Source organism: Butyricimonas sp., from assembly GCF_019423355.1.
Taxonomy (GTDB): domain Bacteria; phylum Bacteroidota; class Bacteroidia; order Bacteroidales; family Marinifilaceae; genus Butyricimonas; species Butyricimonas faecihominis.
The window spans coordinates 346,029-403,699 of sequence record NZ_JAHZBP010000002.1 but is presented as its reverse complement, the minus strand read 5'-3'; the positions used below and the strand labels follow the sequence as shown (position 1 = coordinate 403,699).

General features: G+C 43.8%; 50 protein-coding genes (2 of these 50 cut by a window edge). 38 read left to right on the top strand and 12 right to left on the bottom strand.

The window, feature by feature from the left end:
- Positions 1-9, bottom strand: the start of a protein-coding gene (locus QVC79_RS04410; RefSeq protein ID WP_270593539.1) for an Rpn family recombination-promoting nuclease/putative transposase. Its footprint begins 954 nt before the window's first position; the window shows 9 of its 963 coding nt (coding positions 1-9); it begins with the start codon at positions 7-9; its stop codon lies off the left edge, out of view.
- 540 nt (positions 10-549) lie between these two features.
- Between QVC79_RS04410 and QVC79_RS04405 the strand changes: the two genes are divergently transcribed.
- The 30 genes from QVC79_RS04405 (at position 550) to QVC79_RS04260 (ending at position 40,675) form a co-directional block, all read left to right on the top strand.
- Complete coding sequence (locus QVC79_RS04405; RefSeq protein WP_124318350.1) at positions 550-1,080, top strand: RNA polymerase sigma-70 factor; 531 nt, start codon at positions 550-552, stop codon at positions 1,078-1,080.
- A 78-nt stretch (positions 1,081-1,158) separates the two neighbouring features.
- Entirely contained in the window at positions 1,159-2,322 is a 1,164-nt protein-coding gene (locus QVC79_RS04400) for a FecR family protein (protein ID WP_124318349.1), read from the top strand.
- Positions 2,323-2,432: 110 nt separating this feature from the next.
- Positions 2,433-5,966, top strand: coding sequence for a SusC/RagA family TonB-linked outer membrane protein (locus QVC79_RS04395; RefSeq protein ID WP_270593542.1), 3,534 nt, complete (start codon positions 2,433-2,435; stop codon positions 5,964-5,966).
- Positions 5,967-5,983: 17 nt separating this feature from the next.
- The gene (locus QVC79_RS04390; protein ID WP_270593543.1) at positions 5,984-7,480 is read left to right on the top strand and encodes a RagB/SusD family nutrient uptake outer membrane protein; all 1,497 of its coding nucleotides are present in this window, start codon (positions 5,984-5,986) and stop codon (positions 7,478-7,480) included.
- 17 nt (positions 7,481-7,497) lie between these two features.
- The gene (locus tag QVC79_RS04385) at positions 7,498-8,625 is read left to right on the top strand and encodes a hypothetical protein (protein WP_270593544.1); all 1,128 of its coding nucleotides are present in this window, start codon (positions 7,498-7,500) and stop codon (positions 8,623-8,625) included.
- Positions 8,626-8,796: 171 nt separating this feature from the next.
- Positions 8,797-9,723 carry an ABC transporter ATP-binding protein gene (locus tag QVC79_RS04380; protein WP_270593545.1) on the top strand — a complete coding sequence of 309 codons (927 nt, stop codon included), beginning with the start codon at positions 8,797-8,799 and terminating at the stop codon, positions 9,721-9,723.
- A gap of 16 nt (positions 9,724-9,739) precedes the next feature.
- A complete protein-coding gene (locus tag QVC79_RS04375; RefSeq protein WP_270593546.1) occupies positions 9,740-12,049 on the top strand; it encodes a Gldg family protein in 2,310 nt (769 codons plus the stop codon).
- Positions 12,050-12,141: 92 nt separating this feature from the next.
- Entirely contained in the window at positions 12,142-13,332 is a 1,191-nt protein-coding gene (locus QVC79_RS04370; protein ID WP_270593547.1) for a TlpA disulfide reductase family protein, read from the top strand.
- A 73-nt stretch (positions 13,333-13,405) separates the two neighbouring features.
- Complete coding sequence (locus QVC79_RS04365) at positions 13,406-13,960, top strand: RNA polymerase sigma-70 factor (RefSeq protein WP_270593548.1); 555 nt, start codon at positions 13,406-13,408, stop codon at positions 13,958-13,960.
- Positions 13,961-14,027: 67 nt separating this feature from the next.
- Positions 14,028-15,197 (top strand): FecR family protein, encoded by a 1,170-nt coding sequence (locus tag QVC79_RS04360; RefSeq protein WP_270593549.1) that lies wholly within the window; start codon positions 14,028-14,030, stop codon positions 15,195-15,197.
- A gap of 95 nt (positions 15,198-15,292) precedes the next feature.
- Positions 15,293-18,772 (top strand): SusC/RagA family TonB-linked outer membrane protein, encoded by a 3,480-nt coding sequence (locus QVC79_RS04355; RefSeq protein ID WP_270593550.1) that lies wholly within the window; start codon positions 15,293-15,295, stop codon positions 18,770-18,772.
- A gap of 12 nt (positions 18,773-18,784) precedes the next feature.
- Positions 18,785-20,302: a RagB/SusD family nutrient uptake outer membrane protein gene (locus QVC79_RS04350; RefSeq protein ID WP_270593551.1), complete on the top strand. Its 1,518-nt coding sequence runs from the start codon at positions 18,785-18,787 to the stop codon at positions 20,300-20,302.
- Between the two features lie 3 nt (positions 20,303-20,305).
- Positions 20,306-20,998 carry a hypothetical protein gene (locus QVC79_RS04345; RefSeq protein ID WP_270593553.1) on the top strand — a complete coding sequence of 231 codons (693 nt, stop codon included), beginning with the start codon at positions 20,306-20,308 and terminating at the stop codon, positions 20,996-20,998.
- Positions 20,999-21,002: 4 nt separating this feature from the next.
- Positions 21,003-21,428: a hypothetical protein gene (locus QVC79_RS04340; protein ID WP_270593555.1), complete on the top strand. Its 426-nt coding sequence runs from the start codon at positions 21,003-21,005 to the stop codon at positions 21,426-21,428.
- A 14-nt stretch (positions 21,429-21,442) separates the two neighbouring features.
- On the top strand, positions 21,443-22,717 hold the full coding sequence (locus QVC79_RS04335; RefSeq protein ID WP_270593556.1) for a thioredoxin family protein: 1,275 nt from the start codon (positions 21,443-21,445) through the stop codon (positions 22,715-22,717).
- A 92-nt stretch (positions 22,718-22,809) separates the two neighbouring features.
- Complete coding sequence (locus QVC79_RS04330) at positions 22,810-24,036, top strand: IPT/TIG domain-containing protein (protein WP_270593558.1); 1,227 nt, start codon at positions 22,810-22,812, stop codon at positions 24,034-24,036.
- 120 nt (positions 24,037-24,156) lie between these two features.
- Entirely contained in the window at positions 24,157-24,732 is a 576-nt protein-coding gene (locus tag QVC79_RS04325) for a flavin reductase family protein (RefSeq protein WP_270593559.1), read from the top strand.
- Positions 24,733-24,752: 20 nt separating this feature from the next.
- Entirely contained in the window at positions 24,753-25,445 is a 693-nt protein-coding gene (locus tag QVC79_RS04320) for an SIMPL domain-containing protein (RefSeq protein WP_158572030.1), read from the top strand.
- A 129-nt stretch (positions 25,446-25,574) separates the two neighbouring features.
- Positions 25,575-26,171, top strand: coding sequence for a uracil-DNA glycosylase family protein (locus tag QVC79_RS04315; RefSeq protein ID WP_270593561.1), 597 nt, complete (start codon positions 25,575-25,577; stop codon positions 26,169-26,171).
- Positions 26,172-26,175: 4 nt separating this feature from the next.
- Positions 26,176-26,958, top strand: a complete 783-nt coding sequence (locus QVC79_RS04310) for a cysteine hydrolase family protein (protein ID WP_087419856.1) — start codon at positions 26,176-26,178, stop codon at positions 26,956-26,958.
- Positions 26,959-26,969: 11 nt separating this feature from the next.
- Positions 26,970-28,130, top strand: coding sequence for a nicotinate phosphoribosyltransferase (gene pncB, locus QVC79_RS04305; RefSeq protein ID WP_270593563.1), 1,161 nt, complete (start codon positions 26,970-26,972; stop codon positions 28,128-28,130).
- The gene (locus QVC79_RS04300; RefSeq protein WP_162613711.1) at positions 28,130-28,492 is read left to right on the top strand and encodes an arsenate reductase family protein; all 363 of its coding nucleotides are present in this window, start codon (positions 28,130-28,132) and stop codon (positions 28,490-28,492) included. The genes pncB and QVC79_RS04300 overlap by 1 nt, the downstream gene beginning before the upstream one ends.
- A gap of 13 nt (positions 28,493-28,505) precedes the next feature.
- Complete coding sequence (locus QVC79_RS04295) at positions 28,506-29,168, top strand: HD domain-containing protein (RefSeq protein ID WP_087419859.1); 663 nt, start codon at positions 28,506-28,508, stop codon at positions 29,166-29,168.
- A gap of 119 nt (positions 29,169-29,287) precedes the next feature.
- Positions 29,288-29,821: an RNA polymerase sigma factor gene (locus QVC79_RS04290; protein ID WP_087420604.1), complete on the top strand. Its 534-nt coding sequence runs from the start codon at positions 29,288-29,290 to the stop codon at positions 29,819-29,821.
- Positions 29,822-29,888: 67 nt separating this feature from the next.
- Positions 29,889-31,079 (top strand): FecR family protein, encoded by a 1,191-nt coding sequence (locus tag QVC79_RS04285; protein WP_270593565.1) that lies wholly within the window; start codon positions 29,889-29,891, stop codon positions 31,077-31,079.
- Between the two features lie 195 nt (positions 31,080-31,274).
- Entirely contained in the window at positions 31,275-34,931 is a 3,657-nt protein-coding gene (locus QVC79_RS04280; RefSeq protein ID WP_270593566.1) for a SusC/RagA family TonB-linked outer membrane protein, read from the top strand.
- A gap of 33 nt (positions 34,932-34,964) precedes the next feature.
- The gene (locus QVC79_RS04275; protein ID WP_270593567.1) at positions 34,965-36,335 is read left to right on the top strand and encodes a RagB/SusD family nutrient uptake outer membrane protein; all 1,371 of its coding nucleotides are present in this window, start codon (positions 34,965-34,967) and stop codon (positions 36,333-36,335) included.
- 26 nt (positions 36,336-36,361) lie between these two features.
- A complete protein-coding gene (locus tag QVC79_RS04270) occupies positions 36,362-36,562 on the top strand; it encodes a hypothetical protein (protein WP_270593568.1) in 201 nt (66 codons plus the stop codon).
- A gap of 29 nt (positions 36,563-36,591) precedes the next feature.
- Positions 36,592-37,866 (top strand): hypothetical protein, encoded by a 1,275-nt coding sequence (locus QVC79_RS04265; protein ID WP_270593569.1) that lies wholly within the window; start codon positions 36,592-36,594, stop codon positions 37,864-37,866.
- Between the two features lie 172 nt (positions 37,867-38,038).
- Positions 38,039-40,675: a zinc-dependent metalloprotease gene (locus tag QVC79_RS04260; protein ID WP_270593571.1), complete on the top strand. Its 2,637-nt coding sequence runs from the start codon at positions 38,039-38,041 to the stop codon at positions 40,673-40,675.
- Between the two features lie 122 nt (positions 40,676-40,797).
- On the opposite strand, the gene QVC79_RS04255 is transcribed toward QVC79_RS04260, so the two are convergent.
- The 8 genes from QVC79_RS04255 to QVC79_RS04220 form a co-directional block, all read right to left on the bottom strand.
- On the bottom strand, positions 40,798-41,487 hold the full coding sequence (locus tag QVC79_RS04255; protein WP_118305100.1) for an RluA family pseudouridine synthase: 690 nt from the start codon (positions 41,485-41,487) through the stop codon (positions 40,798-40,800).
- An 85-nt stretch (positions 41,488-41,572) separates the two neighbouring features.
- Positions 41,573-42,388, bottom strand: a complete 816-nt coding sequence (panB, locus tag QVC79_RS04250; protein WP_087419866.1) for a 3-methyl-2-oxobutanoate hydroxymethyltransferase — start codon at positions 42,386-42,388, stop codon at positions 41,573-41,575.
- 31 nt (positions 42,389-42,419) lie between these two features.
- Positions 42,420-43,091, bottom strand: a complete 672-nt coding sequence (locus QVC79_RS04245; protein ID WP_087419867.1) for a phosphatidylserine decarboxylase family protein — start codon at positions 43,089-43,091, stop codon at positions 42,420-42,422.
- Positions 43,092-43,127: 36 nt separating this feature from the next.
- Complete coding sequence (locus tag QVC79_RS04240) at positions 43,128-43,943, bottom strand: phosphatidate cytidylyltransferase (protein ID WP_124316389.1); 816 nt, start codon at positions 43,941-43,943, stop codon at positions 43,128-43,130.
- Positions 43,930-44,139 carry a putative signal transducing protein gene (locus QVC79_RS04235; protein ID WP_087419869.1) on the bottom strand — a complete coding sequence of 70 codons (210 nt, stop codon included), beginning with the start codon at positions 44,137-44,139 and terminating at the stop codon, positions 43,930-43,932. Before QVC79_RS04235 ends, QVC79_RS04240 begins: the two co-directional genes overlap by 14 nt.
- Positions 44,140-44,197: 58 nt before the next feature.
- On the bottom strand, positions 44,198-46,177 hold the full coding sequence (ftsH, locus tag QVC79_RS04230) for an ATP-dependent zinc metalloprotease FtsH (RefSeq protein ID WP_124316388.1): 1,980 nt from the start codon (positions 46,175-46,177) through the stop codon (positions 44,198-44,200).
- Between the two features lie 8 nt (positions 46,178-46,185).
- Entirely contained in the window at positions 46,186-46,542 is a 357-nt protein-coding gene (rsfS, locus tag QVC79_RS04225; protein WP_124316387.1) for a ribosome silencing factor, read from the bottom strand.
- A gap of 229 nt (positions 46,543-46,771) precedes the next feature.
- Entirely contained in the window at positions 46,772-47,350 is a 579-nt protein-coding gene (locus tag QVC79_RS04220; protein WP_270594158.1) for a flavodoxin family protein, read from the bottom strand.
- Between the two features lie 555 nt (positions 47,351-47,905).
- Here QVC79_RS04220 and QVC79_RS04215 point away from each other — a divergent pair.
- The 6 genes from QVC79_RS04215 (at position 47,906) to miaA (ending at position 51,607) form a co-directional block, all read left to right on the top strand.
- Positions 47,906-48,997: a pyridoxal-phosphate-dependent aminotransferase family protein gene (locus tag QVC79_RS04215; protein ID WP_124318102.1), complete on the top strand. Its 1,092-nt coding sequence runs from the start codon at positions 47,906-47,908 to the stop codon at positions 48,995-48,997.
- Between the two features lie 17 nt (positions 48,998-49,014).
- Entirely contained in the window at positions 49,015-49,350 is a 336-nt protein-coding gene (locus tag QVC79_RS04210; RefSeq protein WP_124318101.1) for a CCC motif membrane protein, read from the top strand.
- Positions 49,343-49,648, top strand: a complete 306-nt coding sequence (locus QVC79_RS04205) for a DUF2752 domain-containing protein (RefSeq protein ID WP_124318100.1) — start codon at positions 49,343-49,345, stop codon at positions 49,646-49,648. The genes QVC79_RS04210 and QVC79_RS04205 overlap by 8 nt, the downstream gene beginning before the upstream one ends.
- A 10-nt stretch (positions 49,649-49,658) precedes the next feature.
- On the top strand, positions 49,659-49,985 hold the full coding sequence (locus QVC79_RS04200; protein WP_051465995.1) for a CCC motif membrane protein: 327 nt from the start codon (positions 49,659-49,661) through the stop codon (positions 49,983-49,985).
- A 13-nt stretch (positions 49,986-49,998) separates the two neighbouring features.
- Positions 49,999-50,604 carry an IS1096 element passenger TnpR family protein gene (locus tag QVC79_RS04195; RefSeq protein WP_087419876.1) on the top strand — a complete coding sequence of 202 codons (606 nt, stop codon included), beginning with the start codon at positions 49,999-50,001 and terminating at the stop codon, positions 50,602-50,604.
- A gap of 94 nt (positions 50,605-50,698) precedes the next feature.
- On the top strand, positions 50,699-51,607 hold the full coding sequence (gene miaA, locus QVC79_RS04190; protein WP_270593578.1) for a tRNA (adenosine(37)-N6)-dimethylallyltransferase MiaA: 909 nt from the start codon (positions 50,699-50,701) through the stop codon (positions 51,605-51,607).
- A 146-nt stretch (positions 51,608-51,753) separates the two neighbouring features.
- Here the strand turns inward: miaA and QVC79_RS04185 are convergent, their stop codons facing one another.
- Positions 51,754-52,746 carry an EamA family transporter gene (locus QVC79_RS04185; RefSeq protein WP_270593579.1) on the bottom strand — a complete coding sequence of 331 codons (993 nt, stop codon included), beginning with the start codon at positions 52,744-52,746 and terminating at the stop codon, positions 51,754-51,756.
- 119 nt (positions 52,747-52,865) lie between these two features.
- Between QVC79_RS04185 and QVC79_RS04180 the strand changes: the two genes are divergently transcribed.
- Both QVC79_RS04180 and rd read left to right on the top strand, forming a co-directional pair.
- Positions 52,866-54,242: an aldehyde dehydrogenase gene (locus QVC79_RS04180; protein WP_124318266.1), complete on the top strand. Its 1,377-nt coding sequence runs from the start codon at positions 52,866-52,868 to the stop codon at positions 54,240-54,242.
- Between the two features lie 50 nt (positions 54,243-54,292).
- Positions 54,293-54,457, top strand: a complete 165-nt coding sequence (gene rd / locus QVC79_RS04175; RefSeq protein ID WP_065219960.1) for a rubredoxin — start codon at positions 54,293-54,295, stop codon at positions 54,455-54,457.
- Between the two features lie 128 nt (positions 54,458-54,585).
- On the opposite strand, the gene QVC79_RS04170 is transcribed toward rd, so the two are convergent.
- Both QVC79_RS04170 and QVC79_RS04165 read right to left on the bottom strand, forming a co-directional pair.
- The gene (locus tag QVC79_RS04170; RefSeq protein ID WP_124317661.1) at positions 54,586-56,196 is read right to left on the bottom strand and encodes a fumarate hydratase; all 1,611 of its coding nucleotides are present in this window, start codon (positions 56,194-56,196) and stop codon (positions 54,586-54,588) included.
- A gap of 153 nt (positions 56,197-56,349) precedes the next feature.
- On the bottom strand, positions 56,350-57,671 hold the 3' portion of the coding sequence (locus tag QVC79_RS04165; RefSeq protein ID WP_270593582.1) for a zinc-dependent metalloprotease. The gene runs 1,249 nt beyond the window's last position; 1,322 of the gene's 2,571 nt are visible here — the last part of the coding sequence; its start codon lies off the right edge, out of view; the stop codon is at positions 56,350-56,352.

Sequence of the window (57,671 nt, the reverse complement as noted above, 5' to 3'; positions counted from 1 at the left end):
TCGTGCCATGGCAGATAAGTATTTTATTTGAATATATGACAAATATACGCATAATTGTGACACGAAAGGTCACGGGCGAGTGATAATTTTTTTGATAGAGCTATCGCGAAATTTGGGACGTAATTATAGCAAAGAAGAGGGAAAATCCCAAGATCCCCTCTTCTATTTTCCCGTAAGCATATTTTATTTGTGCTTTTTGTTTTTTAGAGGTGTTTCGTGTGTCGTTTCTTCGACTAAATAAGACGGAACATCTTTTTTGTTCTTGCTTTTCTTCGGTTTTTTGTTTCCGGCTGCACCCATGATAAAATCTCCTATAATTTAAGTGTTAAATGTTTAAGTGATTAAATGAGTAGAGATCGGTTATTAAAAAATAGCTGGTCCTATTCACGGGCTGGATTAACAAAGGGTGTGCCAAACGGCCTGTCAGTGACACGAAGAGACGAGTTGGCGGTTTCGGATGTCGGATTGACAGTGTGCGGGAAAAAGATTTTTTAATGTTGTTGTTTCATTTTTACTTTGCTATATTTGTCTCGAATATGTGATCGGAATATGATAGAATTGGTGGAACATCGGGATGCTTTTGAATGTTTGTTTCGGGAAAATTATACCCGGTTGTTTTATCATGCTTTCAGTTTTTTGAATGACGAGGAGGAGGCGAAGGACGTGGTGAACGACGTGTTCGAGCGAGTATGGATGAATTTTGAGAAATTGGAGTTTTCTTCTTCCCTTGTTCCGTTGCTGTACACTTTAGTTCGTAATCGTTGCGTGAGTTTGATTCGCCATAAAAAGGTGAAGGAGCGTTTTTCCCGGGAGATTGAAGTGGAGCTGGAAGATCATGAGGAAGAGTCCGTGGAGTACGAGATGCAGATCGAAAAATTGCGTCATTTGATCGAATTGTTGCCGGCTCAAACGAAGAACGTGTTTAAGAAATGTTTTCTAGAAGGGAAAAAGTATCAAGAGGCGGCAGATGATTTAGGTATCTCGATAAATACGGTAAAAACACATGTCAATAAAGCGTTGAGGATTCTGCGGGAGGAATTTACTGAAGATTATATTTTGTTATTTATTCTTTTTAGATAAAAAAATAAAAAAAGTTCGTTTTTGGCATCACCCGTTTAGAGTATGTGAGCGTGTATTAGATGTAAATGGGTAAAAAGTATGGTAACGGAAAATGATCTGGAGAAAATAGAATTTGCACTTTACGTACTGCAGCATCCTGAGATCCGGGGGAAGATGGAGGTACGGGAGTGGTTGGAATCGGGGAAACACCGGGATTTGTTGGAAGAGTTGAGGCGTTTCCGGGAAGCCGGAGAGCTGGAGGCGGCTATGAGGTCTCCGGACGTGGAGAAACAATGGCAATATTTCCGGGGAAAGACGAAACCTCGTGTGTGGAGAATGTATTTGAAATGGTGGTTAAGTGCTGCCGCGGTTGTTTTGGCGTTAGTTGTAACGGATATTTTACTGAATGAATGGTATTTCGTGGATTTGTCATTGGAAAACACTGTCCCGGTTGCACGACAAGTACGGTCGGATGTGAAGTTGATTACCGGGACTGGGAATGAGTTTTTGTTGGGAACCGGGCATATAGATACCTTATTAAAAGGGGAGGGGCTAGTTGTAGATTCCTTGAAAGGGAGGCAATACCTGAAAGTTTTACGGGTTACTGACCGGGTTGCGGAACAATACACGTTACAGATTCCCCGGGGAGCGGAGTATTTGGTGGTTCTTGAAGACGGAAGCCGGGTATGGTTGAATTCCGAGTCTGAATTTCGTTATCCCTCAGTATTTGATCAGGGTAAGCGAGAGGTTTATCTGAAGGGAGAAGGGTATTTTGAAGTAGTTCATGATAAAGAACGTCCTTTTATCGTGAGGACCGAAAAGGTAAGTACCCGCGTACTAGGGACGGAATTTAACGTACAATCTTACACGGGTAAGGCGGTGAACGTGACGCTGGTGAAAGGGAGCGTGGCAGTAAGAGGTAATAATGATCAGGCGAATACTTCGGAAGTTGTGTTGAACCCGGGAGAAAATGCCTCATGGGAGGGAGGACGGTTCCGGGTAGAAACAGTTGATGCCTTGAAGTACGTTGCTTGGAAGGATGGTTTCTTTTATTACGACAATGAGCCTTTGGAAAATATCTTGAACGAGTTGGGACGTTGGTTTGATTTTACGGTGTTTTACCAGAATCCGGAAGTGAAAAGTTATCGCTTCAAGTTCTGGGCAAATCGTAAAGATACTCCCGAGGAGATTATGGAACGTCTGAATGAAACGGGTAAATTACACGTCCGGTTTAACGGGGAAAGTGTCGTTGTCTCGTTGTAATAGAGAATGTTAAGTGTTTTGATATAGAAAAAGGGGTAGTCTCCAGCTATCCCCTTTCGAGTCACTATTGTTCATGAATATGAACGAATAAAATCTTTAATTACAAAGTTATGAAAAAAGAATCGATTTTTCCTCTTTTTAGAGGATGGAAATTACGAGAGAAGGTGAAGAGTTGCACGTGCTTTCGTTATGCTTTCGCTTTGTGTTTAATCTGCATGACCTCCTTGGTATTTGCCCAAGAGAAAAAATTGAGTTACAAATGGGAGGAGAAATCTTTATCGGATGTGCTGAATACGCTGGAAAAAGTCGGGGTGTATAAGTTCGTGTTTAATTATGATGATGTCAAGTTGTACAAGGTTACCGCGGAGGTGAAGGAAAAAAGTATTCCGGAGATTCTGGATGTCGTGTTACAGGACATCCCGTTGGCGTATAAGGTTTCGGGGGAATACGTGTTGATACGTAAAAAGGATGATGTTTCACCCCGGTGGAGATGGATCACGGGGAAAGTGGTTGACGAGAATAACACCCCGCTACCGGGTGTGACTGTTATGATAAAGGAATTAAAGATCGGGGGGACGACAAGCGTGGATGGAACCTATCGTGTCGGGCTACCCGAGGAAATGAAACAGTTTACGATCGTTTTTTCTTTTGTGGGCATGGAAACGAAAGAGATTGTTTATAAGGGGAAAGAGGTGGTAAACGTGGTGTTGAAGGAATCGACGGAGGTGGTAGATGAAGTAGTCGTAACCGGTTATCAGGTGTTGAGAGAGAAAGGAATGGCTGGTGCTTATTCCAAGATAAAAGGGGAGGATTTGAATTTTACGGGAACGGAGACGTTGGAACAGCTATTGCAAGGAATGTTACCCGGGGTGATGGTGATGAACCAGAGCGGGTTGACGGGGATGCGTCAGAAAGTGCGGGTGAGAGGTACTTCCACGATTATGGGAAATGCCGATCCGGTGTGGGTAGTGGATGGAATTATTCAGGAGGATAACGTTCCTTTCGAGATGAATCAATTTACGACCATTGATCAAGAGAACCTAGATATGATGAAGGATTTTATCGGAGGAGCAATTTCGTGGTTGAACCCGAACGATATAGAGGATATAACTGTTTTGAAGGATGCTTCAGCCACGGCTATTTACGGGGTAAAAGCGGCGAACGGGGTGATCGTGATCACGACGAAAAAAGGGGAGTCTGGACGGTTGACCTTGAATTATTCCGGTAATTTTTCGACGAGCGTGAGAATGAATTATAAAAAGTTGGAATTGATGAATTCGAAACAGCGAGTGGATTTATCCCGGGAAGCGTATCTGCGTGGAGCTAGGATTCCAACCGAGACCGTGGGTTACGGGGGATTGGTGTTAGCTTACGAACGAGGGGAGATTAACGGGGAACAATTTAACTCGGCAGCGAAGAAGTTGGAGACAATGAATACAGATTGGTTTGATATCCTTTATCGTACTCCTTTTAGTCAAAATCATAATATTAGTTTTTCCGGAGGAAATGAGAATTCTACTTACAGGGCTTCATTCGGATTCTCCGACCAGCAAAACACGGCCAGAGGGAATGGACAAACTTCTTATTCTGCGAACTTGAACGTGACTTCGACCTTTTGGAAACAATTGACTATTTCTACGTCTTTATCGGGAGGCTATACGGAAACAACAGCGTTTGCGGAAGGAGTTGATCCATTTGGATATGCTTTTAGGACCAGTCGTGTGATTCCTTGTTATGATGGAGAAGAGTTGTTTTATTACAAGGACGGCGGATATAATTACAATATACTAAATGAATTGGCGAATTCTGGAAACGAGAATACCACGAGTAATTTGAATATTGACGTAAATGCTCGTTGGATAATAACAGAGAATTTGACGTTATCGTTGTTATTGGGAGGTGCGACCAGTACATCCAGTGCGCGGATGTGGTTCACGGAACGCTCAAGATACATCGCCGGACTTCGGGGGTATGAATTCGGAGAGTATAGTGTGCTGGATAAGCCATTCCAAGATTCAAAATTGCCTTTCGGAGGAAAGCTCGTTGAGGTAAACAACCGGAATTTTAATTACACGATGCGGGGACAAGTGGAGTATGTAAAATTATCCGGGGCCCATACCTTTAACGTGATGGCCGGGGTGGAGGTCAGGAGTAATCAATATGACGGTTCTTCCCAAACAAATTGGGGCTATCAGCCCGATCGAGGAATGAGTGTTGTTGACGTGCCAATAGAAACACCGAGCGGGATTATCAATGACGCGTATGCCCGAACAAAACCGGCAATCACGAATGAGTTGTCTAATTATTTCTCTTATTTTGTTTCGGGGGGATATATGTATGATAATCGTTACTCCATTAATCTCTCGATGCGGGGGGATATGTCTAACCGTTTCGGACAAGATACGAAACATCGTTTTCAACCGGTGTGGTCTCTTGGATTACGTTGGAATGTCACGGATGAGCATTGGTTACAAGGGCAGGATATATTGAGTAATCTCGCTATTACGGCTTCTTTGGGTTATCAGGGGAACGTGGCGGAAGGGGTTAGTCCGGATTTGATTGCCCGCATGGAGCCGATCCAGAAAACAACGGGAGAGTACCAGATGAAAATCGTGAAACGTCCGACACCCGATTTAAAATGGGAAAAAACGTTGTCTTCTAATATAGGAGTTGATCTTAGTTTCTTTAAAAACAGAATCAATGGAGTTTTTAATTATTACTACAAGAAAACGACGGATTTGATTACCCAAAGGGAAGTACCGTTAGAGAATGGGGTCAGAAGTATGTATATTAATAGCGGGGATTTAACAAATAAAGGATGGGAATTAAGTTTGAGCGTGGTTCCCGTGCGGACGAAGAATTTTATGTGGAGTATCGGAACCAGTTTCTCGCATAATAACAATAAAATTAAGTCGCAATTGGAGACAACGCAATCGTGGGAAGAGGCAACTGCGGGTACATATCAAAAAGAGGGTTATCCGGTGGGTAGTTTCTGGGCTTTCCATTTTACAGGGTTGGACCCGAAGAATGGCGGACCGATGTTTGATCTTTCGAATGCGAACACGAATGCTGCAAAGGATGATGTGACGGAATACATGGTTTACATGGGAACGATTGAACCTCGTACTACGCTGGGATTGAACATGATGTTCCGGTGGAAACGTTTCTCGTTACCTCTTACCATATACCTTAGCCGGGGAAATAAGACATTCCTGACAACTCCTTACACGAAGTCTTATGAAATGCCGAGCGAGTTTAACAATGCTTCCACGGAATTGCTGAAGCGCTGGCGACAACCCGGAGATGAGAAGCATACAAAAATACCGTCGATTCCGGTACGGGAGAATTGCGAGGATGTGTATCCGTTTGGTAATGATAACGGGATAGCTCCTTATAAAATGTGGGAACTCTCGGATATTCGGGTTGTAAATACTTGGTTCATTCGTTTTAATAATTTCTCTTTTAGTTATGATTTGCCGGAAAGATGGATTTCGAGTTTTGCACAAAGTGTGATTATCTCTTTCTCAGCAACAAACCCGTTGCAAATCAAGAGTAAGGATTTCAAGGGAAGAGATCCGGAGGTGGCCTTGGGAAAACAGCCTAGACCCCAGAATTTCTCTTTCGGAATTAACGTGAGTTTTTAATCATAAATGAAGACACGATGAAAACAGGAGTATATATAATGATGTTTGCTCTGTTACTGACAGGATGTAATGATTTCCTGAAAGAAACTAGTCAAGATGAGGTCCGTCCTTCCACGGTGAGCGATCTGGAACAGATTCTGGTGGGAGAGGCTTATCTGAGTGATTATAATATTTATAATATAACGGATATTTTTACCGACAACATGGAATGTTACGGGGTTCAAAATGAAAAGATGCAAGAGATTTTTGACGGGTTAAAATGGCGTTATACTTGGGATGATGATATGTTTGCGAAAGCCGGTGGCGGTAATTTGCCTATTTTTTGGGAAGTTCCTTACAAGGGGATCGGGGGATGTAACGTGGTGCTGGATCATTTGGATAAAATGTATGGAAAGACTGATTTGCGGGAGAATCTCCGGGGGGAGGCTCTCGTGTTGCGAGCATGGTATTATTTCCAGTTGGTGAACCTTTACGGGTTCCCTTACAATTATGGTGATCCAAAACAGAATCTTGGAGTACCTTTAAAATTGAATTCTAGTGTTAAAGATGAAAAATTTACTCGTAATACAGTTGCGGAGGTTTATGAACAAATCGAAAAGGATCTTTTGAAAGGATGTAAATTGCTAAAAGATCATGAAGTTGAAAAGGAATATTTTCGGATCGGGTATATAGCAACACAAGCAATATTATCACGGGTTTATCTTTATATGGAGAATTGGGATAAGGCGTTGGCTTACGCGGACTCGGTGTTACAAGTGAAATCGGCTTTACTGGATTTAAATCAATTTGGTATACGCGATCCTTATGATAATGTTTTCGAGAGCGTATATAGCCCCGTGAGTTCCGATGAGATCATTTGGGCTCGAATGTATAGTGGTACGAGTGTCGGTAGTATTTTAGGATCACAATATAAATATCCTTTTGCTTTATCGCAAGAATTTATAGAAGTACTGGGTGCCTCTTATGATGCCTGTCTGGATGAAACATTAAAGGATTTGAGAGGAGTACTGTTTGTCTCATGGGGGTATGATTCCAAGAATTACGAGACCCCTTGTTATCCTCATGCAGCCGTGAAGGATCGGGATTTCGGGATGTATCAGGGAATTCGCACGGCAGAGTTGTATCTGAATCGTGCAGAGGCTTGTGCCAGAAAGTTTCAGAAGGAAGGAATAGATAGCTATCGTGTACAGGCGTTGACAGATTTGAACGAGCTGAGGCGTCACAGGATGAATAATGCTTTCGAATATGAAACGGTGGAGATCACGGATGCGCAATTGTTACTTGATTTTTGTCTGTTGGAACGTCGTAAGGAGTTGAGCGGAGAGACCAATCATCGTTGGTTTGATCTGAAACGTTTCGGGATGACAGAGTTGACACATTCTTTCTTCGGTGATCCAACGGAAACGAAGTCGGAATATAAACTTGAGAAGGAAGGGTATCTGTTGCCCATCCCGGAGGAGGCGATTCGTTTAAACACGGACTTGGAACAAAATAAAAGGAAGGTTAGTAAATAATTGAAAAAAGTAAGGTTATGAAATATAAATTGTTTTATATATTGCTGATCGCATTAGCATGGGTAGGATGCAACGATGAGGATGCCCTCACGCCGACTTTAGAGTCGGAACCCGTGATACAATTTCCTCAAGGAGATCATGATTATGATGCAAGAATCGGAGATTGGTATACTCGATGTGGTTTTTATATTCTTTATAAATATACTCCCCGGGAGCTTTATTTTAACATGGGACAGTCATGGATGGAAATGACAACGGATACGCTTTCCCGAACGGAGAAGTACAAGATTGACGAAGAGGCTTTTGTAGATGGAGACAATGTTTTCATTTACACGGAAACTGTTTCTGGAAATTACTTATTAGGAGAACATGAGACGGATGCCGGATTCCGTTACATGGCGAAAATTGAAGGAGATTACGTGGTGATCGATGAAGAGTACGAGGAAAATAAAGGCAGAGAGTCATCTTTTAAAATGGATATGCCTGACGAGGCTTACGTGGGGAAACAGGTGGCTTGGCTTGAAGAGATGTTTTTGAATTTGTATCAAGATTCTGTTTTACGAGCTAATTTGCCGTTGAAATTGATGTTGGGCAAAAGTCTTTATAAGTATAGTAGAGGAGCTTCTGAGAAGCTTTCCTTTTATAGTGTTTCTAATATTTTTGCACTAAGTCATGGTGATTCTTCTATTGACAATATGACCATGGAGGAGAAAAGAGTGGGTAAGGAAGATTTACACAAATGGTTTTTAATTGAAAAGTTATACGATAAAATTGTTGCAGTCGTGAAAAGCAGTGAGTTTTTTCATGTGACGGATTATGAGGAAGCCGTGGCATGGGGAGCCAGTAATAAATTTTATAGTCTGGGTGTAGTTGGGTATGATAAGTATAATATCGGTTGGAATTTCCCTGTAGAGACAGCAAAGAATAATGATCTGAAAGGCTATATCGCTATGGTGATCGATTATTCTTCAGATGAATTGAATGCTGTTCCGAATGATGGAAGATATAATAGGTATGATTGTACGGGTGTTCTTGACCCGCTGAAAGATGTGAATGGATTGGTCAAAAAGAAGTATGAGATCTTATTGAAGGAGTTAAAAAAGATGGGTATTGATCTCCGAAAGATAGGGAATCTTTATCATTGATGTAACTTTTACTTTATAAGCCGAGACTTTGTTTTAGGCTATAAAAGGGAAGGCTGACGAAAGCTGTGCGTGAGTCTTGTCAGTCTTCTCTTTAGAATTATTGTGTGTGAATAATCCCGGTGTGGGAGCCGGGGAGATAAGTGATTGCTATTATAAATGTAATATTATTGTATGGAAAATCCAATTGTTAAGGTAGAACATTTGTATCATCGTTATGCGACACAATGGGCAATCGAGGATATTAGTTTCGAGATTGATCACGTCGGGGTTGTCGGGTTGCTGGGATCGAACGGGGCCGGGAAGTCAACCACGATGAATATTATTTGCGGGGTATTAAAGCAGACAAGTGGGGAAGTGTATATAAACGGAATCAATTCGTTAAAGGATCCGATTGCAGCTCGGAAGAATATCGGTTTTTTACCACAGAAACCTCCTCTTTATCCGGATCTGACGGTGGATGAGTATTTGCGTTTTTGTGCGGAAATGCGTTTGGTGGATCCGAAAAAAATTAATCGGGCAGTGGAGGAAACCGAAGAACGTTGTGGTATTTCGCATTTTAAGGGGCGTTTGTTACGAAATTTGTCTGGGGGATACCAACAACGGGTAAGTATTGCCCAAGCAATTATTCATGATCCGAAGTTCGTGGTTCTTGATGAACCGACGAATGGATTGGATCCTAACCAGATTTTGGAGGTGCGTCATTTGATTCGCGGTATCGCGGAGGAACGTACCGTGATGTTGTCTACTCATATCCTTTCCGAGATACAGGCAACCTGTAATTCAATTATTATGATCGAACACGGGCGTATTGTTTTTTCCGGGAGCGTGGAAGAGTTTGATAGTTGCATCGAGCCATCCTCTTTATTTGCCACGTTTGATTTTCCGCCATTACCGGAAGAGGTGACGAGGATTGAGGGAATTCGAAACGTGGAGGTCGTGGGGGCACACGGGTTACGAATGTGGTATAATGGTGATCGGGATGTCGTGAAAACGGTAGTTCGGGAGAGCGTGGCACACGGATGGGAATTAACGGAAATTCGTTCAGAAAAGAGTTCCATGGAGGAGGTTTTCGCCAAGTTATCAGGTAAGAGTAAATAATTAAATCAGAATAATCATGAGAGCAATATATAAAATAGCCCGGTTAGAGTTGTCCAATCTTTTTTATTCGCCCGTGGCGTGGTTGTTAATTGTTATTTTGGTATTTATGATGGGGTCTACGTTCACGAAGTTTTTCGAAGGGGTTGCCCAATACAAGGAACTTGACGGGGATGCCATGTTTTATGCCATGTCGGAACAGATCTTTTATGGAGATGAAGGTATTTGGAAAACGGTGAAATTAATGTTATTTTTTATCATGCCTTTGTTGACGATGGGAATGATTAGTCAGGAGTTTAACAGGGGATCTATCAAGTTACTTTTTTCTTCTCCTATTTCGAGTCGACAGATCATTCTCGGTAAATATCTCGGAATGATGCTTTACGGCTTGACTATAATGGGCGTTTTGATGTTTTACGTGTTGATTGCGTGGGGGTTGGTGGATTCTTTTGAATGGCAGGCTGTTTTGACCGGGTTACTGGGATTGTTTTTGTTGTTGGGATTTTACGCGGCTCTCGGACTTTTTATGTCGACCTTGACAACTTATCAAATCGTGGCGGCACTTGGTATGTTGGTGATGCTTGCATTTTTGGGAGTTATATCTGAGGTGGGACAGGAGTATGCTTTCGTGCGGGAAGTTACTTATTGGTTGGCCATTGGAAACCGGACGAATAATTTTATCAAGGGGTTGATTGGTAGCGAGGATGTACTTTATTTTGTCATATTGAGTTGTATGTTCCTTGAATTTGCCATTTTGAAGATGCAGTTGAAGAGGGAACGTTGTTCATTTCTCAATAAGACAGTGCGTTATTTGGGTGTTTTTATGATTGCTATGTTGTTGGGCTATTTCACTTCTCGCCCGGTGTTAAAGTTTTATCATGATTCCACGTTTAACAAGATAAACACGCTGACTCAAGCAAGTCAGGATATTGTTTCCAAGTTGGATGGCGGGTTGACCATCACGACGTATGTTAATCTGATGGATATGAATTATAGTATCAATCATAAACGGATTACGAGGGATATGGCCCGTTACGAACGATTTGTTCGTTTTAAGCCGGAAATGAAGTTGAAATATGTATTTTATTATTACATGGACACGACAAGTCGGGCATTTAATTATTATTTTCGTGGTAAAACGTGGAAGGATGCGGTGGAAGATCAAGCAAAACTTCGAAATGCGAGATTAGGACGTTTTTTGACAATCGATGAAGTTCAAAAGGAGATTGATCTTTCGGACGAGGGGTATCGTTTTGTCAGTTTGATTGAGCGGGAGAATGGGGAAAAGACTTTTTTACGGACATTTTATGACTCCCGGAAACTCCCGTCTGAAATTGAGATTTCGGCAGCCTTGAAACGTGTTGCCATGAAATTACCCCGGGTCGGGTTTGTTTCTGATCATGGAGCCCGTTCTGTTTCCGGAGATCGTAATCGGGATTACTCTTATATGATGGCAGAGAAAACGAATCGACAGGCATTGATTAATCAAGGGTTTGATATAGAGAAGGTTTATCTTGGAAGGAACGAGCGTGGATTGGATAGTCTGGACGTGTTGGTTGTGGCAGAGCCTTTAGAACCATTTTCTGAAGTAGAGTTAGATGCATTGAAACGATATATCGAGAGTGGCCGAAATTTGATTGTTGCCGGAAAACCGAACACGGATATGTATTTACAACCGGTTATGGATATGTTGGGAGTACACTTCGAAGAAGGAATTTTGGTACAACATCCAAAAGATGATTATCCCGTCAATTTATTATCGTGTCGTGCGACACTGGAGGCTGGAAAAATATCTCGTTTCTTTAAGCGGTCGTGTGAGATAGATGATAATTTTACGATGCCCGGAGCTGCCGCATTGAAGGTTGTTGAAAATAAAGGGTTTAAAACGATACCAGTGTTAATAAGTCGGGATTCCGCTTGTTGGAACGAGAGACAGACGATTGATTTCGTGAATGAAGTTCCTTGTTTGGACCCATGTATGGGAGAGCAGGCAGGGGTAAAAACAACCATGCTGGCCTTAAACCGGGAATGTCATGGTCGGGATCAACGAATTATCGTGGTTGGTGATGCCGATTGTTTCAGTATGGGTGAGTTGTCCGCTTTAAGACGAAATTTGCCTTCGTCAAATAGTGTGTTGATTGATGCCATGTTTGACTGGCTATCGTACGAGGAGTTACCCGTGAATACGGTGCGCCCGGGGAAAATAGATAATAATTTCACTCTTAGTTATGAGGCGGCTTCAGCTATGACAATCGCTTTGAAGTGGATTCTTCCTGCATTGATTTTGGCGTTTGGAGTTGTTGTATTGATTCGTAGAAAAGGGAAATAAAATGCGTGCTTTTGACTGATGGATGGAGTTGGGACACAATATTTAAAATTGTGATTTCAACTCCTATTTTGTGTCTTTTAAATGATTTATAGATGAAAAAGGTTGCTTTGTTTATTGTATTGATTTGTAGTATGATCGCTTGTCGTACACGAGATTTTCGTATTGCTGGCTTTTATGAGGGTTCGCAAGAGTGTAAGATTGTGTTGTTTACGAGAACTAACGGGAGCGTGGATACTTTAGCTTTTGCGGATGTGATAAATGGACGTTTCGAGTTGAGGGGAAGAGTGGATGGTGCAAAAGTTGTTTGTTTGGAGGTGGTGAAAGCGTGGAGTGATGAGGTGAAAACAAGTAAAGATTTTATTTTGGAGAATAAAGATTACATGGCGTATTTGAGTTTTCAAAAGGATCATTGTGATATTGTTGAGAATACGGATGCTCGGATTTTAGCGAGTGAATTTTATCGGAATGAAAAACAGTTGGTGGATGGGAAAGAGTTTTTGTTTAAGGTGTATTTGGAGGCTACAGAGGCTGAACGAGATTCTATAGGAATACAATTTCTGAAACTTATAGATGAGTACGAGGCGAAGGAAACGGAATTAGTAGGAGCAAATCCTAATTTGAATGCTTCTGCCGGAGCTATAGTCAGGGGTATTGTGAATTATGAGCTACGTACACGCCAATTTGACTATGCTTTGGGTTCCGAGATCCCTTCGTTGGAATTGGAGATAAGGGGATGGGAGATGATAAAAGAAAGGTATAGTTTACTTGGAGGTCAGGCTAAGGTATGGTTCCAAGAAAGAGGCTTTGAGGAGCGATTGGCTAAGGTGGAAGGTGAGATGTGGATGATCCGTCAGGCTGTTGCAACTTCGGAAGGGCAGATTGCTCCTGATTTCATGTTGAATACTCCGGAAGGGGATTCTTTTTCTCTTTATGGAGTGAAGAGTAAATTGAAGTTAATAGATTTTTGGGCCTCTTATTGTGGACCATGTCGGGTTGAAAATGCTCACGTGATGGCTCTTTATCATGAATTTCATTCAAAAGGTTTTGAGGTGATTAGTATTTCATCGGATACGAGGGTAAAGGATTGGATGAGGGCCATTGCAGAGGATCAGTTGGTTTGGAAATATCATGGAATGATTTCTTCCGGTGAAGAGTCGGTCGCTAAGATGTATGGTGTTTCTTCAATTCCTTGTACGATTTTAGTGGATGAGAATAATCGGATCATCGCAAGAAACTGGAGGATGGAAAGATTAAAACAAAAGATCACGGAATATTTGAAATAGATAGTTATTATTTTAGTATAGTTTCATATTTTTATTTTTTGCCCTATATTTGTCGACAATTAATATGGGGCATATGTTTACTATATTGGATAAAAAACGTTATTTAGAACAATTGTTCCGGGAAAATTATACCCGGTTGTATTATTATGCCCTTAGTTTTCTGAATGATAGCGAACTTGCTAGAGATGTGGTGAGTAATGCGTTTGAGGCAGTGTGGGTGGGACGGGATAGGTTGGAATTTTCCAGTTCTCTGGTTCCTTTTGTATATCGGCTCGTTCGTAATGCGTGCTTGGACGAGTTGAGGCATCAGAAGACGATGGAACGTTTCGTGGCGTACATGAAGGAGCAACCGGAGGCGTTTGATGAGAGGGAACTGCGGGAGTACGAATTGTTGATAGAACGTATACATCATGCCGTGGAAGAATTACCTGCCCAGACTAGAAATGTGTTTAAAATGTGTTTTTTGGAAGGGAAAAAATACCATGAGGTCGGGGTTGAGTTCGGGATCACGGTGAATACAGTGAAAGCTCATGTAATGAAAGCGTTACGATTGTTAAGAGAACAGTTTTCCGGAGAGGATTTTATTCTATTTTTCTTGTGCATGAAAAAAAGAGCTGAAAAAAGATAAAAAAAGTGATTTTCGGCATTACCCATTTTGCCAGTGTCTACGTGTATGGATATATGAACAAGATAAAATGGGACGAAAGTATAACTATGTAGATATTGACTTTGCCGTTCGGGTACTAAATCATCCGGAGCTGATTGATGATGAGGAAATGAGGCTGTGGTTGCGGGATGAAGGGCATTGCCGACTGCTGGAAGAGTTGCGTCGGGTGCGGGAGGGGAGTCTGAGAACTGTTGACGGGTTACGGCCGGATGTGAATTTGGAGTGGGAAAAGTTGAGTCGGAAACTTTTCCGAAAAAGAATTTTACGGGTTTACCGGATCGCGATGGCAACGGCTTGTATCGGGATACTTATTTCGGTGGGTTGGTTGTGGAGCCGCCCGTCTCCTGTGATGCAGGAGGATTTAGTGATGGTGCCGGTGGAAGAGGATCATGTCGAGAGTGAAGGGGTGACACTTGTTTTAAATGATGGAGAGGAGATTTGTCTGAACCGGGAGAATGAGGCTTTGTTGATGCAACGTTTGCCACAAACATTTAAAGTGTTGTCCACGGATTCTTTGGGAGGACTGGTTTATACACCGCGGCAATTAATGGGGAAATCGGAGGAGTTACACACGCTGAAAGTGCCTCGTGGCGGAGAATATTTCGTGATTCTGGATGATGGGACGAAAGTATGGTTAAATTCGGAAACGGAGTTTCGTTACCCGGTTACTTTTGAGGATGAGAGGCGGGTGGTGGAATTGTCCGGGGAGGCTTATTTTCAAGTGGTCCGGGATGAAAAGCGTCCGTTTATCGTGAAAACACGAGGTTTGCAAACTCGTGTTCTGGGAACGGAGTTTAACGTGCAGGCTTACCTGACAGACAAGGTGAACGTTACTTTGGTGAACGGGCAGGTGGCCGTGAAAGTTCCGGAAGATTCAAGGGAGATATTACTGAAACCGAACGAAAACGCCTTGTATAGTCAGGGGAAAGTGAGGGTGTCGAAAGTGGATGTGATGAAGTTTATTTCTTGGAAAGAAGGGTATTTTTACTATGATAACGAGCGATTGGAGGATATTTTGACAGAATTGGGACGCTGGTATAATTTCACGGTAATTTATGAAGATTTAGAATTGAAAGAGTTACGTTTTCAGTTTTGGGCGGATCGGAAAGATACATTCCGGAAAGTTCTGGAGCATTTGAATGAGATGAAAAAATTGAAGATAGAGGATCAGGGTAATTGTATAGTAGTTTGTAGATAGAAAGTTAATGCTTTGAAACATAGTGGTTTTGAGAAAAATGTTTTCTCAAACAGGGTATTGTATGTCATATTTGAAATACTAAAACAGATAAAATCATGAAAAGAAAGCGAAAATTGTTTTGTTTAAGACCGGGACAAAGGTGGCGTGGGATGGTGTTGTGGGTGTTTTTTATATTACTGGGTTTTTCCGGTTTCTCGCAGGAGAATAAAGTTTCTTTTAAGTTCGTGAACCAAGAGTTATCTTCCGTGTTCAAGGAGTTGGAGAAGGCGGACGTGTACAAATTCATGTTCAATTACGATGACGTGAAGGGAAAAAAGGTGAGTTTGGATGTGAAGGATAAAAAAGTACTGGAAATATTAGATATAGTATTGAAGGATATGCCGTTTACTTACAGGGTAGATGGAATTATGGTGGTTATCAGGCCTAAACAAGCCGATAGTACGGTTAAAAAATATGTATTAAAAGGTGTGGTGGTGGACGTGAAAGGAGAACCTATGATTGGCGTGACGGTGCGTTTGGATAGCACTTCGATAGGGACCGCTACGGCTGTTGACGGGGCTTTTACACTTGTAGTTGATAAGCCCAAGGGGAATTTGGTTTTCTCGTTTATAGGTTTTAAGGCAAAGAAAGTAGCCATTACTCCCGATAAAGATATGATCGTGAAATTGGAAGAAGAGGTTTCCGACTTGGATCAAGTGACCGTTATTGCTTACGGGTCGAGAAAGAAACGGGAGTTGATAACTTCCGTGTCGTCGATCAAGGCGGATGATATAAAAGAGATTCCGGCGGCAAGTCTGGAAACTTTGTTGCAAGGTCGTATGGCGGGAGTCGGAGTGAATATCCAGTCGGGTTCTCCCGGTGGTGGGGGTACGAACGTGGCGGTACGCGGGTATAATTCCTTGTGGTTGGATGAAGCGGGCGGTGGTGATGGTTCTCCGTTATACGTGATCGACGGGGTACCCGTTCATTCGTTTACTTCCCCGGTGACGGGAACGAACACGATAGCGGAAATTGATCCCTCGACGATAGAGTCGGTGGAAGTGTTGAAGGATGCCGCCTCGGCAGCCATTTACGGTTCACGTGCCGCGAACGGGGTGATTTTGATTACCACGAAAAAAGGACGTGCAGGTGAGGGAAAGTTTTCCGTGAACCTGTCCTATTCGGCGTCCGTGTTACCTGAGGCCCCGACACAGTTGGGTGGGCGGGCGGAACGCCTTTATCACATAGCTGTCATGCGGGCACAAAAAGGAGCCTACGAGGTGAAGGGGAAGGGATATTACAAGTACCCGACTTCATACGAGGAAGCTGCTAATAACGAGGCGATATATGATGCATTCTGGGATCGTGGCTTGGGGTTGGAAGCTAAAAATATTATTCAAGATTCTTTGAATCCTTTTTTCAATAATTCCACGAACTGGTACAAGTATATCTTTCGCACGGGAAAGATTCTGAATGCCAATATTCAGGCGAGTGGCGGTACGGAGAGGATGACGTATATGGTTGGGGCTGGATATTACAAGGAAACGGGGATTATGCCGGGAAGTGACTTTTCACGCGTGAATTTGTTGACGAATCTTTCTTTCAATCCCGTGAAGAAGTTGACCGTGGATAGTCGTTTCTATTTGGCATACACGGACAGAAGTCGGGGAGCAACATCGGGAGATGCCTTTAAATACGAGGGATTCACGGTCGATCCTAATTATACCTCTTCGTTGCTTTTGAAGGGGGGAGCGGTAGAGAAGAAAATGTTGCAGATGCTAAACGGACAGGTAGAAAATAACACTTCTTATCGTTTAAGAGCTAACTTGCAATTGGGATACGAGATATTAAAAGGATTGTCGATCACGACTTCCTTGGCGTTGGATTACACGCAGGCGAACCAGAATCAATTTACTCCCAGTTATTTGGATGCGAGTGGTTATAATGAAAGTAAATCATCGGGAGATATTGCCCGGGATATGTTGTTGTCCAACGAGAATTTGTTAAGTTACGTGTTCTCGCTTGACGAGGTGCATAATTTTGACTTGTTGTTCGGGGTGGCGTATGATGGTAGTAAAAGTTGGAGTAATGGCGGTCACGGGTTACGCGGGCCGAGTGACCGGATTGAGTATGTCGGGAGTGGGTTCCCGGATTTGATTTACGATCCGAAGGTCGATGACTATCGTGCGATGAAAGATTATAGTTCCAGTTTTTCGGAAACAGCTATGGTGAGTTATTTCGGTCGACTGGCTTACAATTATGACAAGAAGTATTTGTTGGAAGTCACGGTGAGGCGGGACGGGTCTTCGCTGTTCGGCGCAGATGTACGTTGGGCTACCTTTCCGTCCGTGGCGGCCGGGTGGGCCTTTTCAACCGAGCGTTTCATGAAGTGGGCATGGTGGTTGAATTACGGGAAAGTGCGGGCAAGTTGGGGACGTTCCGGTAGCCAGTTTGCGATCCCGTATTTGGCACAAGGGCTAATGTCTCCGGGAACAATCTTTGACGGGGTACAGGGAATGCAACCCGAGGGGGTGATAAACCGGAAGCTGAAATGGGAAGAGTCGGATCAATATGATTTCGGGTTGGATATGGATTTTTTTAATTACCGTTTGAACCTAACCATAGATTATTATTACAAGTACACGCGTGCGTTGATAAATAAAGAGGTGTTGCCCGGAGACATGTACGGGTTTAATGGGGTACAATGGCGAAATACCATGGCAATTTCAAACGAGGGGTTGGAGTTGGATGCAAAAATCGATATACTGAGAGACACGGAAGTGAAATGGCGTACACGGTTCAATGTATCCCGGAATTGGAATCGTTTCCGAAAGAGTTACTCGGGGAGGGATTTTCAAGAGAAGGTGATTGGTAAACCGTTGAGCGGGATCTATCTTTTCAAGGATTTGGGAATGATCGAGAGTGATGCCGATGTCCCATACGTGTTCGATCAGTCCGGTAAAAAGCAAATGTTGTCACCGGAGGGAGACGAAGAGTATTTTTTCACGAAGGGAATGCGTAGGATTGCGGATATTAATGGTGACGGACAACTTACGGATGATGATTTGGTTTATGCCGGGACCACGTTGCCACAGGCTTACGGAGGATTGGTCAACGAGGTCAGGTGGAAGAATTTTGACGTGAATGTTTTGTTGACTTACACGCTTGGGCGTAAGATGGTGAATTCGTTCAAGTATAGTACTCTTCAGGGAAGGTTGGGGGTTTATCCTGTTTTTTCGAATGTGTCGTTGTCCGATTTCTGGCAGTCTGCCAGTGACGGGAGTAAGTACCAGACACTTGGTTTATATGGCAATTCCACGTTGATCAATATCACCGGGCAAACGACGGCTGCTCTGGAAAACGTGCATTATTGCAGGTTGAAACAATTAACGATAGGGTATAATCTTCCGAAACGGATCATGAAGAAGTTGTGGGTGGATGGCATCCGAGTTTTCGTGACGGGGGAGGACTTGTTCCTGTTGTCAAATTATTCGGGACTTGACCCCGAGGTGACGAATATCGGGACTGGGTTTGATGATGGCCGTACGTATCCTCTGGCGCGGAAATGGACTTTTGGTTTGACTGTAAATTTTTAAAAGAGGTTGATTATGAAAAGATTTTTATATAGTGTACTGGTCTTGTTGTTATGCACGTCTTGCGAATCACTTCTCGATCTGGAACCGAAGAACGGGGTGACGTTTGAACATTATTTTGCGACGGAACAGGATTTGGAAGCGTTGGTGACACAAATGCACGGGAATTTGAGGACGGCCTTGGCCATGGTTACCAAACAAGAGCTTATTGGACTCCGGGTTGATGTCGTGAAACAAGGGTCTGAAATGAATAAAATACGCGGGTTGAATACCGATTATTTTTTGAATCATTCCACTCAACAGCAATGGAGAGCTTATTATAACACGCTTGCTATCGTGGATTTATTTTTCGATAATTACAAGAAAGCCAAGGATGTGGCTCCCGAACGAGTACGTTTTTATTGTGGTCAGGGAGAATTCGTGAAGGCCATGTGTTATTTTTACCTTGTACGGATGTGGGGAGATGCCGTTATCACGAAGGGGAGCAATTACATTGATAAATACGCTAAAAGTCCGGCCTCTGTCGTTTTGGACACGGCTATTCATGCTGCATTGCAGGCGTACGATATGTTACCCAAGTACGGTAATCTGAAAAATTCGAATAACAAAGCGTTGACTTCAAAGCAATACGGGTGCAAGGGAAGTGCTGCCGCCCTGTTGGCTCACTTGTACGCATGGAAAGCCCACGTGGTTGGTGGTCAGGAAGATTTGAAAGAATCGGAGAAGTGGGCGAGCAAGTTGATCGAGGAAAAGTATCGCGATGAGGTGGGGGGGTATACTCTCGCGGCAAACCCGGAAGAGGTTTGTTCCGAGGTGATGCACAGAAAAAGTGCGGAAAGTATTTTTGAGTTGGAAATTAATTATCAGGATGTCAGTTCTTATTCTACTTTTTTACCCGCTTATTCCATGATTGGAGCCCCAGTTGTGAAGACAGAGGAAAAGATGAAGATTAAAAGTAAGGATTTGGGAATAACGATAGCGGAGGTGAATTCCTTGTTCCCGGTAGGGGATGCCCGTCGGGAGGCTTATTTCTATAAGTTGGATGATCCGGAATGGCAAGAGGCGGGATTGGCTTATCTCTATAAATGGCGGTATGCTCGTTATGGTTCATCGGTTGCAGGGGAAGTTTGGCTTAGTGGGATGGATGTGAATCGGGTTATTTTCCGGTTGGCGGATATGTACTTGTTGCGTGCGGAGTGCCGAGTGAAAATGGATGACCGGGTGGGAGCGGAGGCTGATTTGAACGTGATTCGCCAGAGGGCGGGAGTCGAGATGTGGCCCGCAAAGAATGATAGCGGGGATTTGAAATATGATATTTTCAGGGAGCGGGAGAAGGAGTTATTGTACGAGGGACACCGTTATTATGACGTGGTTCGTAATGGGTATTGGAAAACGGAATTGCAGGGTAATTTTAGCGAGTTGTCGGTGGATGATGTGAAAGACGGGGCGCTTTATATGCCTGTTCCCCAGACTGCCTTTTCACAAAATGATTTAATGATCCAGAATGCGTTTTGGGCGTCAAAAATGAAATAAGTTATGAGAAAGATGTTGTTTATACTGGTCGTGGCAGGTGTGTTTATGGCTTGCGGTACAAAATACGACTATATCGATACGGGTGTTTGCGAGGAGGAGTTTCAGGGTAATATGTACGAATATTTACAAAGTAATCATTATGATTGGGATTCTATCGTGAAGATTATTGATCGTGCGGGGTTACGGGAGATGTTCGAAAAGGAGGATTTCACTTTTCTAGGCCCCACGAATATCACTATTCGCAAATGGTTTGTCTGGGATAAGATTGGTGGAGTGGGAAACACGGATAAAGAATACGTGGTTCATGGTTACAAAAGTATTCAACGAGTGCCGGTCGAGATATGCCGGAAAATCGTGTTGAGTCACGTGATAGAAGAGATCGTTTCCCGCGATGATATTGCGAGAGTTACTTATAATGAGGAAGGAAAGATAGACGGCGGGGGTGATGTTTTTACCACTCGTTGGGGTAACCGGGTGTGGTTGTGGACGATACAGGAACCCTACATGCATATTCCCGAGATGGGACCGGTTATCGTGAATATGGCATCGGTTGATAACGATGGGCAGAAGATCAAGGAAATTGGTACGGCAACAATTGGAGTGAGGCCGATGAACGGGATGGTACATTCGTTACCGTACAGTTATAATTTGGGAGAGATGTACAGGGATAAATATTGGGCAATAGTTAATCATTAATAGTATGGGAGAGATGAAAAAGTATTTTGTTTTGATCGGGTTGATATTGGTTTGGTGGGGATGTCACAACCCCACGCCGGGGTATTTGGAGACGGGTAATGCGCAGTACGTTCCTGACACGATGATTATTCGCAAGGAATTGGACCCGCTGAAAGATGCTTACCGGAAGATGAACAATGCCCCATGGGTGTCCCCGAAATGTCAAGGGGTTGATGGCACGGCTCCCCTTCTGTTCGAGATCGTGGACGTGACGTCCGTGGACGGTGACGCTGCCATGTTTAAGAGTTTTCTGAAAATCCGGGGAGGCGGAAGAATGGAATTTCCTTTAAAAGTAAGTGTGCCTGTGGGGCATTACTTGGTTTCGGTGAGGGTATCGAACGAAGGATATTCCGAGGTAATCCCGGACGTGTTCACTTTTATCGTGGAATAGTAAAATAAATGGCTATGAGAAAGATTATGTTATTAATGATTATATGCGTTTTTACTATCGGGACAAGAGGTGAGGGGATTCGTTTTTTCAAAGGTTCTTTTCAGGATGCTTTGAAACAGGCGAGGGCCGAGAACAAGAAAGTGTTTGTCGATTTTTATACCACTTGGTGCGGACCTTGTCAGCTGATGTCCAAGAATATATTCCCGGATGATGAGGTTGGGGAATATTTTAACAAGTATTTTGTTAATTACCAGATTAATGCCGAGGATAAGGCTTTCTTGCCGGAGGTGAAACGATACGGAGTTGCTGCATACCCGAATATGTTGATTTTGGATACGGAAGGCAATGTGCTGGGGCGGCAATTGGGGGCTACTGACAAGAACGGTTTTCTTCGTTTTGCCAAGTTGGCGTTGAAAGAAGTGTTGCCCGTGGACCAGCTTTACGAGAAATTAAAGAAGGATAAAAAAAATCAATTGCTGATGCAGGAGATCCTGTTGGAAGGTCCGGAATATATCGCTCGCTTGTCCGGTCAAGATCATGATAAATGGGAGTATCGGATCGAGAAGTTGTATGCCGATTACCGGAAACAAATGCGGTTGGAAGATTGTATCACGGCGAATGATTTGAAGATTTTCTCTATGTATTATACGGGGATGGAGAAGAAAGATGAGGTGTTTGAATTTGTGTTGTCACATTTTGATGATTATGCACGGGTAATTGATCAAAACGAGGTTTCCAATTTTCTGTTTATGTTGAGTTATTCACGGATGGAGGAGTTGGCGAAAAAAGGAGATACAAGTTACGAGATGGAGTTGGAACGTGTGCGGGGGGATTTGAAGGTGGTGTACGATTCTGTGATGAATTTTGGAGAGATGGACGTGTATTCCGGTTTAAAGTTGCTGTTGGATGCGGAGTATTATTTGTACAACAAGAAAGATGTCGAAAAGTACTGTTTGTACATGGAGAAATATTTTGCGGGTTTGGGTGAGGGTATTCGTTCCCAAGATTATATCGGGGCGTTGGAGTCGCTGTACGAGGTACTGGGGGAAAAGATCACGCCGGAAGTGGCTCGTCAGGGAATCAGTTGGTTGAACGAAGCTCTGAAAAGCAAGTTGCAGCCGGAAACGCAGATGCGTTGTTTGTTAATGTTAGGCGATTGTTACAAGGCTTCGGGGAGCAAGGATGATGCGAAGAAATGCTATGACCAAGCTTACGTGATTTCCCTGCAATTTAATAATCCCGGTTTGTCAGCGGCAGTGCAGGAGTATGTCAGGAAGTTAGAAGAATAATTATAGAAAGAGGTTTATTCAGACCCTACCTCTTTGTCAATATTAACACTAACAGAACCTTTTGGGGTACAAGGTGAAAAAAATGAAAGACTATGAAAAGATTAATGTTATTATTTTGTTTGTTGGCGAGTTTTATTGCTTGTTCCGATGATAAGGATAATCCGGAGGAACCCGAGATGCCGATTACGGATTTACAACTGCCAACGGTAAATCCTGTTGCCGGAGATAATGTGACTATCGCGGGTAAGGGGTTCGCTCAGGATTGTAAGATACAGGTGAAACCGGAAGGGGCTGCCGAGGCTATTGATGCCACGATCGTGGAAGTTACTGATGCCGGGATAACTTTTAAGGTATCGGCGGATGTGGCCGGTAAATGTAAAGTTATTTTGTTGCAAGGTGGGAAATCATACGAGTTGGGAGATATAACTTTTGCTGAAGTTCCTGACGTCGAGGCAACTTTGTACGGTGTGTTTGCCGACGAGACAACGACTTCGGTATGTCCGATTGATGTTACTGCACAAAGGAGAGGGAAGGCTGTGTTTACTTTGGATAGTGACATTGATGGTATCGTTGCGGATAATCATGGCGTGGTGTACTACAAAGCTATAACGTTTGTGGATAATAAGAGTACCTATGAATTACGTTATTATGATGTAAAAGCGGGTAAAGGTGGAAAGATTGCTTGGGCAGATGCGGGACGTTGTTTCTCTATTGCCACGGATGGGGAAAAGTTATACGCTTTGACTTATGACACGGAAAGTTATGATATTAACTTGTATTCTGTTGGACGTGATGGAAATGCAGAACTTGTGAATACTTACTCCGATCAATTCGAATTAGAGTATATACGGCTTTATTCAACTGGAGGCACGTTCTTGTATGGAGAAGAATATATGTTTGTCGGTTTACGAATAGATATGGGATCGGATGTATATCACGTGTCTATTAACGGGGAGTTGGCTGATGATTACTATGATTATGTTGCGGCAGAGGGTATGATGAAATCTTATCATTTTGTTAAAACGGATGGGAAGCATTACGTGTTCAAGAATAATGAAGGTAAAGACGCTACCGCTCAAGCCACAGCTCATGAATTTGAAGAAGAATATGAATGGTATGGCGATGATTACAATAATCCGGTTGTTGCAACCATAGATAATTATTTCACCGATCAGGTGTACGATCCGACAACAGGTTTGATTTACGGTATGTTTGGAGAGGACGGTGATGGAATTTTGCCGTTTGACCCGAAAACGAATAAAGTGCTTGATCCTTGGATGGGAAGCGGTTGTGTCGCTTTGGTATATATAAAGAAATAAGGTTCATCCATGCTACTTGTTTTGTGTATGAGTGAGTAGTGAACGGGCCGGGTTTGTGAGAACCCGGTCTTTTTTTAGCTGATCTTTTCCTTTATCTTTGCCTGCATAAAATAGATTGACATGAAACATAACTGGAAACCGGGAAATATGATTTATCCTTTACCTGCCGTGTTGGTGAGTTGTGGGAGTGAACCGAGTGAATATAACGTGTTGACGGTAGCATGGGTGGGAACGTTGTGTACGAATCCACCGATGTGTTATATTTCGGTGCGGCCGGAACGATATTCGTACCCGATTCTTCAGAAGAACGGGGAGTTCGTGATTAACTTGACCACGAAGGATATGGCGTATGCCACGGATTGGTGTGGGGTACGTTCCGGGAAGGATTATAACAAGTTTGAAGAGATGAAGTTGACACCGGGAAAGGCTGCGGTGGTGAAGGCCCCGATTATTGAGGAGTCGCCGGTGTCGATCGAGTGCCGGGTGAAGGAGATCATTCCTTTGGGGTCACATCACGTGTTCATTGCTGACGTGGTGAACGTGCAGGCGGACGATCGTTATCTGGATAAGGATAGCGGGAAGTTTGAGTTGGCGAATGCTGATCCTTTGGTATATCTGCATGGTGGATATTTTGAGTTGGGAGAAAAAATTGGTAAATTCGGGTGGTCTGTGGAGAAGAAAAGGAAAAAGAAATAATCATTTAAAATTACCGCATGATGAAAAAGACGGTTTTGTTGCTCGTGTTATTTTTAGGAACATTGGCTTTGGGGATGGCTCAAAGTAAAGAAAACGATTTTTTGGATCAGCCTTATATCGAGGTAACAGGGACAGCCATGATGGAAGTGGTTCCGGATGAAATTTACGTGAAAATCATATTGAGGGAAAAGGATCAGAGAGGGAAGACGGAGTTGGAGCAACAGGAGAAAAAGTTGTTCCAAACGTTGCAAAAAGTAGGGATTGATGTGAAGAAGGATTTAGCCGTGAGGAATATGGCTGGGAATCGCTATAAATTGAAAAGCGGGGCTATGAAGTTGAGAAAAGAGTACGTTTTGTTGTTGCATGATGTTAATACGCTGGATCGTGTTTTCGCGGGATTGGAACAGATGGGTGGCGTGGAGGCCGAAGTGGAACGGGTGGATCATTCGCAGATTGAAAAATTACGTCGGGAGGTTAAGGAGGATGCGATAAAGGTGGCAAAGGAAAAAGCGATGGGCTTAGCCGCGGCGATCGGTCAGAGTATAAAAGAGGCTATTTATATCAGGGAAGAGCATTGGGGAGGGATGGCTGCCCAATATATGTCGAACGTGGCTCTTGATGCCGGTCGGGGAAGTGCCGATGCCGGAGTGGATTTTGAGAAGATCAAGTTACAGGGGACTGTTTTGGTACGGTTTAAGTTGTGGTATAAATAATTTGAATCGGTGCTTATTTGTTTAGGTATATAAATTGTGAAATTCATAATCTCTTTTACCTTTGTAGGAAATAAAAAAGAGGAAAGGCATTTTTTAACAAAAATGTTGTAGAAAACGTAGAAGTTGGTAATGGAGATAAAGAATCAACATATAGAAGTAGAAAAGCATCCGTTAGAGCCGTTTTTGCCGGCAAATGCCAAGTTGTTGATGCTGGGAAGTTTTCCACCGCCAAGAGCGAGGTGGTCTATGGAGTTTTATTACCCGAATCTGCAAAATGATATGTGGAGGATATATGGGGTGTTGTTTTTCGGGGATAAAGATTATTTTTTAGAAAAGGGGAAGAAAGCGTTTAGCCGGGAACGGTTAGTCGCTTTTTTGGAAGAAACCGGGGTTGCCTTGTTTGACACGGCGATGGAGGTGATTCGTCAACGGGGAAATGCGTCCGATCAGTTTTTGGAGATTGTTACTCCCGTGGATTTGGATGCCGTGCTGAAACGAATTCCCGAATGTAAGGCGATTGTAACCACGGGACAGAAGGCAACAGATACTTTGCTGGCCTTGGTCGGGGCTGAGGCTCCTAAAGTGGGAGGTTTCAGTGATTTTGAATATAAAGGGAGGGCTTTACGGGTGTACCGGATGCCTTCGTCTTCACGGGCTTACCCGAAGCCTTTAGAGGATAAAGCGGCAGAATATCGGGTGATGTTTCATGATTTAGGAATGTTGTAAGAAGATGAAGACAGTATTGTTGGTAGTGGATATGCAAAATGATTTTTGTTTGCCTTCGGGTTCGCTTTACGTGCCGGGGGCAGAGAAAGACGTGGAGAGGTTAAGTCGGTTGATCAAGGAGAAAATGACTGTTATTGATAAGATTATTCTCACGGCAGATGAACATCATGTGATGGACATCGCTCATCCGTTCTATTGGAAGAACAAGCGGGGAGAGCATCCGGCTCCTTTTACAACTATTTCATGGTGGGAGGTATTGTCGGGAGAGTGGATTCCTTTCGGGGATAGAGAAGAGGTAATTGATTATTTGCGTCGATTGATTGAAAACGAGGAATATAAGCATATGATTTGGCCGGAACATTGTCTGTACGGGAGTGAAGGGGCAGCCATAACCCCCGTGTTGATGGAGGCCGTGACGTGCTGGGCCAGAGAAGGAAAGTATTACGAGGTGGTGGAGAAGGGCTTGAATCCTTCAACCGAGTTTTTCGGTGCTTTTCGGGCAAATATTCCTTTGGATTATGCTGCTGATACAAAGTTTAATATGAAACTGAAGGACGAGCTAGAGTCGTATGACGTGATCTGGTTGGCCGGAGAGGCAAAAAGTCACTGTGTGGCAAACACGTTGAGGCAGTTGTTTGATTATCCTGAGGTAGTTCAGCGACTGGTGATACTGGAAGATTGTATGGGTAATATTTCGGGATGCGAGGATTTAGCTATTCCAATTTACGAGAAGGCCGCCCGGATGGGGGCTCGTTTTGAGACGTCGGAATCTTTATTGTTTTCATAAAAGGGGGGAATATGATCATCCATGATTTTTTGGATAATGATTTGTATAAGTTCACGGTAATGAATGCCATACAAAAGAAGTTTCCGGATTCGGAAGTGGTTTATCGTTTCGTGAACAGGGGAAATACGAGTTTCCCTCCCGGTTTTGCTGATGCTTTGAAAAAAGAGGTGGAGGCTATGGCGGGAGTGGTACTTTCAAAGGAAAACGAGAAGTTTATGCGAGCAAAATGTTATTATTTTGATTCGGTGTTTTTCGACCTTTTGAAAGGTTTTCGTTTTAATCCTGCCGAGGTGAAGGTGAGTCAGGAGGGTGGAAAGCTAGACGTGGAAATTCGGGGCTTGTGGTACCGGACCGTGTTGTGGGAAGTTCCTTTAATGGCGATGATCTCCGAATTGTATTTTCGGATGACGGGACAGGTTGCCCGTGATTTGGAACGGAATGCAACGGAGAAAGCAAGAGCCTTCGCGGATATAAAAGCGGAAATTTCCGAATTCGGTACCCGGAGAAGATACTCCTTTGACGTGCAGGATCGAGTGATCGGCATATTGAAAGAGAATATGAAGGGCTTGTTGAACGGGACAAGTAATGTTTATTTTGCCATGAAATACGACTTGATTCCGATGGGTACTCACCCGCACGAATGGTTTATGTATCACGGGGCGCATTTCGGTTATCGGTCGGCAAATGCCTTGGCGTTGGAAAATTGGGTGGATGTTTATGACGGTTATTTGGGTATTGCCTTGACTGACACGTATACTTCCGATGATTTCTTTAATAGTTTTGACACGAAGTATGCCAAGTTGTTTGATGGTTTACGTTGGGATAGTGGTGATCCTTTTGAATTCACGGAGAAAGCATTGGAGCATTACCGGAAACATCGGGTGGACCCGAAAAGTAAGACGATCGTGTACAGTGATGCATTGGATCTGGAGGGAGTGAAAAAGATCAAGGCTTTCGTGAACGGACGTCTGCATGACGTGTATGGAATCGGAACGTATCTCACGAATGATGTGGGGGTTACACCATTAAATATGGTAATCAAGTTATTTGAATGTCGTCCGAAAGGGAGCGAGGTGTTTTTGCCTGCCGTGAAATTGTCGGATGTAGAGGGAAAACATACGGGTTACCCGGACGAGGTTGATTTATGTTTGAGAATGTTAAGATTAAAATGATGAAAGGATATTTATTTTTGGAGTACCCGGCGTGTGGTACTTGCCGGAAGGCGAAAAAGTGGTTGGACGAGCAAAAAGTGGATTATACGGATCGGCATATCGTGGAAGAACGCCCGACACGGGAGGAGTTGAAAATATGGTTCGAGAGAAGTGGTTTACCGTTGCGGAAGTTCTTTAACACGAGCGGGTTGTTGTATAAATCCATGCAGTTGAGAGAAAAGCTGGACGGGATGAGCGAGGAGGAACAATTGGAGTTATTGGCGTCTGACGGGAAGTTGGTGAAACGTCCTTTGGTCATCGGGGAGGATTTCGTGTTGGTGGGATTCAAGCCGGAAGAGTGGGAAAAGGTATTGTTAAAATAATAGGTAGTTTTTTATGTTAGTTACATACGAGGATATACGGAATGACGAGAGTATAAAGTGTTATATTACGGAGGCGGACAAGGCCTTGTCCGCTTTAGGATATACAGAACATTCATTCCCCCACGTGGTGAAAGCGGCGACGATGGCGGAGATGATTTTATTAACTTTGAATTACCCGAAGCGGACGGCCGAACTGGCCAAGATTGCCGGGTATATGCACGATATTGGCAATATCGTGAACCGGATTGACCATGCACAGAGTGGTGCGGTAATGGCATTCCGATTGCTGGACCGGATGGGGATGGACCCGGCGGAGATTGCAATGGTCATCAGTGCTATCGGTAATCATGACGAGAGTACGGCTGCTGCCGTGAATCCAATAGCTGCCGCCTTGATTTTGGCTGATAAAACGGATGTGCGGAGAAGTCGGGTGCGTAATCAAGATTTTGCGAGTTTTGATATTCATGACCGGGTGAATTATGCCGTGGAAGAATCCAAGATTTATTTTAATGAAGATCATTCGGCTATTATTTTGGATTTGAAGATTGATACTTCTATTTCGGCCGTGATGGATTATTTCGAAATCTTTTTGGGGCGGATGATGTTAAGTCGGAAGGCTGCCGAGTTTTTGAATATCAGTTTTGAACTGGTGATTAATGGTCAAAGGTTGTTGTAAATAAACCTTGTGATATTTTTCAAAACTTTTTGCGAGCGAAGTAACGGAATAAGCAATTGTGGTCGTGTGGAATATTATTATAAAATGTTTATATTTGCGAAAGAACAATGCTTTTCATTATGGCTATCGTATCGCATAAAGAGTTTAAGGCTTTCTTCGAGACTTTTTTTATTCCCGTTTACACGTTGATGCAACGCTACACGGGCGAGCGTGAATTGTCGAGAGATTTCACGCAGGAGGCATTCGTGAGAGTGTTCGAGCATCGGGGAGAGTTCGAGACGGAAGAGAATGCCAAAGCTTTCTTGTACACCGTAGCCCGTCGTATCTATCTGGATCATTGTAAGCATCAAAAGATAGAAAATCAGTACCAGAATCGGGTAAACGAGGAAGATCCCGAAGAATATGATTTTTTGAAGGAGGTTACTCAACAGGAGGTGTCCCGAATATTGTACGATGCTGTTGATAAGCTACCTTCACAGACACGTTCGATTATTTTATTGAACTTGAAAGGATTTAACAACACGGAAGTGGCAGAACGGTTAGGTGTTTCCGTGAATACAATTAAATCATTGAAAAAGAGTGCTTACGTGACGTTAAGAACCTTGCTGTCAAAGGATCTTTTGATGATTTTGTTCGTTTTAGTCGATAAATAATTTATTTTTACACTCACCCACTTTTTTTTCTCAATCGTCTTCTTAATAAACGCTAAATTTAAATCGTATGAATTTGCTAAGAAGACGTTTTAAAATTGCTCATTTGATTGCGGAAGAGTTTGCCGGGGTGATTACGAAAGAGAATCAAGCCCGGTTGGAGCAATGGCGTGTAGAAAACCCTGCCCATACGAAAGAATATGATGAGATCCGGATATATATCATGACGGAAAACGAGCGTAGGGAGAAAGAAAAACAAACAGTAAAGAATGAGTGGCGGAAATTTGAGCGTATTCATTTCAGAAAGTATGTTATTTGGAGAAGAATAGGCCGGTATGCGGCTATTATGGTGATGCCTTTATTGGTGTGCGGGTATTTCGTGTCTTCCGAGTGGAAATCCTCGGAAGTCACGATTGCTGACAACGTGGAAATTGTTCCGGGGACAGGAAGAGCCCAGTTAATTATGGCTGACGGAAGATTCTTGAAATTGGAACAAAAAGAAGATATGAAATTGGATTTACCCGGGGTAAAAGTAGTTGCGACGGGAAAGAAAATTGTTTACCGGGCAATAGAAGAAGAAACGAGTACCCCGAAGGTGGAGGAGTACAACACGTTGGTTGTACCTCGCGGGGGAGAGTATATGCTGGAATTGTCGGATGGGACGAAGGTGTGGTTGAATTCCGATTCCGAGTTGCGCTTTCCTGTTACGTTTGTCGGGGATAGGCGAAACGTGGAGATTGAAGGGGAGGCTTATTTTGAAGTAGCAAAGGATGAGGGGAAACCTTTTCACGTGTTGGCGAATGGGGCGGATATAAAAGTGTTGGGAACAAGTTTTAACGTGATGACTTACCGGGGACGTACGATTACGACTCTTGTCGAGGGTGAAGTTTGCTTGACGTATAAGGATGAATCAGTACTTATAGTACCGGATCGACAGGCCGAGGTGATCACGGAGACCGGAAAGATTTTGATGAGAGAGGTGGATGCAAGGAATTTCACGTTATGGAAAGATGGTGTGTTTTATTTCGAAAATGCGGCTTTGGAGACGATTGCCGAGCGTTTGTCACAATGGTATGATGTTAATATAATTTTTAATGATGAGGCATTGAAACAGTTGAGATATTCGGTTGAAATGAAACGCTATAATAATATTCAGGATTTACTAACTAAAATTGAAAAGACACAAAAAGTAAAGTTTCTAATTCAAGGAAAAAGTATTTATATCCGTAAATGGATGGAAGCCTACGATTTGCTAGAGTGAACTTTGGAAAGAAAATCCCTATAATAGGGGATTTAGAGAACAGATTTCAAAGGTTACTTTTGTCAAAATTTACTAGCATAATCGAATTCGAAAAATTGTAATGTAACTTTAAAATGATGCAAGCAGGTAATGTAGCCCCATTACCTGCCTACTAAGCTCATCATTAAATGAAATGTGAAACCTAAAAGCAAAAGTATGAAAAAAAATGACAACCCCAACAGCTTGAGGAGATTTAAGCTGTGGAGAAAATTGTTAATCGTGAAGTTGCTATGCGTGTGCTTGTTCTTGCAAAACACTGCTTTATCGGCGAGTGTTTACTCGCAAGAGTTAAAATTAACGTTGAAGGGGAATGATATTAGTCTGACCAATATCTTTTCCCAGATTCGGGAAAGTAGTGATTACACGTTTGTATATAATCTGGATGACATTCAAAATGTACGGGTGAAGTCTCTGGATGTGAAAGATGCATCTATCCGGGAGGTTTTGGACAAGTGCCTGAAAGGAACAGGATTTTCTTACGAGATCGAGGATCACGTGGTGATTATACGTCCGGATCGTCCGGCCAAGCAAGAGGTGAAAAAGGTGACCTTGAAGGGGATCGTGATGGATAAGGATTCGGTGCCGATAGCGGGAGTAACTGTCCTGTTAAAAGGTACTTATGTGGGAGTTACGACAGATATTGCAGGAAAATTTCAAATGGCTATTCCGGAACAGAATGAGGTGTTTTTGTTGTTTTCGTTTGTGGGGATGGAAACACAGGAAGTCAAGGTAATAGATTTCAAGAAACTGATTCGGGTCGTAATGAAGGAGAAAGTTGGGCAATTGGAGGAGGTGGTAATTACGGGATACGGGCAGACGACAACTCGTAGTTCGACGGGTTCTACAGCTAGTTTGGGACAAGAGGTTTTTGCAAATAAAGCGACGCCGACAGTGGATATGTTATTACAGGGACAGGTTGCCGGGGTGAGTGTAATGGCAATTTCCGGTCGACCGGGAGAGGCTGCCAAGGTCAGAATACGAGGAACGAATACAATCAGTGGGGATGCGGAACCTTTATGGGTGGTAGATGGGGTCCCTTTACAACAGAATGTGCCAAATATCTCGACGGGGCAGATTAAATCGGGTAATCTGAACGAGATTTTTGTTACAGGAATAGCCGGAATTAATCCGAATGACATTGAGAACGTGACGATATTAAAAGATGCTTCAGCTGCTGCAATTTACGGATCAAGAGCTGCGGGAGGTGTGATTGTGATTACGACAAAGAAAGGAAAAGCGGGAAAGATGAGGGTCAACTATTCGACCACTCTTTCTATTGGACTAAAACCGCAACGAGATCCGGGGTTAATGAATTCTTCCGAGAAAATGGCTTGGGAACAGGAATTATGGGATGAATTTTCTTCGGAATCTTTCGTGTATAATCAAGCGCAAACGGATCCACGGAAGAAAATACATAGTCCGGTGGTTGGTATTGTAGGAATGCTCCGGTCGGAGAAACTTGGTAAAGACGATAAACTTTGGCACGAGGATGATTTTGTGCCAATGAGCAAGGAAGAACAGGATGCTTATATTGCAAATTTGGCAAAACATTCGACGGATTGGTTTGACGTGTTGTTTCGTAATTCCTTCTCGATGAATCATCATCTTTCTTTTTCCGGGGGATCGAATCAATATACCTATTATGTTTCTTTGGGGGTTACGGATGATCGAGGATTAGTAAAAGAAACAGATTATCAACGTTATAACCTGAATGCAAAGGTTGATTTGAATCCATCTGATCGTTTGAATCTCGGTTTTGGTATCGATTTATCAAAACAAAAATCAGATAGCTATTCTATGACGGTAAGTCCTTTTGAATATGCCTATTTTGCAAATCCTTACGAAACATTATATAACCCGGACGGGAGTTATCGGTCAGATCGGACTTATTTCAATCTGGCAGGTATTAATGATGGTAATTTGAGTGATGGGGTACAGCCTCCTAGCGGGTTTAATATTATGCGGGAGATGAAGGAAACATCGAGTTCGGCTGATAATACAAGTGCTTCCGTGCGGATGAATCTTGGTTATGATATCATAGAAAAACTGAGAATTTCAGGATTGGTATCATACACGTATTATAACAATAAGGTGGATGATGTAAAAGGACGGGATACTTATGCCGCTTTTTTAGATAGACTTTATTTTGATGAGAATAATAGCGAGTGGATTCCTTATGGTTCTATCACACAGACCTCATCAGATGGTTCGAGCTACAATGTTCGGGGACAATTGGAATATCGGGATGTGTTCGGGGATGCTCATCAGGTAACTTTGTTGGGAGGGGCCGAGTTGAGGGGGGATAAGAGTGACCGAACTTATGCAAAACGTTTCGGGTATGATGACGTGACGGGTAATTCGGCTATGCCGGTGCATCCGAATCCTCAAGTGGAAGATGTGAAACGTTATGCTGATTTGATAGACCAACTTTCCGGAGAAGTGAGTTCTGAAAGCCGTTTTGCTTCATTCTATGCTTCTTTGGATTACAGTTATCTGGAGCGTTATTTGTTGAGTGTTACGTTCCGGACAGATGGTTCGAATAATTTTGGTAGTGACGAACAGTTTAATCCGACTTGGTCTTTAGGACTTGCATGGCATTTGGATGAGGAACGGTTTATGCATGGTTTGTATCCTATCGTGAGCCGTTTAACATTACGAGCTGCCATGGGATATACCGGGAATGTCGTGAAATCTGTCAATAAAGATCTGGTGTTGAATTACTCGACAACTTATTGGGATGGATTGAGGACCGGAAATATTAGTGCCGCTCCTAATCCTAAAGTGCGTTGGGAAAAGACAAAAGACATGAAGATTGCATTGGATTTCGGGTTATTCGACGAAAGAGTCAGTGGGTTGGTAGAGGCGTATTATCGGAAGAGTTCCGATGTTGTGTCAACAGTAGATGTTTTGTCTACAACCGGATTTTCCGGACAGGGATTTAATACTTCAGAGATAAAAAATAAAGGAATAGAAGGAACTTTGCGAGTGAAAGTGTTGAATGGTAAGGATTTTAAATTCACTCTAGCCGGAAACATAGCATGGAACCGTAATATTTTGTCGAAGTATAGCAAAAAGCGTGTAATAACGGACGGACGATATGAAGGTTTTCCATTGGAGTCTGTTTTTGCCGGACGTTACACGGGAATTGATGTGCGTGATGGTGTGTACACGTATGAGCTGAGACCGGATGCCCAGATTTATAAAGGGACGGATTTACAGGCCGTGGATAATTACCGGTATTATTTAGGAACTTCTGTTTCTCCGGTTACTGGTGGTTTTAACGTGGATTTTTCTTATAGGAATTTACGTTTGAATGTTGGTGGTGTTGTTTCTTCGGGGGCAAAATTGTTGAACATGGTGAATTCTCCGGCAAGCTACGAGATAATCACCTCTAACCGGACGGGAGAAACCCCTCAGACCGTGTATAGTGATCTGTACCGTAATCATTTGAATGTTTCGAAAGATATGGTGAATCGTTGGACAGAGGAAAAGGGAACCGGGGTGAAGTATCCGAGAATAATAGATTTTATGGGAGAGCGATTATTATTGGATCAATACAACGTGCATTCACAAGAAATCACGAAGGGGGCTTATCTGGAAAATGTTTCTTTTTTGAGAATAAAGAATATTTCGTTATTCTACGATCTACCGCAACATATCGTGAAATCTTTGGGATTGAATACGGTAGGGTTCTCTTTTACCATGAATAATTTCATCACGTTTACGAATTATTCCGGTATTGATCCGGAAACACCGGGTACGACTTACCCGATCACCCGCTCTATAACGTTAGGAATAAACGTGGGATTTTAAATGATTGAAATAGGATATTTAAATTTTAAGGATATGAGAAAGTCAAGTTTATATATTATCATCTCGCTCCTTTTCTGTAATCTTTCTTGTACGGAATATCTGGACGTGAAAAATAAGGGAGAGGTTATTCCGGAAACGGCAGAGGAGTTTTCAGCCTTACTACATAGGCATTTATACAGTATTGACGGGGCTGGAGAGTATGCTTTTTTCGGAGCTCCTTCGACGGCTGCTTCTTACGAGGCTTATACCGATAACTGGGATGCGGATTTGACAACCAAGTTGGATTTGCCGATTTACGTGGGGAGTGATATTAGTAGTTTGTCGTTCCGTTTTAAATCGTTGTATGAGGTTATTCGCGATTGTAATATCGTGATCGGGGAGTTGAAAGAGCGTGATACAGAGTTCGGTAAAAAATTATTGGCAACGGCTCACACGATTCGTGCCGTGTGCTACTACACTTTGATGCGCAATTATTGTGAACCGTATGACAAGAGTAATGCAACTAAGATGTTAGGGGTACCTATCGTGAAAGAGTTTGATATGGAAGGGAAGCCTGAACGTTCGGATTTGAAGGAAACAGCTGATTTTATTGTTGAAGATTTGGAGCAAGCAATTAGTCTGAACCAGACTGACGAGCATTATCGTTTTTACGTGGATGTTTCTAAAGCGTATTTGGCGAGAGTATATTTCTGGATGCAAGAGTGGGCATTGGCTGCAAGTATGGCTAAAGAAGTGTTGGACAAGTATCCGTTAATTAGCGGGGAAGCCTATAAGGAGATGATTCAAAGTGAGGTGAAACAGTTAGGAAACGTGTTGATACGTTCCGGAATATCCAAATCAGAAGGATACGTGTACACCGATATGCAGAAGACGAAAGGGCGTCCATTATCTTTGGAGTTTGTGAATTTGTTTGTAGAGAAGGAACGGGACATACGTTATACCTTTTCTTTTAACACGGAATTTGTGAACACCAAAATGTTAAAGACCTCCTTGCGAACGGCGGAAATGTGTCTGATCATGGCTGAGAGTTACGTTCATTCCGGAGATACGGAGAATGGTTTGAAGTATTTAAATCATCTGCGAGAGAACCGGATTACCGGATATACTCCATACACGGAATCAAATTTACCGGCTGTCGATCCCGCCGCGTTAGTCCAAGTGGATGCAGAAGGGAAACCTCTGACACCTTTGATGGCTGCAATATTGAATGAACGACGGAAGGAGCTTTATTTGGAAGGTGATCGTTGGTACGAGTTGAAACGGAACGGGCGACCGGAAAGATGGTGTGGGCATAGCGGGGTGAAATATGTTACGGCTAAATTCCTGTACACGTTCCCTATACCGAAGGAAGATATAGCATTGAACTCCGGGTTAATACAGAATCCGGGATATGAAACTTATTAATGTGTTGTATTTAAATCAGAATGAAAATGAGAACATTAAAATATACATTAGGATTGGGATTATTCGTGTTATTATTTGCAAGCTGTGATGATGTTGACGATACTCCCCCTCGATTGGTGGATATGAAGACCGAATTTGTACTGCCGGCACCTAGTCGTTTGACAAATGCTGAACGGGATATTATTCAGGCTAAAAGAGATGCTTACCAAGAAGCGATTGGAAATTAAGGAGTTTGAACGAATAAAAAGATATAGTTATGCGAAAGATTTTATTTGTTTTCTCGTTATTGATAGGGCTAAGTCTTATGGCGGCTTGCTCGGATGATGATAATAGTGATCCGAAGTTGAGTTTCGGACGCTCTATTTATATACTAAAAGCGGCAGAACCACTGGCCGTGGAATTAATGGTTTCGGAACCGGTGACGGAAGAAGTGAGAGTTCCTTTCACGATCGACGGTACTGCCGTGTTGGATGAGGATTACACGATTTCTGCCAACGAGTTTATTCTCCATCCCGGTGATGTGATTGATACGATTTGGGTGACTCCGAAGGAAAACGTGATCGGACAACGGGAGATTCGTTTGAGTTTACAGGAAGTTCCAAATTATCGTTTATGGAATAATCGTTGGGCGATTATCCCGGTGGAAACGAAAGATATTTTTACTTGTTCTTTTTCACAAACCACGATGGATTTGAAAAGTGAAATTGTTGTTTCGATGGGGTTAACCGTGAAAGGGGTTGATTATATGTATAAACGGGATGAAGTTCGGGTGCCTTTTGAAATAGACCCGGCATCTACGGCGGTAGAAGGCGAACATTACGAGATTGTTGGTGGTGGTCGGGAATTGGTACTGGGTATCATGAAGGCAACGGCCGACGTGACGATTCGTTTCTTGAAGAAAGAGGCCGGCAAGGACAAGGTGATTATTCGTTTGGTTGAAGGTGGACTTTTTGAGGGAGGAACGAATGCTTCCGTTACGGTTAATGTGAATGGACCGACTTTGTATGAGGACTTTGTAGGAACGTGGATTTCCCCGACGTTTATCAGTGGAGACTTTATTAAGGGAATGGTATGGGGACATCCTACAGACTGTGATAATCTTCCGGTAAATAATCTGTCTACGGATAAAATTGTTTTTGCGGCGGGTGCTACAAACACGTTAAATGTGGATGGTGTACAGGGAGACTTGGCTAGATACCTTCGGAATTGTGAGGTCGTGTATGTCGGAGAGGCTCCGGAACAACTATGGGATCAAGATGCCTATGGAGTTAAACGGGACGTGGTTACTTTGGAATTGAGTAAAGCAAATGTGAATTATTCGGTGACGAGTATAACAGAAAGAAAAGCGATTGTACTTGTACGCTTGTTGAGTAAAGGTAATGTGCTTGAATTCCGGGTAATTGATTATGAGCCGACAGATTTCTTGACAGGGACATACTATGATGAAACTCATCCAAGTTATGGAGAACCTAAAGAGTATCCTATGAGGGAGTTATATCCACTGGTATTCCGTTTCACGAAAGTTGAATAATGAGTTTATAAGGTTCATAAAGTTTGTAAGGTTTATAAAGTTTATGAACTCTCTACGGGAAGTTTTGTTCATGGCTGCTCTGGCTACCGAAGGCCGCCTATCACTTTATGAACCTTATAAACCTTACAAACTTTAGAACCTCTTTTAATGTCTTAATATAAAATTGAAAAGTATGAAAAAATGGATGCTAGTATTGTTCGTGGCACTTTTCGTGCTACCTTGTTCGCTGGATGCCGAGGCAGCCGGGCGGAAGAAGAAAGGTAAAAATGCCGTCACGGCTAAGGTGGCGGAGAAGGAGAGTGCTTATGACAAATTATTTCAGAAAAAGTCGTGCGAGACGGTGAAGAGTAATTTCATCACCTTGCATAAGGTGGATGGGAAATTATATTTCGAGATTCCGGTGAAATATCTGGGACGGGAAATGTTGTTTGCGTCCACGTTGACCTCGACTTCCAGTAATGATTTCTGTGACGTGGGTTACAAGCAAAATGACCCGTTACACGTGCGTTTCACGAAGATTGACAGTACGATCTACCTGAATGAAGTAAATGCTTTCGTGACCTCGAATCCGAAAGAACCTTCCCTGCGAAAGGCTATTGACAAGAACTTTGCGGATGCCGTGTTGTACTCGTACAAGATTGCAGCTTACACGCCGGACAGTACGGCCGTGGTGATTGATGTGACACCGATATTCACGACGGATATGAAAGAATTTGCCTTTCTTCCGACGACGATTATGGGATTGATCCAGTTGAATTCTGTCTTTAACAAAGATGGGGTTGCTTTAGGAGAAGTCAAGGCGTTTGATGATAACTTGAGCGTGAAGTCCATGTTATCTTATAAAGTATCGTTGAAATTCATGTCGTTCTCGTTCTTGGATAATATGCCGTTGACGGCCACGGTGACCCGTTCTCTATTGTTACTGCCGGAAGAGAAAATGCGTCCCCGGATTTCCGATTCACGGGTAGGCATTTTTATCACGAGTAAACAACACGTCTCCACGGAGAAGGATGGGATTCAAGATTACACGCTGGCCAACCGTTGGCGTATGGAGCCTAAAGATATGGCGGCTTTTCAGCGGGGGGAACTTGTGGAACCCGTGAAACCGATCGTGTTTTATATTGATGATGCTTTTCCGGAATTGTGGAAACAACCGATAAAGGAGGGTACGCTACGGTGGAATGAGGCTTTCGAGAAGATTGGGTTTAAGAATGCCGTGCAGGTACGTGATTTTCCGAAGGATGATCCTGAATTTGATCCGGATAACCTGAAATATTCCTGTATTCGTTATTTACCTTCTTCGACGGCAAATGCGATGGGACCGTCGTGGGTGGATCCAACGACCGGAGAAATTGTTAATGCCTCTGTTTTGGTCTATAACGACGTGATTCGTTTGATTAATAACTGGCGTTTCGTGCAGACGGCACAAATTGACCCGTCCGTGCGGGCAAAGAAGATGCCGGATGACATCGTGAAAGAATCCATCGCTTACGTGGTGGCTCACGAGGTGGGGCATTGCCTCGGTTTCATGCACAATATGTCGGCCTCTGCCGCTTACCCGGTGGATTCATTACGTTCCGCATCTTTCACCAACACGTATGGGACAACTCCTTGTATCATGGACTACGCCCGTTTTAATTACGTGGCTCAACCCGGAGACAAGGGCGTACGTTTGACCCCGCCGGATTTGGGTATATATGATTGTTTCCTAGTGAAATGGAACTATCAGCCCTTACCACAGGTGAATGATGAATGGGAAGAGCAAGCAATTCTTGAAAGTTGGGTGGACGAGAAAGCCGGAGACCCTCGCTATCGGTATGGAAGGCAACAGATTTATTCCCGTTATGATCCGAGTGCTATTGAAGAGGACTTGGGAGATGATCCGATGAAAGCCGGGGAGTACGGGATAAAGAATTTGAAATATATCTTGTCTAATCTCGGAGAATGGGTAAATGACGATGCGGATTTCACGCACCGGGAAGAGCTTTACAAACAGTTGGCAAATCAATACTATCGTTATATCATGAACGTGATGTATAACGTGGGTGGTATCTACCTGACGGAAGTGAAAGACGGTACGAAGGGACAGCGTCATGAGCCGGTTTCAAAGGAAAAACAACAGGCTTCTTTGGCGTGGATACTGAAAGAGTTCAAGTCTTCGGATTGGCTGAGCAAGACGGATTTGAAAAAGAATTTCGCCATGGGAGTGGACATGACTCCGGTACTGCAAAAAAGAATACTGGACCAGTTGGAACGTTTGACCGGAAATATTATTTTGTCGTCTCATCTCGCATCTAATCCGTACACGATTCAGGAATTCCTGACAGACTTGTATAATGGTGCGTTTGAAAACACGGTGAAAGGACGGGCTTTGACGGATGCCGACAAGATGCTGCAACAATTTATCGTGGATGTTTCCGCCAGTTCGTTGAAAGAGGCCGGAGGGGGAGCGTTGCGGATGTTGACGGATGCGGCTTATATGCCTTCCGTGGAAGAGATTGCGGCCTACGGTTTGGATGAAACCGGATTGATTAACAAGTATCTTGATCAGTTCCGACAAGTGGAGCAAGAACGTGGTCCCGGCTACGTGGCACAACAGATGGCATTAAATGAATTTGGTTATGGATACGGTTTCGTGCGGAAAGTGAATACCGGAGAGATTGATAATTCTAAAGTGTACTTGCAGGATATGGCTTTGAAGGCTCAACGGCTTTTGAATTCCAAGATTGCGGGGGCGACAGGTGACACGAAGATTCACTACCAATCGTTGTTGATGAAGTTGAATAAGTCTTTGAAGGATAGTAAATGATGAACGGGACTGTCCGATAAGTCAATTCTTAAATAACTACCCCTTCTAACTCCCCCTTGCACAGGGGGAGTTGGTGGGGGTAGTCAGTAAATCCCAAACAGGACTTTGAGGTTAACCTCTTTTTATGATTCTAAACTCTCGTAGAAGAATTTCCAAAGTGTATCATTCATAGGTGGGGGAGCGACGATCGTGATCTTTTCCTGTTTCACCGGGTGAGTGAATGTGATGGACCGGGCGTGAAGACTGATTCCACCTCCCTCGTTGGAACGGGGGAAACCGTATTTCAAGTCCCCTTTGATCGGGCAGCCGATCTTTGCCAACTGGCAACGAATCTGGTGATGGCGTCCCGTGCAAAGTTTTACTTCCAATAAATAGTAACGTTGTCCGCATCCCAATAATTTATACTCAAGGATGGCCTCTTTCGCTCCACTTTTGGGTTTATTGTAAGCATAGGATTTATTCTTTTCAGCATCCCGCACCATGTAGTGGGTTAGTTTGGCATGATCTTCTTCGGGAAGATTGCCCACAATCGCCCAGTATATTTTGGTGATCTCCTGATCGTGTTCTTGAAACATTTTGTTCAGCCTTACCAGTGCCTTACTGGTTTTGGCGAACAATACGACTCCACTAACCGGGCGGTCCACCCGATGAGGAATTCCGAGGTAAACATCCCCCGGTTTGTTGTACTTTTCTTTGATGTATGCCTTAACACGCTCACTGAGAGGTTCGTCTCCCGTCTGGTCTGCCTGCACAATATCGGAAACCTTTTTGTTGATAGCGATAATGTGGTTATCCTCGTATAATATCTCCAGATTCTTCATGTATTTTTGATTTATGATTTACGATTTATGATTCATGATTTTTAATCTAAAATCTAAAATCATAAAATCTAAAATTTTAATATTGTTCTCTCTCGTTCGGGAAGTTACCGCTTTTTACATCGTTGATGTAATTACCCACGGCTCCTGTCATTTCAGCATATAAGTTGTGGTAACGACGTAAGAAACGGGGAGAAAATTCCTGATTGATTCCCAGCATATCGTGAATCACGAGAACCTGTCCGTCAACGCCACCCCCGGCGCCGATTCCGATGATCGGGATGGTTAGTTCTTTGGCAACTTGGGCAGCCAGTTTTGCCGGAATCTTTTCCAGCACGATGGCAAAACATCCGGCCTCTTCCAAAAGGTGGGCATCTTCGATCAGCTTTTTAGCCTCCGCATCTTCTTGGGCGCGTACCACGTAAGTACCGAATTTATGGATACTTTGCGGGGTCAGTCCGAGGTGTCCCATAACCGGGATTCCGGCTGACAGGATACGTGTTACGGATTCAACGACTTCTCGTCCACCTTCCAGTTTCACGGCGTCGGCACTCGTTTCCTTCATGATACGGATTGCCGAGCAAAGTGCTTCTTTACTGTTTCCTTGGTAGCTACCGAAAGGTAGATCCACGACAACCAGCGCGCGATCTACACCTCTCACCACGGATGCCCCGTGATAGATCATTTGATCCAGCGTGATCGGCAGAGTCGTTTCGTTTCCGGCCATCACGTTAGAGGCAGAGTCTCCCACTAGAATCACATCGATCCCGGCATTGTCAATAATTTGGGCCATCGAGAAATCGTAGGCCGTTAACATACTTATCTTTTCCCCCTTGAGTTTCATTTCTGATAACACGTGGGTGGTTACTCTTTTTACTTTCTTTTGAACAGACATAGTAATAATGATTTACGAATCCTCGGTATGATTACTTGGATTCGGGTTCTTGAAATGTTCCGATAAGGGTTTGCGACCCCGTTACTTTTTGGCCGAGTTTCACGTCAATTTTAGTTCCTAACGGTAGGTACAAATCTACCCGGGAACCGAATTTAATGAATCCGGCATGTTCGTTCTGGCGGGCTTTCCCCCCGACCGGAGCGTATGAAACAATACGTTTAGCCATGGCTCCGGCAATCTGTCGCATCACGATTTCTTGTCCGTTGGTTGCCTCAATAGCAATGGTTGTTCTTTCGTTTTCCGTGGAAGACTTGGGCAGGTAAGCCGCCATGTATCTTCCTTGGTGATATTTGAAAAATTTGATTATTCCGTTGATAGGAAACCAGTTAATATGAACATTGAAGATGTTCATGAAAATGGAAACCTGAATACATTGTTTTTTCAGGTATTCAGGTTCGAAGGTTTCTTCCACGACCACGATTTTCCCGTCGGCAGGGGCGAGGATCGTGTTATCCTTCACGACAATGTGCCTGTTGGGGAAACGGAAAAAGTTTACCATCAAGAGGTACAAAATTCCGCTGACGATCAGTACCGCCCGGAAAACAATGATATTAGGGATGAAGGCATACACGAGTACATTGATGAAAGCAAAGAGTACGAATGCTTTGAACAATAATATATGACCTGCTTTATGTATCTTCATATTAATTTCGTTACGTTAGTAAAACAGCGGGCAAAGTTAATACATGAATTCCATATAAACAAAAATAGCGGGAATTGTGAATATGATTGCATCGAATCTGTCCAAGATGCCCCCGTGGCCCGGTAGTATGTTGCCGGAGTCCTTGATCTCGATGCTACGTTTAAACAGGGATTCCAGTAAATCCCCGTATATCCCGAAAACAGCCACGATACACGAAATAATGGCCGTGTCCCGGATCGTGTACCCCTCGATATAGGGCGACACGCACAAACCGACGATAATGGTCATTAGTCCCCCGCCAATGGCTCCTTCCCATGATTTCTTGGGCGATATTCTGGGGAAAAGTTTATGTTTCCCGAATAATGAGCCGGAGAGGTAAGCGAAGGTATCGTTAACCCACACGAGCAAGAACGGGAAAAAGATGATTTCCGGCATCCATTTCCCCGAGGTCATGTAGGGTAGGTATATTAGCAACGTGAAAGGTAAACTGATGTATAACAAGGCGTAGTAGGAGAAGGCTATGTTCTGGAACCCGTTTCCCTTTTTCCGATAGAGTTCACAGATAGACATGATGAAGGTCAACAGGAAAAAATAGAGATAGCCATCCTTGTAATTGATGTAATTATGCAAAAATCCAACGGTGAAAAGAATGCTACCGCAAAGGATGCAGAAGAACAGGTTCACGTGGATGTTCATGTGTTTCGCCATCCGGCTGAATTCCATCAGGCCAAGAATGTTGATGATAAAGAACAGGATATAAAAACAAATGGGGTGTATGAAAATACACCCTGTTAGTACTATGACAAACAGCAAGCCGCTGATTGCTCGTTTTAAAAAATTACTCACGATCATAATAGTCTTTAATAACTTTCTTGGCTTCTTCTTGGTCATCCCGGCTGACCATCACGCTGATGTCACCAAAGGTTTGGTAAGAAGAATCTTTTTGATTCAAAATCACGGCTGGGATTCCCGCCTCGTCCAGTAGATCTTTCACGATCCCTGCTTCGAGTTCGCTCGTTGTTGTGAAAACAGATACCCAATTTTCCATAGTCGTCGGTTTTAAGTTTATACTGTTTTTTCCTGTCGGGAATCCTTCCGCCTTGCCGTTACAATTCTTCCGGCTGTTGTGTCTCCTCTTCTTCTGTCCACGGACGTTTCCCGAGAATATTTTCCAAGTCATCACTAAAGATAACTTCACGTTCGATCAGCAATTCCGCCACCTGACGGTGTTGTTCCCTGTGATCGCTCAATAACTGTTTGGCTCGCTCGTAAGCGGCTGAAACCATATCTTTTACCTCGGCATCAATCAATTCTGCAGTCTTCTCGGAATAGGGCTTGGTAAAGCTGAAATCGCTCTGGCCCGTGGAGTCATAATAACTCAACATTCCCACCTTGTCACTCATTCCGTAGATGGATACCATGGCGTAAGCCTGTTTCGTGGCACGTTCGAGGTCATTTTGCGCACCCGTGGATATTTCCCCGAACACGATTTCTTCGGCGGCCCGTCCACCCAGCACGGAACACATCTGATCCAGTAATTGGTCTTTCGTGGTAATCTGGCGTTCCTGCGGCAAGTACCAAGCGGCACCCAAGGCTTTTCCTCGCGGCACGATGGTCACTTTTAAAAGTGGGTGTGCGTGTTGCAATAACCACGACACGGTGGCATGTCCGGCTTCGTGATAAGCAATCGCTTTCTTTTCGCTCGGTTTGATGACTTTACTACGGTTTTCAAGTCCGCCCACGATACGATCGATTGAATCCAAGAAATCCTGTTTTTCCACGGCCGATTTATTTTTCCGGGCAGCGATCAGCGCGGCCTCGTTTGCCACGTTGGCGATGTCCGCACCGGAGAATCCCGGGGTTTGTTTTGCCAAAAAGGCATAGTCAATATCTTCGGCGAGTTTCAACGGTTTCAAGTGAACTTTGAAAATCTCTTCCCGGTCTTTTAATTCCGGAAGGTCCACGTATATCTGGCGGTCGAAACGTCCGGCACGCAACAAAGCGCTATCCAAGATGTCTGCCCGGTTCGTGGCTGCCAGTATGATCACACCCGAATTGGTTTCGAAACCGTCCATTTCGGTCAATAACTGGTTCAGCGTGTTTTCGCGTTCATCATTGGCTCCCATGTTCGGGTTTTTCCCTCTGGCCCGACCGATAGCGTCGATCTCGTCAATAAAGATGATACAGGGGGCTTTTTCTTTGGCCTGTTTGAACAAGTCGCGTACGCGGGAAGCTCCCACACCGACGAACATCTCCACGAAGTCCGATCCCGACATGGAGAAGAACGGTACGTTTGCCTCTCCTGCCATGGCTTTTGCCATCAAAGTTTTACCGGTTCCCGGAGGGCCAACCAGCAAGGCTCCCTTCGGAATTTTACCTCCCAGCTTGGTGTATTTATCCGGGGATTTGAGGAAAGACACAATCTCTTCCACCTCTTGTTTGGCCTCGGCTAACCCGGCAACATCTTTGAAGGTAATTTTTATGTTGGATTCTTTGTCAAACAATTTCGCTTTGGATTTCCCGACATTGAAAATGCCGCCACCGCCACCACCTCCGCCGGCTCCCTTGCTCATGCGGCGCATGAAGAATATCCAGATTCCCACGAATATGGCGATGGGCAGGAATAGTGTAATGACTTCTCCCCACCAGTTGAAATCGTCTTTATAGTCAATGAACACGTCGGATGCCTCTTCCGGGTACTCCTTCTGTGCATCCTGTAAATTCTTTTCAAATTGCTCCAGAGTTCCGAAAGGTACGTAGTATTGCGGACCTATACTTTTCTGGTTAAATCCTTTTGCTACAAGGTCGCTGTGGGTTTCCACTTTCTCCGGTTTCAGAGTGATTTCGGCTTTACCGCCATTTCTGACGATGTAAATATCCTTTACCTCACCTTTCGCTAAAAGGTCTGTTTTAAACTTCTGCCACGAGATCCGTTCAGGATTCGAAGGCATGCTGAAAAATTGAATCCCGATAATGAAAGCGGCAATGATGATAAACGACCAGTAGCCACCGAATTTCGGGCCTTTATTGTTTTTCCCACCGACAGGGGGGAAGTTGAAACTATCCTTTTTGTTATTTTCTGCCATATTTAATTTTAATTTTCTTCTACATTCGTTATTTCCGCGTCAGCCCAAAAATCTTCAAGTTGATAATAATCTCGTTGTTCTTTTTGAAATATATGTACAACCACATTTCCGTAATCCAACACCACCCACTGGGCTTGTTGTTCTCCTTCCACGTGCAATGGTTTTTCTCCCAATTTCTCGTTGACTTCGTCGTAGACAAAGTCTGTAAGACTGGCCACGTGCGTGTTGGAAGTTCCATGACATATTACGAAAAAACTACAGAAACAGTTCTCAATTCTTCTCAAATCAATTTTTACAATATCAACAGCTTTATTTTCGTTCAGCGTTTTAATAATTTGTTCCACTAATTTTTCTGCTCCACTCATTCTTTAAAAACTAATTTCTAATTAAGGTACAAATATACATTTTAATATTTAATCCAAACGTGTTTTACGGGTACACTTCACTGTTTTTTATACAAAAAACGTACCTGTAATTTGTGTTTCCAGTTATTATGACGAATTGGCATAAAATAAGTTCGGTTTTTGTCCCGTTTTTTATGGCAAAGGATGAACTCCCGGGTGGTTTATTTTTCTTAATTAGTTTGTATTGTAATTATTTCAGGGCTTTGAGGGCGATTTTTCGACAATGCCGGAAATCTTTTTCCTGCAAGGGGGATTTTTTCGTACCGCCTCTCTCGACGGTGGCGATGATCTTGAATCCGCTCCATTTGAGAATTTCCTTTAGTGCTTTGACGGTTCCTCTCGTTTGGTTGAAAAGTATATTGAACGGGTAAGGAGTCGTGCAGGTACTCACGATGATGGCTTTTTTCCCCTTGTGTAGCGGTTGGGGAATCCCTTTCGGGCTTTCGCCCATCATCCCGTAAACGATGCGGTCGAACAGGATTTTTAATTCTCCCGGCAAGTTTCCCCAGTAACACGGGGCGCCGATAACCAGCACGTCGCACGAGTTTATTAACCGGAGCGTGCTTTGAGCCCCGTCTTCCGGGAGAACACAAGCTAAGTTTTTCCTGCAACTCATGCACCCGTTGCATGGTCTTACCTGTAAATCGTGAACATGTACGGCTGAAACGTTCGCTCCCTGTTTTTCAGTTTCTTCTTTTATGGCCTCCAACATTTTCGAGATGTTCCCGTTTTTCCGGGGGCTTCCGTTTATAATCAGTATTTTCTGCATGAGATCGTTAATGGTGAATTTGTGATCATCCAAAATTAGCTATTTATTTTTACTAGGAAAGATATTGATTGTGTAAAAAATGAATATCCTTTTTTAAAGGTAATAATATACCATTGTACGGGATAGGTCTGGGGGGTAGGTACGGGGTGATCTATTATTAATTGTGTGTTGCATGTTGAAGTAGGAATAGGGTGTATGTTATCTTTGTATAAATCCTGTTAAAATGGCGGCTATAATCGGGCGATAAGGCGGCGATGATCGGGCGAAGGCGCCTAACAGGCAGGCAACAGTCTGGTAACAGTGAGGCAATTCGGGTAGGAACGGCAAGTAAAACGATTATTTTAGTGTAGGAAAAAAGTTGGAAACGTGATGGAATCTGAAATTATTACTATATTTGGAATGGCGGAAATAAATCCGGTACGTGAAGACATCGGGAGATGGTTTTTGCTGCTAATGGATTGAATAATACTAGTTTATCTTCTTGCATAAGGAGATAGGTCCGATAGAAAAAAGAATGATTAAGAGTTAAGAAAATTAAATATTAGTTCAAAAGAGATGGAAAAATATCTGATACCGTTAGTGCCGGGACCTGTTGCTGTCCCTCAGGAGATTTTGAAAGTTGCTGCCACGAATTTCGGGTCTGCCGATTTTGAGCCGGAGTATTTGGCTTTGTATAAAGATACGGAAAAATTGTTGCAGAAGATGATGGAAACCCGTAACCGGGTGGTGATTCAGACGGGAGAAGGTATGTTGGTGTTGTGGACGGCTTTAAAAAGCACGTTGAAACCGGGAGATCGGGTGCTGGTGCTTTCTACCGGGTTGTTCGGCGAGGGATTCGGCGATATGGCCAAGGCGCTGGGATGCGAGATTCGGGTGCTGGATTTCGGTTATGATGAGACGATTCATGACTTTGATGCCGTGGAAAAAGCGATCGTGGAGTTCAAGCCGAAGATGATCACGATGGTGCAGAACGAAACACCTAGTGGAACGACGAACCCGGTCAAGGAAATCGGTGATTTGAAAGTGAAACACGGGGTACCGTTGCTTTGCGTGGACATCGTTTCCGGTCTGGGGGGAACCCCGATACACGTGGACGATTGGCATGTGGATTTCGCCTTGGGTGGTTCGCAAAAGTGTCTCTCGGCCCCGGCTAATATGTCATTCCTTTCCGTGAGTGAAGAGGCATGGAAGATCGTGGCGGAGGTGAATTACGCTGGATACGAGGCCTTGTTGCCTTTCCGGAATGTAACCGAAACCGGGTATTTCCCGTACACGCCCTACTGGCAGGGAACAGCCCAGTTGCATAAGGCTTGCGAGTTGATTTTCGAGGAAGGGGTGGAGAGTTGCATTGCCCGTCACGAGAAGGTGGCTGCTTACTGCCGTGAACGGATTAAAGAGATGGGATTGAAGATATACCCCGTGGAAGGAGCCGTGTGTTCCCCGACGGTGACTGCGGTTTACGTGCCGGAACACATGACTTGGGAACGTCTGGATTCGGAATTGAGAGTGCAGGGTATGGTCGTGGGAGGCAATTATGGTAAACTGGCCGGGAAAGTATTCCGGATCGGTCACATGGGTTCTCAAGCGAATATCAACCTGATCAAGGAGGCAATGGATATACTGGAAACAGTAGTTCATGATATTTAAAATTTAAGGTATAAATTATGGGAGATTTTGACGGAGAAAGGAAAGATTTACCGAATGCCACGGCAGCGCTTGTTTTAGGAGCGCTGTCGTTGGTGTTTTGCTGGTGCTACGGGATCATCGGGTTGGTACTCGGTATTCTGGCGGTGGTACTGGCCTCGGCGCCCCGCAAGGCTTATCTGGAAAACCCGGAGCGATTCACGGAAGTATCCTATAAGAACTTGAACGCCGGGAGAATATGTGGCATCATCGGGATTTGTATCGGTGCGATCATCCTGTTGGCCGTTATCCTTGTGGTTGTTTTTGCTGTATATACTTCGGTAAAACCTCATTTGCTCAACACGATAAATGTATGAATTGAGCATCTGGACGTGGCTGGAGAGGCATCAACTGCCTTGCTTGGTTAAAGACACCTTCGGGATCGAGTGTCCCGGATGTGGATTCCAGACTGCGGTGTTATTGCTCTTGAAAGGAGAGTTGTGGGAGTCCGTGAAAATCTATCCGGGGTTGATCCCCTTGATCGTGTTTATCGGCCTTGCCATGGTGCATTTTGTGGGGGTGAAAAAAATTACTCCCGGGGGAATAAAATTTGCAGGTTTTGTTTGTTTGCTAATAATTTTAATTTCATATTTGCTTAAATTAATAATTCATTAAAATTACGACCATGGAGATAATGGAAATGAAGAAAAAGGATCTTCCTAACGCGACGGCGGTGTTGGTTTTAGGGATTTTGTCTCTGGTATTTTGCTGGTGTTACGGGTTCGTGGGATTAGTGCTGGGAATCTTGGCGGTAGCCATTGCTTCCGGGCCCCGGAGGGCTTATCTGGAACATCCGGAAGAGTACACGGAGGCTTCCTACAAGAATCTTAGTGCCGGACGGGTTTGTGGTATTGTTGGAATCTGCGTGGCGTTGGCTGTTGTCGCTTTCGTGATTTTAATGATATTAGGTGTAACGGCGCTGGGCGTCGGGTCAGCATTGATGCTAGGTTAAAATAAAATAACATATGGACTACAGATTTGAAATCAGTTTACCGACTAGTTCGGATTTTAGATGTGAGATTGCTGTTGGTGGAGAACAGACGTTTCAACAATTTCACGATAAAATAGTTGAGACGTTGAATTATGACAGCTCTCAAATGGCATCTTTTTTCACGCTCGACCGGATGGGAAACCGGGTGAAAGAAATTGCATTGATGGATATGACGACAGAGGACGAGGAAAATGAAACGCTCGTCATGGACAACACGAAAATCAGTGACATCATTAAACCGGGGTGTCTTGAATTAGAGTACGTGTATGATTTCTTCTCTAACAAATATTTTAAGGTAGAGTATGCCGGGGAATATATCCGTGACTCTTCCGACGTGATGCCGGTATGCGTGGCTTGTGAGGGGGATATTCCGGAACAATTCTCTTACGAGGATGGGAATGCTGATTGGGAGTTTGACAAGCCGGAGGAAGAGTACGAGGGGGATTATGACGATAGTTTCATGGAAGAGTTCGGCAATGGGGATTATGACGACGAGGATCGCCAAGACCGGGGTGGTGATGATGAGTACTATCGTGACGAACGCTACGAGAGTTTGGATGATTATATAGATAGACTTTAATTATTTTGGATTTTAGATTTTAAATTTTAGATTCCAGCCGGACAAGGTTTATTTTTTTAATTTAAAATCTAAAATCATTAAATCGAAAATTTGCATGGGGACGTTAATCGTATTGCTTGGACCGACAGGAGTGGGGAAAACAGATTTGAGTATTGAGCTGGCCAAGATGTACGAGACGTCGATTATTTCATGTGATTCCCGACAGATTTACAAGGAAATGTATATAGGAACTGCCGTGCCGGAGCGAGAGCAACTGGAGGCAGTTCCTCATTTTTTTATACAAACAGAGTCTGTCCGGAATTATTTTAATTGTTGGGAGTTCGAGCAACAAGCACTTCGGAAAATCCGGGAGTTGTTCGAGACGAAAGAGGTGGTGATCATGGCGGGTGGTTCCATGATGTACATTGACGCCGTGTGTAAAGGTATTGACGAGATGCCCACGATTGACGAGGAAGTGCGTCTTTCCGTGAAAGAGATGTTTGAACGGGATGGAATCGAGGCGTTGCGGATGTTGTTGAAAAGGTTGGATCCCGTGTCATATACCACGGTGGATTTGAAGAATGCCAAACGGATCATGCACGCTTTGGAAGTTTGCCTGATGACTGGAAAGCCTTATTCTTCTTTTTTGACCGGGAGCGTGAAGGAGCGGGAGTTTGACATCGTGAAGATCGGGTTGAACCGGGAAAGGGAAGAATTGTTCGACCGGATTAATCGCCGGGTAGATCAGATGGTGGAGGCCGGAATGGAGGAGGAGGCTCGTGAACTTTATCCTTTGCGCTATTTGAATGCCTTGAACACGGTAGGGTACAAGGAGTGGTTTGATTTTTTTGACGGCAAGTTTGACAGGGAAGAGGCTATCCGGCTAATCAAACGAAATACCCGCCGATATGCAAAAAAGCAACTTACTTGGTATCGCAATGACTCTGATATTCATTGGTTCCATCCGGATCAAAAAGATGAAATCAAACGATTTCTTTTAAGTTTTGTTGATTTTAAATTTTAAATTCCAACCGCACAAGGGCGACGCTTCTTAATTTCCTACTTTCAACTTTTATCTTTTAGTTTTTAACTTTTAGTTTTCTCTGGGAATACCATCTTGAAATTGAGATATTTTTCATTTTCAATTTTCAATTCTCCATTTTCAATTATTTAGTCCGTCATGTATTGTTTCGAGCGATTTTCTTCCACTCGTTTTGGAGGCATGATCAAGATGAGTAGGGAACCTAGGATGATGATGCAGGCCAAGATGTAATCTCTCGTGTCCAAGTCGGGACGCAAGTCGATGGAGTAGACTGCAATCCATGCCTCCAGACCGAAGGTTAGCATGGGCTGGAAGGCCCGGAAGGTCATGAAGGTTTCGGCAGTTGCCGTTTGCAGGGTGGCGTAGTATAGGTACGTGGAGAGTGAGGTGAGTAGGAAACCTGTCACGCAGGCGGCAATAATCGTCATCGGGTGGAATATCTCGGTGAGCTTAGGCAGGTAGAGCATTGAAAACGGGATGGCCATAAGTTCCTTGGCAAAATAGTGTTCCACGAGGGCGATCAGGATCAAGAAAAGTATGACCGACGTGCCACCCCAGAACATGGTGAAGCCGGAGATCCCGCATTTTTGGCGTACGGAGGTGTTGGGACTGGCGATAGTGGTTTTTTCGACCACGATGGCTCGTGTACAGCTTGCCAGAACTGCTAGGGAGACGAGAATGGAGACCCGTAGTTGTATGGCTTCCGGGAGGGTACGGATAAACAGGATAATACCGACCGTGATCACGAGCATCCCCACGATGTCACTGCTGTGGGGTTTTCTCTTGAAAAAGATGTAGGCCAGTATGGCCGTCACGACAACTTCTATGTTGATTAACAAGCTGGTTTCGGTACTGGTGATGTACAGGTAAACCGCGGCTAGAAAGAAATTCCGGAATATTTGCAGTAACGTGTACAGCCATGAATAACCGACACCGGCTTTCCAGCCTTCTGCAGTTACAGGTTTTCGGATAAGTAATAGCGCGACTCCCCCGGCAAAAATCTGCATGGAGGCGAACACGAGGATGTTGGCCTCGTAGTTTAACAGGCAAAAACGGGTGATGACACTGATAACCGACCATGTTATAACTGATAGTAAGGCATATAAAGCACCTATTTTCATATTCTATTTTGTTGTTTCTCTCCGGATATAACGATTCGATGGGGAAAAGGTTTTTTGTCAAAATAAAATATACCTTTGTTTTAGTATTTATAACAACATGATACAGGAATGATTGAGATATGGTAGAATCGGAAACTAGAAAAGAGGAGTACACGATTCCTTTACGGGAGTTTTTTGATAAGGGAATGACAAGGGAGGTCGCTTGCAGGATAGGACGTTTGAGGGCGTTGAGGCGGGCTATTACCGGACAGATGGAAGAGATAAATGCGGCTTTGTGGAGTGATTTGAGAAAGTCGGGGGGAGAGGCTTACCTGACGGAGATCGGTATGGTGTTGGGGGAGATTGATTATCACGTGAAACATTTGAGACGGTGGGTGAAACCCCGACGATTGGCAACCCCGTTGGCTTTTTGGCCCTCGAAAAGCCGGATCATGTACGAGCCGTATGGTGTTGTGTTGATCATCGCCCCTTGGAATTACCCGTTTCAATTATTGTTGGAACCTTTAATTGGTGCCATCTCTGCCGGGAATTGTGTTGTGTTGAAACCGTCTCCTTTTGCCCCGGCAACGGCGGAGGTTATAAAGAAAATTGTTGCGGCGGTTTTTGAACCCGGTCATGTCGCCGTGTTTGATGGAGAAGGGGATGTGGTGGAGCAATTGTTGAAAGAGCGTTTTGATTATATTTTTTTCACGGGAGGACCCCGTTTCGGACAGCATGTTATGGAAATGGCGGCGAAACATTTAACCCCGGTAACTTTAGAGTTGGGCGGGAAAAGTCCTTGTATTGTGGGGCGTGGTGCGAACGTGGAGATTGCGGCTCGTCGTACGGCTTGGGGAAAGTTTATCAATGCCGGGCAGACGTGTGTTGCCCCCGATTACGTGTTTGTGCATGAAGATCAACGGGCAGAGTTTGTGGAGGCCATAAGACTGGCCGTGAAACGATTTTATGGGGATCGCCCGTATGAAAGTCCCGATTATCCGCGGATTGTTCACTGGGAGGGAACAGAAAGATTAGCGCACTTGATGCATTCTTCCGGACAGGTGGTTATCGGGGGTGAGGTGAACGTGGAGGAAAAGTATATTGCTCCTACGGTACTGATTGACGTGGACCCGAATAGTCCGATTATGCGGGAAGAAATATTTGGTCCCATTCTGCCCGTGCTGACCTACCGGGAGATAGATGACGTGATTCGTTTCGTGAATAAACGGGAGAAACCCTTGGCCCTGTATTATTTCGGACCCGAGCGAGAGGCTCGTGAAGTGTTAAACCGGACCTCTTCGGGAGGGGCTTGTGTGAACGACACGATCGTGCATCTGGCAAATCCCCGTTTGCCTTTCGGGGGCGTGGGAATGAGTGGCATCGGAAAGTATCACGGGAAAGCGAGTTTTGAACTTTTCAGTAATTTGCGTTCCGTGGTAAAATCTTTCACATTTTTTGATAACCATTTCCGTTATCCCCCGTATAAACACTTGAATTTATTGAAAAAATTCATGTAATGTCTGGTGAGTTTATTATATTTGTTGGAAACTTTAAAACAATGAAGACTATGAAAAAGTACATTTGCACAGTATGTAGTTATATTTATGATCCTGCAGTAGGAGATCCGGATGGTGGAATCGCACCTGGAACCGCATTTGAAGATATTCCGGAAGATTGGGTTTGCCCGCTTTGTGGCGTCGGTAAAGAGGATTTCGAACCGGTAGAGGAGTAAAGAAAGTTAAAAGATAAAAACTAAAAGATAAAAGTTGAAAGCTGTAAAAGTTCCATTTTTATCTTTTAGTTTTTAACTTTTATCTTAATAAAAATAGAGGCGAATCGTGAGATTCGCCTCTATTTTTATTAGTGTGCCCATTCGGCAAAGAAGTCATTTCCCTTGTCATCCACGATGATGAATGCGGGGAAGTTTTCCACCCGTATTTTACGGATAGCTTCCATTCCCAATTCTTCAAAGGCAACGATTTCTACTGATTTAATACTTTCTTTGGCCAAGATCGCTGCCGGTCCGCCGATAGATCCCAAGTAGAATCCACCGTGTTTCTTACAAGCATCTGTAACAGTTTGAGAGCGGTTACCCTTGGCAACCATGATCATAGAACCACCGTGATCTTGGAAAAGGTCAACATAGGGATCCATACGTCCTGCCGTGGTAGGTCCGAAGCTTCCGGAGGCCATTCCTTTCGGGGTTTTAGCCGGTCCTGCGTAGTAAATCGGATGATTCTTAAAATATTCCGGCATGGGCTTGCCTTCATCCAGCATGGCTTTGATGCGGGCATGTGCGATATCGCGAGCAACGATAAGTGTTCCGGACAAGTTCAGACGGGTTTTAACCGGATATTTTCTTAGTTCTTTCAATACTTCTTCCATCGGTTGGTCGAGGTCAATGTTTACGGCGGGGGCTAATGCCGGGTTCTCTGCCGGTAAGAAACGAGCCGGGTTCTTTTCCAGTTGTTCCAGAAAGATACCGTCTTCCGTGATTTTAGCCTTGATGTTCCGGTCGGCACTACAACTTACACCGATACCCACGGGGCAGGATGCCGCGTGACGAGGCATACGGATGACCCGCACGTCGTGTACCCAGTATTTACCACCAAATTGGGCCCCGATGCCCATGTCTTGGCAGATTTTCTGAATTTTGGCTTCCCATTCCAGATCACGGAATGCCTGACCGCCATCATTTCCTTCGGTCGGAAGATTGTCATAATACCCCGCGGAAGCTTTCTTCACGGTTGTTAAGCAAGCTTCGGCAGAGGTTCCGCCAATGACTACTGCCAGATGGTAGGGTGGACAGGCTGATGTTCCCAAGTCTTTCACTTTGTCCTTGATGAACTTGGTCAGTGCTTCCTCGGTCAACAAGGCTTTGGTCTGTTGGTACAGGAACGTCTTGTTTGCAGAACCACCGCCTTTGGTGATGAACAGGAACTCGTATTTATTTCCTTGAGTGGCATACAGGTCGATTTGGGCCGGTAGGTTCGTACCGCTGTTTTTCTCATCGAACATGGTGTAGGGAACTACTTGAGAATAACGCAGGTTACGATCCCGATAGGTTTCGAATACTCCTTTGCTGATGGCTTCCGCGTCATTGCCGTCAGTCCACACGTTTTCGCCTTTCTTACCGATAGCGATGGCTGTACCCGTGTCCTGACAGGTGGGAAGTTCGCCTTCAGCGGAAACCACTTGGTTCATCAACATGGTATGGGCCACGAATTTATCATTGTCGCTGGCTTCTGGATCTTTCAGTATATTAGCTAATTTCTGCAAGTGAGAGGCACGCAGGTAAAAAGAAACATCTGCATAGGCTTCACGGGCGAGTAATTCAAGCCCTTCTTTTTGGATTTTCAATATTTTACGTCCTTCAACTTCAATCGTTTTCACGTAGTCTTTTGTCAGTAAGCGATATTCCGTACTATCTTTTTGAATCGGAAATGGTTCTTGATACTTGAATTCTGCCATAATTCTATCTTGTTTTAGTGTTGTAAATATTTTTATTCCTATAACGGAAAAATTTCTTTAATATGTCGCAACGAAATTAGAATTAATAAATGAGAAGTCCAATAAAAAAGCCGGACAAATTTGGTCCGGCTTTTATAGATATTAGACTAATGATTAGTCTTTGAATAACTTGTCAATAGTCATGATTTGGTAATCGTAGAATGCGCGGGTAGCGGCATTTCCGGTTCCCCGTTTTTCTTTGTAAAGAGCTTGTACTTTCTTCAACAATGATAACATGGCAGGACGTCCTACTGATGCTGGAAGTGTGGCAGCTTTCATGGTCAAACGGAAGTAGTCGTATTCTCCCAAGTTGCATTCTGCATGGCTACACAGCTTATGCTGGCTATTCACGCTGTTTTCCAAGCTAGCTAAAGCTTGCGCCGGATCAATAGAGGCAAAACCTCTTTTTGGAGCTGATGCGGAGGCTGCAGCTTGAAGACCGCTCATTTGGCTGGCAATCGTTACCAAGGCGGTTTGTAGGTTCATTTCCTCGTGTGAAAGTGAACGGGACGCGATGGTCGGAGCCATAAGTAACTTGTAAGCGTCATTCACGTATACATCAAGCTTGTAAGCGTCCTTCTGACCGGAACGTTCTCCTTCATATACACTACCAAGAGAACCTGCGCTGAAGATTTTACCTACCACGGCGTATTGCAGTTGGTCGTACATGTTCGGGTCTAATTCCAATTTTTCTCTCAGGTCTTTCGTGATCAACCATTTTGGACAAGTGGTTACTTCGTTTACTAACCATTTGATTGCTTCTTGCTGTTTGGCTTTCGGGATGTATTTTTTAGCTACACCACCTTTGCCGTCTTGTACCAAGTCCGTGAATTCAACACCACCGGGGTAAGCCAACACGTGGCTAAGCATTCTTTGGTACTGGCTCAAGATTCCATTGTAGTACATTTTTATGTCTTTATACGAGGCTCCCGGTTTGCTGCACCATTGTTCCAAGTTGTTCATGATGATCTTGAGGTTCTTGATACAAAGTGAATTGGCTTTCACGTGATCATCTCCTAAATCTTCTGTTTGGTCTGTCGGGTCGAGAGTTTGCGGGAATTGCTGTGCCCCGAAACGATACATCGGATCGTCAGATTTTTCTTCGATCCAGCTATTTAATGTTGCGACTTCGGCTTCCGGGGTATTAGCGTTCGGGATAATCCGGTAACCCCAGTTGATAGCGTAAATGTCGTATACTCCTAGCACGGGCGGAACGAGGTTTACACCGCGTTCGTAGTCTCCGGGTTGAGCCACGTAGTTATTACGGGCATAGTCCATGATACTCGGGGTGGTTCCGTATTTTTTCGTGAATGACGGGCTGCGTAATGAGTCCACGGGGAAAGAGTAACTTGCACCCATGTTGTGCATCAGACCTAACGTGTGTCCGATTTCGTGTGATGCCACGTAGCGTAAAGATTCGTTCATCACGTCGTCAC

Excerpts from the sequence above, each read along its gene's own strand:
- QVC79_RS04360 (WP_270593549.1), top strand. The coding sequence starts at position 14,028 with ATGGGACGAAAGTATAACTATGTAGATATTGACTTTGCCGTTCGGGTA.
- QVC79_RS04200 (WP_051465995.1), top strand. The coding sequence starts at position 49,659 with ATGGAGATAATGGAAATGAAGAAAAAGGATCTTCCTAACGCGACGGCG.
- QVC79_RS04240 (WP_124316389.1), bottom strand. The coding sequence starts at position 43,943 with ATGATCGTGAGTAATTTTTTAAAACGAGCAATCAGCGGCTTGCTGTTT.
- QVC79_RS04320 (WP_158572030.1), top strand. The coding sequence starts at position 24,753 with ATGAAAAAGACGGTTTTGTTGCTCGTGTTATTTTTAGGAACATTGGCT.
- QVC79_RS04215 (WP_124318102.1), top strand. The coding sequence starts at position 47,906 with ATGGAAAAATATCTGATACCGTTAGTGCCGGGACCTGTTGCTGTCCCT.
- QVC79_RS04395 (WP_270593542.1), top strand. The coding sequence starts at position 2,433 with ATGAAAAAAGAATCGATTTTTCCTCTTTTTAGAGGATGGAAATTACGA.
- QVC79_RS04390 (WP_270593543.1), top strand. The coding sequence starts at position 5,984 with ATGAAAACAGGAGTATATATAATGATGTTTGCTCTGTTACTGACAGGA.
- QVC79_RS04400 (WP_124318349.1), top strand. The coding sequence starts at position 1,159 with ATGGTAACGGAAAATGATCTGGAGAAAATAGAATTTGCACTTTACGTA.
- QVC79_RS04370 (WP_270593547.1), top strand. The coding sequence starts at position 12,142 with ATGAAAAAGGTTGCTTTGTTTATTGTATTGATTTGTAGTATGATCGCT.
- QVC79_RS04185 (WP_270593579.1), bottom strand. The coding sequence starts at position 52,746 with ATGAAAATAGGTGCTTTATATGCCTTACTATCAGTTATAACATGGTCG.
- QVC79_RS04245 (WP_087419867.1), bottom strand. The coding sequence starts at position 43,091 with ATGAAGATACATAAAGCAGGTCATATATTATTGTTCAAAGCATTCGTA.
- QVC79_RS04340 (WP_270593555.1), top strand. The coding sequence starts at position 21,003 with ATGGGAGAGATGAAAAAGTATTTTGTTTTGATCGGGTTGATATTGGTT.
- QVC79_RS04335 (WP_270593556.1), top strand. The coding sequence starts at position 21,443 with ATGAGAAAGATTATGTTATTAATGATTATATGCGTTTTTACTATCGGG.
- QVC79_RS04325 (WP_270593559.1), top strand. The coding sequence starts at position 24,157 with ATGAAACATAACTGGAAACCGGGAAATATGATTTATCCTTTACCTGCC.
- QVC79_RS04180 (WP_124318266.1), top strand. The coding sequence starts at position 52,866 with ATGGTAGAATCGGAAACTAGAAAAGAGGAGTACACGATTCCTTTACGG.
- QVC79_RS04170 (WP_124317661.1), bottom strand. The coding sequence starts at position 56,196 with ATGGCAGAATTCAAGTATCAAGAACCATTTCCGATTCAAAAAGATAGT.
- QVC79_RS04260 (WP_270593571.1), top strand. The coding sequence starts at position 38,039 with ATGAAAAAATGGATGCTAGTATTGTTCGTGGCACTTTTCGTGCTACCT.
- QVC79_RS04280 (WP_270593566.1), top strand. The coding sequence starts at position 31,275 with ATGAAAAAAAATGACAACCCCAACAGCTTGAGGAGATTTAAGCTGTGG.
- QVC79_RS04380 (WP_270593545.1), top strand. The coding sequence starts at position 8,797 with ATGGAAAATCCAATTGTTAAGGTAGAACATTTGTATCATCGTTATGCG.
- QVC79_RS04275 (WP_270593567.1), top strand. The coding sequence starts at position 34,965 with ATGAGAAAGTCAAGTTTATATATTATCATCTCGCTCCTTTTCTGTAAT.
- ftsH (WP_124316388.1), bottom strand. The coding sequence starts at position 46,177 with ATGGCAGAAAATAACAAAAAGGATAGTTTCAACTTCCCCCCTGTCGGT.
- QVC79_RS04210 (WP_124318101.1), top strand. The coding sequence starts at position 49,015 with ATGGGAGATTTTGACGGAGAAAGGAAAGATTTACCGAATGCCACGGCA.
- QVC79_RS04375 (WP_270593546.1), top strand. The coding sequence starts at position 9,740 with ATGAGAGCAATATATAAAATAGCCCGGTTAGAGTTGTCCAATCTTTTT.
- QVC79_RS04270 (WP_270593568.1), top strand. The coding sequence starts at position 36,362 with ATGAGAACATTAAAATATACATTAGGATTGGGATTATTCGTGTTATTA.
- QVC79_RS04300 (WP_162613711.1), top strand. The coding sequence starts at position 28,130 with ATGAAAGGATATTTATTTTTGGAGTACCCGGCGTGTGGTACTTGCCGG.
- QVC79_RS04315 (WP_270593561.1), top strand. The coding sequence starts at position 25,575 with ATGGAGATAAAGAATCAACATATAGAAGTAGAAAAGCATCCGTTAGAG.
- QVC79_RS04205 (WP_124318100.1), top strand. The coding sequence starts at position 49,343 with ATGTATGAATTGAGCATCTGGACGTGGCTGGAGAGGCATCAACTGCCT.
- QVC79_RS04220 (WP_270594158.1), bottom strand. The coding sequence starts at position 47,350 with ATGCAGAAAATACTGATTATAAACGGAAGCCCCCGGAAAAACGGGAAC.
- pncB (WP_270593563.1), top strand. The coding sequence starts at position 26,970 with ATGATCATCCATGATTTTTTGGATAATGATTTGTATAAGTTCACGGTA.
- QVC79_RS04285 (WP_270593565.1), top strand. The coding sequence starts at position 29,889 with ATGAATTTGCTAAGAAGACGTTTTAAAATTGCTCATTTGATTGCGGAA.
- QVC79_RS04235 (WP_087419869.1), bottom strand. The coding sequence starts at position 44,139 with ATGGAAAATTGGGTATCTGTTTTCACAACAACGAGCGAACTCGAAGCA.
- miaA (WP_270593578.1), top strand. The coding sequence starts at position 50,699 with ATGGGGACGTTAATCGTATTGCTTGGACCGACAGGAGTGGGGAAAACA.
- rd (WP_065219960.1), top strand. The coding sequence starts at position 54,293 with ATGAAAAAGTACATTTGCACAGTATGTAGTTATATTTATGATCCTGCA.
- QVC79_RS04350 (WP_270593551.1), top strand. The coding sequence starts at position 18,785 with ATGAAAAGATTTTTATATAGTGTACTGGTCTTGTTGTTATGCACGTCT.
- QVC79_RS04345 (WP_270593553.1), top strand. The coding sequence starts at position 20,306 with ATGAGAAAGATGTTGTTTATACTGGTCGTGGCAGGTGTGTTTATGGCT.
- QVC79_RS04405 (WP_124318350.1), top strand. The coding sequence starts at position 550 with ATGATAGAATTGGTGGAACATCGGGATGCTTTTGAATGTTTGTTTCGG.
- rsfS (WP_124316387.1), bottom strand. The coding sequence starts at position 46,542 with ATGAGTGGAGCAGAAAAATTAGTGGAACAAATTATTAAAACGCTGAAC.
- QVC79_RS04385 (WP_270593544.1), top strand. The coding sequence starts at position 7,498 with ATGAAATATAAATTGTTTTATATATTGCTGATCGCATTAGCATGGGTA.
- QVC79_RS04265 (WP_270593569.1), top strand. The coding sequence starts at position 36,592 with ATGCGAAAGATTTTATTTGTTTTCTCGTTATTGATAGGGCTAAGTCTT.
- QVC79_RS04295 (WP_087419859.1), top strand. The coding sequence starts at position 28,506 with ATGTTAGTTACATACGAGGATATACGGAATGACGAGAGTATAAAGTGT.
- QVC79_RS04355 (WP_270593550.1), top strand. The coding sequence starts at position 15,293 with ATGAAAAGAAAGCGAAAATTGTTTTGTTTAAGACCGGGACAAAGGTGG.
- QVC79_RS04195 (WP_087419876.1), top strand. The coding sequence starts at position 49,999 with ATGGACTACAGATTTGAAATCAGTTTACCGACTAGTTCGGATTTTAGA.
- panB (WP_087419866.1), bottom strand. The coding sequence starts at position 42,388 with ATGTCTGTTCAAAAGAAAGTAAAAAGAGTAACCACCCACGTGTTATCA.
- QVC79_RS04330 (WP_270593558.1), top strand. The coding sequence starts at position 22,810 with ATGAAAAGATTAATGTTATTATTTTGTTTGTTGGCGAGTTTTATTGCT.
- QVC79_RS04365 (WP_270593548.1), top strand. The coding sequence starts at position 13,406 with ATGTTTACTATATTGGATAAAAAACGTTATTTAGAACAATTGTTCCGG.
- QVC79_RS04310 (WP_087419856.1), top strand. The coding sequence starts at position 26,176 with ATGAAGACAGTATTGTTGGTAGTGGATATGCAAAATGATTTTTGTTTG.
- QVC79_RS04290 (WP_087420604.1), top strand. The coding sequence starts at position 29,288 with ATGGCTATCGTATCGCATAAAGAGTTTAAGGCTTTCTTCGAGACTTTT.